We start from the raw sequence: 47,403 nt of genomic DNA, 5'->3' as shown, positions 1-47,403 counted from the left end.
TGGGAATCCCTCACCGATTCAGTGCGGTCGAAATCCGCTCTAGCATGAAGGCGGCGGACCTCGCGTGCCTCAACCGCGCTGCCATGCGAACGCACAGCTCGTTCGAGATGCGGCTCAGGCCTGACAGCTTTCGCGACGCACTGTTCCCGTCGCTCTATCGCCGCGAATTCGGCAAGGCAGGACCGGTCGCAGGTCTCAAGGCGCTGCCGCCGCTCCGCCTTTCCGGCGAGTTTGATGGCGAGGTAGCCGAACTGCCGTCCGCGTTCGTCGCCGGCCGCCTGTTCGGCGATTGTGTCGCCCGCAACGGCAGCGCCGAAGCGCATGCCCTCTTGCTTTCCCGGCCTGCCAGTGCCGAGGAAAACGCTGCGATCGAACGGCTGAAACCCGCGTTCGCCGCCTGCATCAAGGAAAGGCAGACAGTGAGCCTGACCCCCATTGCGATCCGCGCGACTGTCGGCGAGGCGATGGTCAAGCTGTCCCGCGCGGCGAAGGACACGCATCGGTCGTAAGGCTCGAACGGGGAAGATTTAGGTTCCCCGCCGGACAGCGAGGCGATGCGCCCATCAACGCACCGCCCGGTCCTTAGCCCTCGGAGCTATCCGCGTCGGTGGCGGCAGCCGCATCGCCACCGCTCTGGAACCAAGCTTCCACTGGCCCGCTCAGCTTGACGGTGAGCGGATTGCCCTTCCGATCCATCTTCTTGCCGAGCGCCACGCGCACCCAGCCTTCGGAAATGCAATATTCCTCGACGTCGCGGCGCTCGACGCCCTTGAACTTGATGCCGACGCCGCGCTCCAGCAGCTCGCGGGCGAAATGGGGGCTGTTCGGATTGACCGACAGGCGATCGGGGGGCGTATCACTCATGGGCTGCGCTCATGCCGTCATTCCGCCGCGGGTTCAAGATAGCGGTGGATGGCGGAGACGACCACCGATCCCTCGCCCACGCCTGAGGCGACGCGCTTCACCGATCCGGCGCGTACATCGCCCACAGCGAACACGCCAGGGCTCGACGAACAGAAGAAGGTCTCCCCGCTCCCTGTGCGCACGAAGCCGCCGGGGTCGAGATCGACACAGCCTTCCAGCCAGCCGGTATTGGGCTCCGCGCCGATCATCACGAACAGCGCTCCCACAGCGCGCCGCTCGGCCTCGCCCGTGCGGCGGTCTGTCCATTCCAGGCCCCTCAGAGATCGCTCGCCCTCCAGCGCGGTGACTTCGGTGAAGGGGTGCAGCGTGATGCGATCTGACGCCTCAATGCGATCGATCAGGTAGCGCGACATGGTCGCGGCAAGGCCGGGGCCGCGCACCAGAATATGGACATGCTCGACATGGCTCGCCAGGAACACCGCGGCCTGGCCGGCCGAATTGCCGCCGCCGACCACCACCACTTCCGATCCGGCGCACAGGCCGGCTTCCATCGCGGTGGCAGCATAATAGATGCCATTGCCTTCCAGTGCGGCGTAGCGCGGCAGGTTCAGCTTGCGATAGCGGGCGCCCGTCGCCACCACCACCGCGCGCGCCTGCACCGTCGCGCCATCGTCAAGGTGGAGGCGCAGCGGCCGCTCCTCGCATTCGATCCGCACCACCGATCGCGAGACGAGTAGCCGCGCCCCGAACTTCTGCGCCTGCACCTGGGCGCGCCCGGCCAGCGCTTGGCCGGAAATACCTGTGGGAAAGCCCAGATAATTCTCTATCTTCGAACTGGTGCCCGCTTGTCCGCCGGGCGCGATCGCTTCGATGACGATCGTCTCGAGTCCCTCGGAAGCGGCATAGACCGCCGCCGCCAGTCCGGCGGGGCCCGCGCCTACCACTGCCACGTCGTGCACATGTGCGGGATCGAGCGCGGTCGCGAGCCCCAAGGCGTCAGCCAGCGCGGCGTTGGCCGGATTGCGCAGCACCTGGCCCTGCAGCACGACTACCGGCAGATCATCCTGTACGAGCGCGAAGCATTCGAGGAAACCTGCTGCGTCGGGGTCGCGATCGGTGTCGATGCGCCGGTGCGGGATGGCGTTGCGAGTGAGAAAGGTCTCTATCCGCCCCATGTCCGCCCCGTGCCCCGGCCCGGCCAGCGCCACGCCCGCCTCGCCGTGACGTAGCATTCCCACGCGGCGCAGTATGAAGGCGCGCATCACGATCTCGCCGATGTCCGGTTCGGCTGCCATCATCCGGCGAAAAGCGGCGCGGTCCACCCGCACCACCTGTGTGTTCGCCAGTGCGCGGCCGCTCACCAGCACCTTGCGATCGTTGAACAAGTCCAGCTCGCCGGTGAACTGGCCAGCGCCATGCGTGTGTACGGGGTGCTCGCGGCCCTCGGCATCGGTGTCGACGATCGCAATTCCACCGGCGAGGCACAGGAAGAAGTCGACGCTGCGGTCGCCGCGACGGAACAGCATCGCGCCGTCGTCCAGTGTCTCGGCGCGGCCGAATGCAGCGATCCGCGCCATCATCTCCGCGCTCAGAATCGGGAAGGTCTGGGCGGATCGCGCGTAGGGATCGGTCGGGTCGAGCGAATCATGAGCTGCCATGGCGCAATCCTACCGCGCCATAGGCGCGCACGAACCACCTATTCGGGGGATCGTGCGCGTCCGGTGCCTCAGTCGCAATAGCGGATTCTGACGGGACGGCCGATGTAAGGGTCCCATACCCGCCGTACGCTGCAATATTCGTAATAGCGGTACCGCGGATAATTGTCGCGATACCAATAGCCGTCGACCGGATAATAACCGCGTTCGCGGTAGAAGCGCCGATCATAATCGTAGCGGCGGTCGTTGGAGATCGCGGCGCCGATCGCCAGGCCTGCAATTCCGGCCACCAGCGCGGCACCGGCGACATCGCCGCCGCGATCACGATAATGGCGCCGCCAGCGCCAATCCTGCGCCTGGGCCGGCGCGATCGAAACCAGCAGGCTGGCACCGGTGGCAACGCCGAGAACCAGCTTCTTCGCCAGAGGGCTCATCGAATCTTCTCCTCACCTCCAGGCGCCGTGAGTCGTTCGGCGCCGACGGATCGTAGATGCTCCACCGCAGCTTAATCGGTTTGGAACCGGCTGTTCAGCCGCGGTTTAGCTGGCTAACGAGCGGCATGGCCTACTGGATCCTCCGCTCCGAACCCGATGCCTATTCGTGGGACGACCTGGTGCGCGACGGCACCACCGAATGGAACGGCGTGCGCAACTATACCGCCCGCAACTTCCTGAAGACGATGGTGCCCGGCGACCAGGCGCTGTTCTACCACTCCAACATTCAGAAGGCCGCGGTGGGGATCATGGAGATCACCCGCGCCTGGCAGCCGGACGGCGACGACGGCAAATGGGCCAGCGTAGCGGTCAAGGCCGTGCGCCCGCTCGCCACGCCCGTGCCGCTGCCCGACATCAAGGCCGAGCCGCGGCTTACAGCCCTCGAGATGGTCCGCCAGTCGCGCCTGTCGGTGACTCCGGTTCGCCCGGAGGAGTGGGCAGTGCTGCTGGAGATGGGCGGTCTGACGCCGGATCGCTGAGGTCGATCGGCACGCGGTTCGACTTGTCCGGCTTCTTGCGGAAGGCCCGGCCGATCCCCTTGCCGGCATCGCCGACCAGCTTGAAGAAATTTCGCGATTCGCCCGGCTCTTCGCAGCAGCTGTCGGGATCGAACAGCTTGCCGACCAGTCGCACGGCCGCTGTCGTGCCGCCGAACAGGTCGACGCCGACGGTACAGCCCTCCATGCGGGCGGCGCAGGGCTCGACGGTGGCGTTGAGCGCAGCGATGCCGGTTCTCTCCGGGTTGCTCGGCATCGGCCGGTCCGGCGGGCCGCGCTCGTCCGGCAACGGCAGCCGGGGCGCGTTCACCCCCTTGCCGCACACCACGATGCTATTGCTGCTGGTGCCGTCCTGGGCAGACGCGCAGGGATCGGCCAGCACCGACCAGCGCTGCGTGCCATCCGCCGCCCGTTGCGGGCTGTTGACGGTCGCAGCCGCAGTGGGCGCGCCCTCCTGTGGCAATAGGATCGTCAGTACCAGCGCCACCAGCAACATGCGCTTCTCCCGCGAGGAAACTGCACCGTTAGAGCATGTTCGGCACCGGCACGAAAGGGCCCGCTCAGGCGAAGAGCGCGCGCTCCTCTTCCTCCAGCACATCGGGGATCGGCAGCAGCGCGCCGCAACCGGCTTCACGCCCATGCGGCGGCGGCACCAGATTCCACGGCGTCATCACGGCCTCGCACCAGGCAGTGAAGAAGCCCGAGGACCAAGCGCTCACCACGTCTTCGGTCGCCCGGATCGCGCCGGCATCGGAAGGATTCATCGGTCCGTATGGAATCGTCATCGTCACCGCTCCCTGTCGTGTTGATGCGCCCGTTTCCCGAGTCTCTCGAGCATAGCAGAAAAGCGCCGTGCCCGCATCGCCTTACCTATGGTTCAGCCCGTACCCATGCCGGCGGCGAACGCGATGCGCAGCGCCTCGGACAGGCTCTTCGCGCCCAGCTTGGCCATCACATTCGCGCGGTGCACCTCCACCGTGCGCGCCGAAATGCCGAGGTCATAGGCGATCGTCTTGTTGGGATAGCCCTGGGCCAGCCCCTCCAGCACTTCGCGCTCGCGCACGGTCAGCGCGCCGAGCAGCGTTTCGGCATCGGCGGCGCGCGCCTTCACATCCTCCGCCGCCTCCAGCCGTTCGAAGCCACGGTTGATCGCGTCGATCAGCGATTTGCTGTCGATCGGCTTTTCCAGAAAGTCGACCGCCCCCGCCTTCATCGCCTTCACCGCGAGCGATACGTCGCCGTGCCCGGTCAGCACGATGACCGGCAGCGCGATTCCCCGCGCATGCAGTTCCTGCTGCACCTCCAGCCCGTCCATTTCGGGCATTCGCACGTCGAGCAGGATGCAGCCGGGCTCCACCTGTCGCGCTTCCTTCAGGAAGGCCACGCCCGAAGGCCAGGTCTGAACTGCAAAGCCGGAGGTCTTGAGCATGAAGCTGGCGGAACGGCGCACGCCGTCCTCATCGTCGACGATATGGACCAGTCGTTTCTCGGTCACGGCGCGTACCCTTCTTCTTCTACTTGGACCAGGGTGAAGTGGAAGCAGCTGCCGCCCCCGGTGCGCGGCTCCAGCCAGATGCGGCCGCCATTGGCCTCCACGATCGTTCGGCAGATCGAGAGGCCCAGCCCCATGCCGTCGGCCTTGGTACTGTGAAAGGCCCGGAACAGATCGTCGGCCACGGCAGGCGCCACGCCGGGTCCGGTATCCGCCACCGTCACCCGCACGAAGCCGGGCGACTCCACGCGGCTGGAAATGGTCAGTCGCCGCTCGGCCGAGTCGGCCATGGCTTCGATCGCGTTGCGCATCAGGTTGATCAGCACTTGCTGTATCTGGATGCGATCCACCAATACGCGCCCTGCCCCCGGATCGAACAGGAACTCGGCGATCACGCCGCGTTCGCGCGCGCCGATCAGCGCCAGCTTGCACGCCTCGTCCACCAGGTCCGGCACCGCCTCTACGCTTTTTTCCACCTCGCCGCGCGCGACGAACTCGCGCAGCCGCCGCACGATCGTGCCGGCCCTCAGGGCTTCCTGAGTGGTATCTTCCAGGGCCTCGCGGATCATCGGCAGATCTTCCGGATCGCCGCCGTCGATCAGGTTGGATACGCCACGTACATAATGCACAACCGCCGTGATCGGCTGGTTCAGCTCGTGCGCGAGGGTGGAAGCCATGGTACCCATAGCGCTCACCCGCGCTGCATGGATCAGGCCCGATCGCAGTTCCTCGATCCGCGCCTCGGCGCGCTGCTTGTCGGTCAGGTCGCGGATGAATCCGGTGAAGACGCGCTCACCCTCGGTGATCGCCTCGCCCACTGACAGCTCGATGGGAAAGGTCGATCCGTTGCTGCGGCGGGCGGTAACGGTGCGGCCGGTACCGATGATCCGCCGCTCGCCTGTTTCCATGTAGCGGCGGATATAGCCGTCATGTCGTGCGCCATCGCCGTGGGGCATTAACAGGCTGATATTGGCGCCGACCACCTCCGCTTCGCTGTAACCGAACATTCGCTCGGCGGCAGCGCTGAAGGATAGAATGTTGCCGCGCTCGTCAATGATCACCATCGCGTCGAGCACCGTCGCCAGTATCGAACGGAGATGGTTTGCCGACGCCGTCGCCTGGCGCTCGCTGGCGCGCTGTTCGGTGATGTCGCGCACTACCGTGCCGAAGCCACGCAGCCGCCCGTCCAGCCCTCGCAGCGGCGTGATCAGCACCTGCGCCAGAAATTCGCTGCCGTCCCGGCGCAGCCGCCAGTCCTCGTCCTCGAACTTTCCGTCGCGCATCGCCGCATCCAGATCGGCGCGCGGCTTGCCGGCGGCTATGGCGGAGGCCGGATAGAACTGCGCCATGTCGCGCCCCAGCACCTCTTCCTCGCGCCAGCCGGTCATCCGCAGCGCGCCTTCGTTCCAGAACGATACCCGTCCGAGGCCATCGACGGTGTAGATGGCATAGCCCACTGCCCCATCGATCAGCAGGTTCAACTCGGCCGCCAGTTCGTCGGCGCGATCGGCCCGGCGGCGGGCGTCGGCTTCTTCTGCGCGGAGGCGGCGACGCAGCGCCCGGCTGTACGATGCCAGCAACAGGATCGCCGCTGCCCAGGCGAGCAGTACGCCTACCAGTACATGGCGCTCGCCCTTCGAGACGAGCGGCGTCAGCGCCAGGCCGGAGACGAGCAGCAACAGCATCGCCAGCGCTTCGGGCAGGCGCAGCTTCAGCCGGTCCACCAGCGTCGGGCCCACCGTTGCGTCGAACTGCGGCAGCGGGAAGTTCATCGCGCCAACGCGCCGAGCAGTTCGAGCCGCCCGACCGGCTTTTTCACCACCCCGGCAAAGCCGGCGGCACGCGCCGCTTCGTCCAGCTCGGCATGGCTCTGCCCGGCGATCAGGATCGCCCGCCCTTTCCAGCCGCGCTCGATCAGGCGCCGCAGCAGATCGATGGCGTCGCCGTCTGACAATTGGCGGGCTATCAGCAGTGTGCGAATCTGCTCGAGCGTCGCCTCCGCCATCGCCGCTGCAGCCGAAGAAAAGGCGCGGACATCCATGCCGCAGCCCTGCAGCTGCAACTGCAGCGCGCGGCGCGACTCATCCTGCGAATCGACCAGCAACACACGTTCGCGGGGGGCACGACTCGGCATGGGTGCGCCCTCCTTCACGGCCACGCACAGACGCGCGCGGCAGGCGACGCGGAAAAAGGGGGAGGAAGGACACGGAAACGCATGGAGCCAAAATATGGATCGGCGGCTCCGGGCGGCATGCGGATTGGTACGTATTTAGGAAGGTTCAGCGCGCATAGCGCTCCTCGGCCCAGGGGTCCCCACGTAGGTGATAGCCATTCACTTCCCAGAAGCCCGGTCGGTCGCGCCCGACAACCTCGATGCGCGAGATCCACTTCGCGCTTTTCCAGAAATAGAGATGCGGCACCACCAACCGGGCCGGGCCGCCATGGTCGCGGTGGAGCGGCTTGCCCTCCCAACGATGCGCGATCAGCGCGTCGGGCGCGGCGAAATCGTCGAGCAGCAGGTTCGTGGTATAGCCGTCATAGCCGTGCAGCATCACCGCCGCCGCTTCCTCCCGCGGCTCGACCATTGCTAGCAGACGCCCCGTCGCCACGCCCGTCCAGCGATTGTCGTAGCGCGACCAGCTGGTCACGCAGTGAATGTCGCTCACCCGCTCGTCGGTGGCCAGTGCCTCGAACGCTGGCCAGTCGAGCGTCAGCGGACGGGCGACCATCCCGTCGATCACCAGCCGCCAGCGCTCCGGCCGCACATCGGGCTGGCGGCCGAGATCGAGTACCGGCCAGTTCTTCACCAGATGCTGTCCCGGCGGCAGCCGTTCCGCCTCCGGCCGCGCGGTACGGCCGGTGAGGAACTTGCCCTGTTCGGCCCAGGCGCGCTTGGACCGGGTAAGCTTGCTGTCATCGTCCTCGTCCATGGGCCTTCTCGCGTCAGGCCGGTTTCCGTTCACCGGCGATGGTGGGCAACAATTCGGATACGGTCGGATGAATATGGACTGCATGGGCAAGGTCGCTGGCCGTGCCGTCCTTAACCATCAGGTCGAGCACCCCGTGGATCGCCTCGTCGCCGCTGGTGCCGAGGATTGCACCACCCAGGATGCGGCCGGTATCGGCATCGGTCACCAGTTTCATGAAGCCCAGCGTCTCGTCCTTCTCCACCGCGCGGCCGACGCGCGTCATCGGCCGATGGCCAACCTGGATCGCATGTCCTGCCTTCTTCGCTTCCACCTCGCCCATGCCGACGCGGCCGAGCGGGGGATCAATGTAGAGCGCATAGGCAGGGATGCGATCGGTTACCTTGCGATCGGCGCCGTCCAGCAGGTTGTCGGCGACAATCTCGAAATCGTTATAGGCGGTATGGGTGAACGCGCCGCGCCCATTGCAATCGCCAAGCGCCCAGACGCCAGGCACGCTGGTGGACAGCCGGTCGTCGACCTTCACATATCCTCGCTCGTCGGTCTCCACGCCCGCCGCCGCCAGCCCAAGATCGTCGGTATTCGGTTGCCGACCGACGGCCAGCAACACATGACTGCCCAACACGTCGGGGCTGCCCTCCTGACAATCGACGCCTATCCGCACCTCCTCGCCTGCGCGCTCGAAGCGGATGCATTCGGCTTCGGTGCGCACCACGATCCCCTCGCGCTCCAGGATGTCGCGCACTGCATCGGAGATCTCGGGGTCTTCCCGGCCAATCAGCTTCGGCCCCTTCTCGACGATCGTCACCTCGGCGCCGAAGCGGCGAAACATCTGGCCGAACTCCAACCCGATATAGCTGCCGCCCACCACGACCAGATGGCGCGGCACCGCATCCAGCTTCAGGATCGTGCTGTTGGTGAGGAACGGGACGTCCGCCACGCCGGGCATGTCCGGCACCAACGCACGCCCGCCCACGTTCAGGAAGATGCGTTCGGCTTCCAGCAGATCGTCGCCCACGCGCACCCGCTGCGGCGATTCAAAGCGCGCGTGACCGAAGAACAACGTGCAGTTCGCCATGGTGTCGATCCAGCGTCGCAGCGAGGCGCGCGAATCCGCAGCGATCTGGTCTGCCCGCGCCCGCACCTTGGCAAAGTCGATGCCGATCTCGCCGTTGATCGTCACGCCGAAGTCCGCCGCGCGGCGGGCCATATGCGCGGCATAGGCGCTCGCGACCCAAGTCTTGGTGGGCTTGCACCCCGTGTTCACGCACGTGCCGCCCAGCAGTCGCCGCTCCACCAGCGCTACCGTCATGCCCGCTTCGCTCAGCCGCCCCGCAAGCGGCGTCCCTGCTTGACCCGCGCCCAGGATGATGGCGTCGAACCGCCGGGTCACAACGATGCCGCCAGAAACGCGGCGACGGCGATCGCCGCCAGATCCTCGATCAGTGCGGCGGGCAGATCGGCACCGAAGGCTCGGCACAGACCCATGCGCGCCGCATAGCCCCCGATCGTCCCAATGCCGGCACCCACCACGCCCACCGCCAGGCACAGCGGCAGCGATCCCGCCGCCAGCCCGATCGCCGCGCCGCACAGCGCACCCGAAACCAGCCGCGCGATAAAGCCTGGCGGCGACTTGCGGCTGGGCGTGCTCGGGCGCTTGTCGGCGATGAACTCGCCGATCGCCAGGACCAGGAAGATCCACGGCGTTCCCCACCAGCCGAGCCAGGCGAGCCAGCTGCCCTGCAGCGGCAACCAGCCCGCGGCGGCAGCGAAAGCAATGGCGGTCGGCGCGGTCATCGTGCGCAGCCCGGCGACACCGCCGAACAATAGCGCGAGGATCAGGGGCGGCATCGGCAGGTCTCCCATCTGCGCGCGGGAGCGAACGCCTTCCAGCATCCGCCCGACTGAACATGGATACAATACGGTGTGTCTGCCGCCAACGAAACGAACCGCTACGGGTTGCAACGCGCCACCGATTGGATGATCAGGCTGCCCCAACCGAGCCCATAGGAGAACCGGCCTCATGAAGACGCGCGCCGCCGTCGCCTTTGAAGCGAAAAAGCCGCTGGAAATCGTCGAACTCGACCTGGAAGGGCCGAAAGCGGGCGAAGTGCTGGTCGAGATCATGGCCACCGGCCTGTGTCATACCGATGCCTACACGCTGGACGGCCTCGATTCGGAAGGCCTGTTCCCCTCGGTGCTCGGCCATGAAGGCGCCGGCATCGTCCGCGAGGTGGGCGCCGGCGTCACCAGCGTGCAGCCCGGCGACCATGTCATCCCGCTCTACACGCCCGAATGCCGCCAGTGTAAGTCTTGCCTGTCGGGCAAGACCAATCTGTGCACCGCGATCCGCGCCACCCAGGGCAAGGGCCTGATGCCGGACGGCACCACGCGGTTCAGCTACAAGGGGCAGCCGATCTTCCATTACATGGGCTGCTCGACCTTCTCGAACTTCACCGTGCTGCCCGAGATCGCGGTGGCGAAGATCCGCGAGGACGCGCCGTTCCAGACCAGCTGCTATATCGGCTGCGGCGTCACCACCGGCGTCGGCGCGGTGGTCAACACCGCCAAGGTGCAGGTGGGCGAGACCGTCGTGGTGTTCGGCCTGGGCGGCATCGGCCTCAACGTCATCCAGGGTGCGCGCCTCGCGGGCGCGGGCCAGATCATCGGCATCGACGTCAATCCGGACCGTGAGGCATGGGGCCGCAAGTTCGGCATGACTCACTTTCTCAACACCAAGGGCATGTCGCGCGAGGCGATCGTCGCCAAGGTGGTCGAGCTGACCGACGGCGGCGCCGACTATAGCTTCGATGCGACCGGCAATACCGAGGTGATGCGCACCGCGCTCGAATGCTGCCATCGCGGCTGGGGCGAATCGATCATCATCGGCGTGGCCGAGGCGGGCAAGGAGATCAGCACCCGCCCGTTCCAGCTGGTCACCGGCCGCGTCTGGAAGGGCACCGCGTTCGGCGGCGCCAAGGGCCGGACCGATGTGCCGAAGATCGTCGACTGGTACATGAACGGCAAGATCGCCATCGACCCGATGATCACCCATGTGTTGACGCTGGAAGAGATCAACAAGGGGTTCGACCTGATGCATGCGGGCGAGAGCATCCGCAGCGTCGTCGTCTACTGAGCGAAAAAGGAGAGGAAGCGATGTTCAGTCACGTGATGCTCGGCGCCAACGATATCGAAGCGTCCAAAGCTTTCTACGACGCGGCGCTCGGCGCGCTCGGGATTGCCCCCGGGCGGATGGATCCGAAGGGCCGCGTGCTCTATATGCACGAAGGCGGGCTGTTCATGCTCACCAAGCCGCTGAACGGCGAGCCCGCCTGCTGCGCCAATGGAGGCACGCTAGGCTTCAAGGCGGCGACCACCGAAGCGGCAGACGCCTGGCACAAGGCCGGCGCGGCGCATGGCGGCACGCCGGTCGAGAGCCCGCCGGGCTGGCGCGAGGGCACGTTCGGCAAGCTCTACCTCGCTTATCTGCGCGATCCAGCCGGCAACAAGATTTGCGCGCTGCATCGTCCGGCGGCGTGATGGAAACGCTGTCGACCAATCGGGCCTGTGGTGGCGTGCAGGGCGTGTATCGCCACGATTCCGGCGCCACCGGAACCCCGATGACCTTCTCCGTCTATGTGCCGCCGCATGCCGAGGGCGCGGCATTGCCCGTGCTCCTGTATCTTTCGGGCCTTACCTGCACCCATGCAAACGTCACCGAAAAGGGCGAATATCGTCGCGCCTGCGCCGAGGCGGGGGTGATCTTCGTAGCGCCGGATACGTCTCCCCGCGGCGATGGTGTGCCGGATGTGCCGGACTATGATTTCGGCCAGGGCGCCGGTTTCTATGTCGATGCGACCCAGGCGCCCTGGGCGCCGCACTTCCGGATGCGCAGCTATATCGAACAGGAACTGCCCGCGCTGATCGCCGCCCAGTTCCCGATGGCCGACCTGAGCCGCCAAGGCATCACGGGCCATTCGATGGGCGGGCACGGCGCACTCACTATTGCCCTGCGCAACCCGGAGCGCTTCCGCAGCGTCTCCGCCTTCGCGCCGATCGTAGCGCCGGGGCAAGTGCCGTGGGGCCACAAGGCGCTGGGCGGCTATCTCGGTGACGATGCCGCGGCTTGGCGCGCACACGATGCCGTGGCGCTCATCGAAGACGGCGCACGCCTGCCCGAACTGCTGGTCGACCAGGGCGAGGCAGACAATTTCCTTGCCGAACAGCTCCGCCCGGAGCTGCTGGCCGACGCCTGCGCCGCCGCCGGCATTCCGCTGACGCTGAGGCGGCAGCCGGGCTATGACCATAGCTATTATTTCGTCTCGACCTTCCTTGCCGAGCATGTCGCCTGGCATGCCGCGCGGCTCAGGGCGTGATAGACGGATAGAAGAGAGGCGCGGCTTCCGGCCGCGCCGTCACCACTCGGGGGGAGTTTTCGGGCGTGAAATTCAGATCGATGTTCGCCGTCGCCGCCGCTCCGCTGGCGCTGCTGTTCAGCCCGCTTGCCTGGGGGCAGGCGGCGCCCGCGGCTCCGGCTCCGGCAGTTCAGAGCCGCCCGGCCGATCCGGCCCTGTGGGTGGTCCAGGATGCCGATACGACCATCTATCTCTTCGGCACGATTCATGTGCTGAAGCCCGGCCTCAGCTGGTTCGATTCGGCGGTGAAGACCGCCTTCGACAAGAGCGACGACGTGGTGCTGGAACTGGTGGAACCCGATCCCGCCACCATGCAGGGGCTGGTGGCCAAGCTTGCCATGGCGCCGGCCGGTGCCAAGCCGATCGCCGAACAACTGCCGGAAGGCAAGCGTGCGGGCTATGTGAATGCCATGGCCGATCTCGGCATCCCGCCGAACGCGTTCGACGTGCTGCAGCCCTGGCTGGCGGGCATCACGCTCAGTGTCACAGGTCTCCCGAGGCTAGGCTATGATCCTGCCAGCGGTGCGGAGAAGATCCTCGCCAATGCCGCCAAGGTCGCAAACAAGCCGGTCACCGGTCTGGAAACCGCCGAGCAGCAACTCGGCTATTTCGCCGCCATGCCGAACGACCTGCAGATCGCCTTCCTTGCCTCGGTCGTCGATGATTATCCGAAGCTCGGCGAAGAGCTGGGCAAGATGGTCGATCAATGGGGTTCCGGCGACCCGGATGCGCTGGGCGTGACCATCAACGAAGGCATGCGCGACATCCCCGAACTGGCAAGGATCCTGCTCACCGAGCGCAATGCCCGCTGGGCGAAATGGATCACGGCACGGCTCCAAAAGCCCGGAACGGTGTTCTTGGCGGTGGGCGCCGGCCATCTTGCTGGTGCCGACAGTGTTCAGGCGTTCCTGGCGAAGGATAAAGTGAGAGCGGAGCGTATCCGCTACTGACGATCCCGGTGGGGCGCGTTTTGCAACAACGATGCGGCGCCCCGCCGCATCTTCACACGGAGCAGACCGCATGGCATCCAATCCCCGTCCCCTGATCGGCCTTCTCGCGGGCGTCACCGCAGGCCTGGTCGCCTCTGCCGCGATGGCGGCCTTCCAGGCCCAGGCCGGCAAGCTGCTGCCCAAAGAAGACCAGAGCGACGAGGATCCCGCGACGGTGAAGGCGGCTGACGCTGTCGTCGAGGCGACCACCGGCGAAAAGGTGCCGGAATCCTATCGGCAGGCGTCCGGTCAGGCGGTGCATTATCTCGTCGGCGGCGTGCTGGGCGGCATTTATGGGCTGATCACCGAATATCGCCCGCAGGCGAGTTCGGGTTTCGGCAGCGCTTATGGCGTCGTCACCTCCGCGCTGCTCGACGAAGGCGCCGTGCCGGCGCTCGGCCTTGGCAGCGGCCCCACCGAGACTCCCGCTTCGATCCATGCCTATGGTGCCGCATCCCACCTCGTCTATGGCTGGGTGCTGGAAGGCGTGCGCCGGATCATCGCCGGCACCCGCTAAACCTACCTCCCCCGCCTTCCGAGAGAAATTTCCGCGGAGGCGGGAGCCATCAGGGTTGCCAGATCGGCACTCGCCGCAAACGCGCAGGCACAGGAATGCCCGCCTCGGCAGGGAAGACGATGAAATGGGAAAACATTCTCCCCGCTCGTTCCACCCTAATCGCCTTGCACGAACCCCCACTTGCTATACCCTCGGCGGTTGCGGACGAGACCGGGCAGATCCGGCGCGCGCCGCGACCCGCAATAGCAGGGGAGGATAACACTCCATGACGATCGTCTATTTCGCTATCGTGTGCGGCCTGGTTGCCGTAGCTTATGGTTTCATCACCAGCCAGCAGGTGCTGCGCGCGCCCGCCGGCAATGCCAAGATGCAGGATATCGCTGCCGCGATCCAGGAAGGCGCCAAAGCCTATCTCGGCCGGCAATATCAAACCATCGCCGTGGTCGGCGTGGTCGTTGCCATCGTGCTGTTCTTCACGCTCGGCCCAATCCCTACCGTCGGCTTTCTGATCGGCGCGATCCTGTCCGGCGTGGCCGGCTTCGTCGGGATGAACATCTCGGTGCGCGCCAACGTCCGCACGGCGGAGGCGGCGCGGGGCAGCCTGCAGGGTGGACTCACCCTTGCCTTCCGCTCTGGCGCGATCACCGGCATGCTTGTGGCGGGTCTCGGCCTGCTCTCGATCGCTGCGCTGTTCTGGTATTTGGTGGATGTTGCGCAGCACGCTCCAAACGATCGTCTCGTCGTGCTTACCCTTTCCACGCTCGCCTTCGGCGCCTCGCTGATCTCGATCTTCGCCCGGCTGGGCGGCGGCATCTTTACCAAGGCGGCCGATGTCGGCGCCGATCTGGTCGGCAAGGTGGAAGCCGGGATTCCGGAGGATGACCCTCGCAACCCCGCCGTGATTGCAGACAATGTCGGCGACAATGTCGGGGACTGCGCGGGCATGGCCGCCGATTTGTTCGAAACCTATGTCGTTACGCTCGGCCTCACCATGGTGACGATCGCGCTGTTGATGCGCGGCGTCGATACGGTGCTGCTCACCCGGCTGATGGCGCTGCCGCTGCTGGTGGGCGGCGTGTGCATCATCACCTCGATCCTCGGCACCTATATGGTGCGCCTGGGCTCCAACCAGTCGATTATGGGCGCTCTCTACAAGGGTTTCTGGACCACTGTGATCCTGTCGGTGCCGGCGATCTACGGCGCCACCTATTATGTGCTCGGCGGCGACATGCAGGCCGCGATCAGCACACTGGGCGAGCCCGCCGCGCTGCTCGACAACGGCGCGCTTTCGGCCGACGCGGTGGCCGCCGCCGCGGCGATGCCGACGGTCACCGGCATGGGGCTGTTCTGGTGCATGATGATCGGGCTGGCGGTCACCGGCCTGCTGGTGTGGATCACCGAATATTACACCGGCACCAATTTCCGTCCCGTCAGGTCGATCGCCAAGGCCTCGGTGACCGGGCACGGTACCAACGTGATCCAGGGCCTCGCGATCAGCCTCGAATCGACCGCGTTGCCGACGCTGGTGATCGTCGTCGCGGTGATCGCGACCTATCAGATCGCGGGTATCCTCGGCGTAGCCTTCGCGGCAACCTCGCTGCTGGCGCTGGCCGGCATGGTGGTCGCGCTCGACGCCTATGGCCCGGTGACCGACAATGCCGGCGGCATCGCCGAGATGGCCGGGCTGGAAGACGAGGTCCGCCACAAGACCGACGCGCTCGACGCGGTGGGCAACACCACCAAGGCGGTAACCAAGGGCTATGCGATCGGCTCGGCGGCCCTCGCCGCGCTGGTGCTGTTCGGCGCCTACACCACCGACCTCGACCATTATCGCGACGCGCTGGGGCTGACCGGGCCGGTCAACTTCTCGCTCTCCAACCCCTACATTATTGTCGGGCTGCTGCTCGGCGCGCTGCTCCCCTATCTGTTCGGCGCGTTCGGCATGACCGCGGTCGGCCGCGCCGCCGGATCGGTGGTGGAGGATGTCCGCGCGCAGTTCCGCGACAATCCGGGCATCATGGCGGGCACCAGCCGGCCCAATTACGCCCGCACGGTCGACATCGTCACCAAGGCTGCGATCCGAGAGATGATCGTGCCCTCGCTGCTGCCGGTGCTGAGCCCGATCCTCGTCTATTTCCTGATCGCCGCGGTGGCGGGCAAGGAACAGGGCTTCGCCACGGTGGGCGCGATGCTGCTCGGCGTGATCGTCTCCGGGCTTTTCGTCGCCATCTCGATGACCAGCGGCGGCGGTGCCTGGGACAATGCGAAAAAGTACATTGAAGACGGCAACTATGGCGGCAAGGGCAGCGATGCCCATAAGGCCGCGGTGACCGGTGACACGGTGGGCGACCCCTACAAGGACACCGCCGGCCCGGCGGTGAACCCGATGATCAAGATCACCAACATCGTCGCGCTTTTGCTGCTCGCAGCGCTGGCCGGCGGCGGCACGCACTGACCTGAAATCCCCCTCCCGCTTGCGGGAGGGGCTAGGGGAGGATGTGTAAGGTTCGCGGGCGACACCGTCGCGACAAGAACCTCCACGTCGCACCATCCCCTTCCCCTCCCGCAGGCGGGGAGATTTGTGCCTACCTTGCCTTCCCGCGCCCATCTCCCCACATCCCACACGAAGACGCACGCCCATCCCGCGCCGCCTTCCCTTTTTCCTTCCAGCGCTGTAAGGGCGACGCACTTTTACGCGCGCTAATCCCTGAGAGGCATTTTTTGGCCAAAGAAGAACTGCTTGAAATGCGTGGACAGGTTGTGGAGCTTCTCCCCAACGCCATGTTCCGCGTCCGGCTCGAGAACGACCATGAGATTCTCGGCCACACCGCCGGCAAGATGCGCAAGAACCGCATCCGCGTGCTGGTGGGCGACGAGGTGCTCGTCGAGCTGACGCCCTACGACCTGACCAAGGGCCGCATCACCTATCGCTTCAAGTAAGCAGGTGCCGCCGATGCGGCTCGTGCTCGCTTCCACCTCGCCGCGACGGCTCGATCTGCTCACCCGGATCGGCGCCGCGCCCGATCGCATCGCTGCGCCCGATGTGGACGAGGATGTCCGCCCCGGCGAGCTGCCGCGACCCTATGTGCTGCGCGTCGCGACCGCCAAGGCGCATGCGGTCGACCGTGCTCCGGACGAGATCGTCCTCGCCGGCGACACCACCATCGCCGTCGGTCGCCGCATCCTCGGCAAGCCCACCGATGAGGCCGATCTGCGCCGCATGCTGGCGCTGCTCTCGGGCCGCCGCCACCACTGCCTCTCCGCCATTTGCGTGATCGGCACGGACGGAAAGGCGCGCACCCGCGTCTCCGACACCGTCGTCGCCTTCAAGCGCCTCAGCGACGCCGATATCGATTGGTACGTCGCCAGCGGCGAAGGCATGGGCAAGGCGGGCGGCTATGCCATCCAGGGCAAGGCCGAAGCGTTCGTGCGCTTCCTCTCCGGCAGCCATTCGGGCGTGGTCGGCCTTCCGGTATTCGAGGCCCGCGCGCTGCTGGCCGCCGCCGGCTATCACCTTGGCTGAGTGGCTGTACGAGGCGGGGATCGGCGAGAACCGCGCCGCCCTCGTTTCGCGCGGGGTGATTTGGAAGGCGCGGATCGAACTGGCCGACACCGCCGTTCGGGTCGGCGCGATCTGCGCAGCGCGACTTGCCGACAAATCGACCGGCAAGGTGACGCTCGACCAAGGCGGCGAGGCGCTGTGCGACCCGCTGCCCAAGGGCGCTACGCAAGGCGCGCCGCTGTGCGTGAAGATCGTCCGCGAGGCGATCCCCGAACCCGGCCGCGCCAAGCTCCCCAAGGCCGTTCCCGCGCCCGCTGAGGCACCGCTGGCCGACGGCCCGGACCTGCTCGCCCGCATCGCCGCCAGCGCCCATCCGGTGCGCATGCTCCGCGCTCACGAAGCCGATGTGCTGGAAGAGGCCGGCTGGTCGGAAGTGCTCGACGAAGCCTATACAGGCGAGATTGCCTTCCCCGGTGGCGCGCTGCGCATGTCGCCCACCCCCGCCATGACTCTGTTCGATGTCGACGGCTCGGGCCCGCTCGAAGCGCTCTCGATCGCCGCCGCCCACGCCGTCGCCCGCGCGATCGAGCGATTCGGCATCGGCGGCTCGATCGGTATCGACTTCCCCACACTGAGCAGCAAGGGCGCGCGCAACGCCGTGGCGGAGGCGATCGACGCCGCGCTCCCCCAGCCCTTCGAGCGCACCGCGGTGAACGGCTTCGGCTTCCTCCAGATCGTCCGCCGCCGCACCCGCCCCTCGCTGCCCGAGCTGCTCCACGCCGATCCGGTGGGCGCGGCGACGCGCGCCGAGCTGCGCCGGCTGGAACGCCTTCCCCCGCCTGTGCCCGCTACCCATATGGTGGATAGCCGAATCGCCCGCCGCCTGGCGCGCGAGCCCGACTGGACCGACAGCCTCGCCCGCCGCATGGGCGGCACGGTCCAGTTCGTGACCCCCAAGGAGTGACCCGCATGCCCCGCGACGCCTGCCCGATCTGCGGCAAGCCCGGCACCGCCGACTTCAAGCCCTTCTGCAGCCGCGGCTGCAAGGATCGCGACCTGCTGCAATGGCTGGGCGAGGGCTATCGCGTACCCGGCGAGCCCGCCAATCCAAATGCGCATTCAGGGCTAGACAGCCCCGATTCGCGCGACTAAGAGGCGCGCTCCCCGGCGGTTCCGCCGGTGTGCCCGGGTAGCTCAGTTGGTAGAGCATGCGACTGAAAATCGCAGTGTCGGCGGTTCGACTCCGTCCCCGGGCACCACTTCTTCTCAAACATATCGTTTTCGCCTGATCGACGGCGCTTGGCTTCGCCATTGATGGCCTTGCCGCATCCACCCGGTAACAAGCGTTGTTCGCGCGTCTCAAACGGGATAGGCCGGCTCCGTCGCCGCCGCCGCGTGGCGCGCCACAGTCCTAGGATGCGTATATGATCTTGCGTACCATCAGCGTCCTTTTGGTTGCGAGTGCCATGCTGGCGGGTACCGCGCACGCAGTCTCGCAGCGGCAAACCGATGCGGGCAAAAAGGCGTGCGTGCAGGAGGCACGGCGATTGTGTCCCGCCGAGATGAAATCGCTGAGCCGCAAGAAAGTGGAAGCTTGCATGATCGCGAAAATCGATCAGACCTCGACCATATGTCACGCCGCAATGCTTCGCATCAAGGCGCAGCGCGAGGCTTCGCCTAAGCGCTGACGCCGCCGCTGCCGTAGAGCGCCCGGTTCTCTGCGCGGATACGCACCGTCAGCATCGCCGCATTCAGTACCGTAAACAGCAGCGCGACCCAAATGAGGCCGAAGGTCAGCGGCAGCACGGCAATCTCCGCGGTGACCACCATGTAATTGGGATGGCGCACGAAGCGGAAAGGCCCGCGCCGCACCAGCGGCGCATCGCGGGTAACGATGATGCGCGTGGTCCAGCGCGGCCCCAGCGTGGCTAATACCCATACGCGCATCAATTGCAGCACCGCGAAGACGGCAAGGAACGGTAGAGAGATGGGACGATCGCCGACGGTGAACCACAGTACCGCTAGCCAGGCAGTGTGCAGTGCAACCATCACGGGATAATGTTCGCCGCCCACCTCATGCGCGCCGTCGGCGAGGAGCCGCGCAGTGTTGCGCCGTGCGATTACCAGCTCGCTCAATCGCTGCAGCGTGACGAAGGCCATAATGGCATAAGCCGCGCTCATGCCGCGCAGCGCAGTGTTAGCGAGGAGGCGGTGAAGCCCGGCCCCAGCGCGCTGATCACCGAGAGCTTGGGCAAGCCCGCGCGCCGATACCGGTCCAGCACGAACAGCACGGTGGGCGCGGACATGTTGCCATGGTCCCGTAGAACCTCTCGCTCGGTCAGCAGCGCGCCCTGGTTGAGCGCAAGGGCGCTTTCGATGGCGTCCACCACCTTTGCGCCGCCTGGATGGCAGATGAACTGGTCGACATCCTCCATTGCGATCCCCTGTGGCGCGAGCATTTCCTGCATCGCCTTACGCATCTCCCGCCTGGCGAAGGCGGGAATGGCTCGGTTCAGCACGACACCAAGGCCCGTTGGCTCCGCTCGCCATCCCATGATGTCAAGCGTATCGCTCCAGGTCTTTTCGGCGCTGCCGGTGATCTGGACGAAGCCGTCCACGCCACTACGGAGCACGCACGCCGCAGCGCCATCGCCGAACAGGGCGGTGGAGACGAGGTCGGCCTTGTCCGCCCGATCTGTGCGCAGCGCCAAGCTGCAGAGCTCCACCGTGACGAACAGCACCGTCGAGCCGGGCGTGGCGCGCGCCAGCTTGCTCGCAAGGCCCAGTCCGGTAGCGCCGCCGGCACATCCGAGCCCGAATACGGGCACTCGCGCAACGTCGTTCCGGAACGCTATCCGCGTCATCGCCCGTGCTTCGAGGCTGGGCGTGGCGATGCCGGTCGAGGAGATGGTGACGATCGTATCGATCTGCCCCGCCATGATGCCGGCTTCGTCGATCGCCCTCACCGCCACCGCCACCCAGAGGTCCAGCGCGACCTCCAGATAGGCGTCGGTTCGTTCGAGGAAGCTGCGCGGGCTGCGATACCAGTCGACCGGCTTGGCCAGCTGGCGCGTCTGGATCCCGGCATTGGCATAGACTGCGGCGAGCCGCTCGAAATCGCTGAACTGGTCGCCGATCAGGTCGCGGGCGGTGGCCAGCGCCTCGCTCTGCGTCAGGATGTGGTTGGGGGTTTCAGTGGTAAGAGAGAGGATGGACACCGGCTGCATGAAGGCTACCGCCTGACTTACCGGCGGACCGGTGGAAAAGGTTCAGTCGCGCAACGAATTTGCCAACAGCGAGTTCCTTGTCTGCGCTATGACTGCGGCTCCGCAGGGGGACTCGGTGAGGAAACGTTCGGTTGATGCGGCCTTCCCCATGCTAAGCCAAAGCAGCCGCACAGGCTATCGCCAATGGGCCGGTTTCATCCTGATGTGCCTGGGCATGTTCATGGCGATCCTCGACATCCAGATCGTTGCGACGTCGCTGCCCACCATTCAAGCGGCCCTTGGCATCGCAACCGATCGAATGGTGTGGGTGCAGACCGCCTATCTCACCGCCGAGATCGTAGCGATTCCGCTGACGGGCTTTCTCACCGCGCGCATGGGCATGCGTTGGCTGTTCGTCGCCGCAATCAGCCTGTTCACGCTTGCGTCGGTCGGCTGCGCAGCGAGCGACAGCTTTGCCGCGCTCATCGCTTGGCGCATCGTTCAAGGATCTGCTGGCGGAACGCTGATTCCGGCGGTGTTCGCCGCGGTATTCCTGCTGTTTCCACCGCGCAGTCAGGCGCTCGCCACGACGATCGCAGGTGTCGCGGCGGTGCTGGCGCCGACGATCGGGCCGATCGTCGGCGGCTGGATTACTCAATCCTTCTCTTGGCACTGGCTGTTCCGGGTGAACATCCTCCCCGGCATCATTGCGGGGGTAGGTGCAGTTGTCTGCCTGCGCGGCGCCGCTCTCGGACGCCGGGAAAGCCGCCCGATCGACCTTGTCGCGCTCGGCCTGCTCGCCACTGCGCTGGTTGCGCTTCAGATCGGCCTCAAGGATGCGCCGACGCTGGGCTGGACGGCGCCGCGCGTGCTGGGGCTGCTTGCCCTCGCCGCTGCCGGCGCGATTGGATTCACTTGGCGCACGCTGGTATCGCGCGCGCCGCTGGTGGAACTGCGCTGCTTCGTCGACCGCAACTTCACGATCGGTTGCCTGCTGAGCTTCGTGCTCGGCTTTGGACTGTTCGGCTCCACCTATCTGATGCCCTTCTTCCTGGGCCTGGTGCGCGAGCATGGGCCTCTGCGTATCGGCGAGATCATGCTGGTGACGGGCTGCACCCAGCTGCTGACTGCGCCGATCGCGGTCTATGCCGAGCGCCGGATGGATCCTCGTCTGTTGACCGGCTTTGGCTTCGTGTTGTTTGCGATCGGCCTGCTGCTCAGCACCCGGCAGACCGGGCAGACCGATTTCGCGGCAATGATCGTGCCGCAGATCGTGCGCGGCGCAGCGATCATGTTCTGCCTGTTGCCGCCAACCCGCATGGCACTGGGCCGCTTGCCCGATCGGCTGGTTGCCGACGGTAGCGGACTGTTCAACCTCATGCGCAATCTGGGCGGCGCAGTTGGGCTGGCGCTGATCGACACCACGATCTTCAGCCGCGCGACGACTGCGGGTACAGAGATTGCAAACAGGCTGCGCGCGGGCGACGTGGCGACGGCGGTGCGGATCGGCATCCCGCGCGACGCCTTTCTCGAACAACGCGGTCAACCGCTCGATGATTTCGCGACCGAGATGGTGCGGCCATTGGTGGAGAGGGCCGCGTTGGTGCCGGCGGTCAACACCGCTTGGCTGCTATGCGGCCTCCTGACGATAGCGGCGGTAGCCATGCTCTTCTGGGTTCGCCTTGCGCCGATCGGCGACGACGCGTGATCTTCCAGCCGCCCCCTGCCGGAAGGTCGTCACGACCGTTGAGCCCCCGCCGCACTCCCAACCTTTGCGCGTGCCAGCGACGCTGAACTCGTTGGGCCGAAGACGGGATAGGTTGGCGCGGGCACGTACCGCCCGCCCGCTTCAATGCCCTCAGAACGGCGCGTCGATATCCACTACGTCGATCAGCTTGTGGTTCACGAATTCCCGAACTCCCAGGCCGAGCAGTTCGCGCCCATAGCCCGAGCGGCGAATGCCGCCGAACGGCAGGTCGGCCTTCACCATCGCCGGATGGTTCACGAACACCATGCCCGTCTCGATACGCCGGGCGACTGCCTTGCCCCGTTCGATATCGCTGGTGAACACCGATCCTCCCAGGCCGAAAGGCGAATCATTGGCGATGCGGATCGCATCCTCTTCGTCGCGGGCGCGAAACAGCATCGAGACCGGACCAAAAAACTCCCAGTGGCGGGCGGGATTGTCGTCGCTCACGTCGGTTAAGATCACCGGCTGCACGAAGGCGCCCTGGTTGGGCACGTCCGGGCCCACCGGCGTGGCGGTGGCCCCATGCGCCACTGCCTTGTCGACCATTGCCCGCACATCGTCCGCCGCCTTTTGCGAGGATAATGGCGCCAGTGTCGTCTCCGGATCAAGCGGATCGCCCATGCGCAGCGCCGCCACGCCCGCGCGGTAGCGCAGCAGGAAGCTGTCGTAGATCTCGTCGGCGACGATCATCCGCTTGGAGGAGACGCACACCTGGCCGGCGTTCCAGTGCCGGCCGAACACCGCCCAGCGTACGGTCTTCTCGATATCGGCGTCCTTCAGAACGACGAAGGCATCCGCCCCGCCCAGTTCCATCGTCGATTTCTTGAGCGCTTTGCCCGCAATCGCCGCCACCTGCGCCCCGGCTGCTTCCGATCCGGTAAGCGCCACGCCGTGCACGCGCGGATCGGCAAGGATCAGTTCCACCTGCGCATGCGCGGCATAGAGGTTGATGAAGGCGCCCTCGGGCAGCCCCGCCGCGCACATCAGCGCCTCGAACGCCGCCGCGCATTGCGGCACGTTCGCCGCGTGCTTCAGCAGGATCGTGTTGCCGGCGGAGAGCTGCGGCGCGATGATCCGGGCGATCTGATAATAGGGGAAATTCCACGGCTCGATGGCGAGCAGCACACCCAGCGGATCGCACACCAGCACCGCCTGTCCCTCGGCCGGATCGGCCACCGGCAGCGGCTCCGGGGCGAGCAGCCGCTCGGCATGCTCGGCATAATAGTCGAAGATCGCGGCAGAGAGTTCGACTTCCGCGCGCGCTTCGCCGATCAGCTTGCCCATTTCCAGCGTGAGCAACGGGGCATAGTGGTCCACGTCGCGCCGCAGGATGGCCGCCGCCGCCCGCATCACCTGCGCCCGCTCGACAAAGCCGGTGCTTCGCCAGTCGAGGAACGCCCGATGCGCGCGATCGATCGCGCCGCGGACCTCGTCATCGGTCGCCGTGGGGAAGGTCTTCAGCGTTTCGCCGGTATAGGGATTGATGGTCGCGAAAGACATGCCGGGCTCCATGCTCGTGCCGTACTTGGGCGGCAGGGGAAGGGTTCCGGCATGTCTTGCGCCTAGCGGTGGGACGGCTGAATTGGGGCTAATACGGACCCTGCCTCATTCCTCGTCCGGATAGGGACCCTTACCGCCCTCGCGAATGAATTGATCGGTCCGCTGGTCGATCACCGTCAGCGGCACCGATCCCAGCTGCAACATGGCATCGTGCCACGCGCGGATGTTGAAGCGTGCACCCAGCGCCTTTTCAGCCCGCGCCCGCGCCTCCAGGAACGCCAGCTCGCCCATATAGTAGCTCAGCGCCTGCCCCGGCCAGGCGATGTAGCGATCCACCTCTGTCTCGATCTCGTGGTTGCTGAGCGCGGTGTTGTCGCGCAGGAATTGCTGCGCGCGCTCGCGGCTCCAGCCCAGCGCGTGGATGCCGGTATCCACTACCAGGCGAGATGCCCGCCACATCTGGTAGCTCAGCATTCCGAAACGGTCATAGGGCGTTTCGTACATCCCCATCTCGACGCCCAGTTTCTCCGAATAGAGCGCCCAACCCTCGCCATAGGCGGAGAGATAGGTTTCCCGCCGGAACGCAGGCAGATCCTTGTTCTCATTGGCCAGCGGCATCTGGAAGGCGTGGCCCGGCGCGCTCTCGTGCAAGGTCAGTGCGGTCAGCTGGTAATTGGCCCGCGATTTCAGATCATAAGTGTTGACCAGATAGATGCCCGGCCCGCCCCGGCCGCTGGTGTAGAAGGGCGCGAGATCGGCCGGCACCGGCTTGATCGCAAAGCGACTGCGCGGCAGCCGGCCGAAATACTGGCTGGCCTTGGCATCGAAGCCCTTGGCGATCCAGGCGGCGCGTTCTAGCAGTTCCTGCGGCGTCTTCGGATAGAAGCGCGGATCGGTGCGCAGGAAAGTGAGAAAGGCGGGCAGGTCGCCGTCGAACTTCACCTCCCGCATCACCTCCAGCATCTCGGCGCGGATCTTCGCCACCTCGCGCACGCCGATCGCATGGACCTGCTCGGCGGTCATGTCGCGCGTCACATATTCGCGGATTTTGGAGCGGTAATAGGCCTGGCCGTCGGGCAGTTCGGTCGCCGCCAGCGCTTTGCGCGCACCAGGCATATATTCGGTGCGCAGGAATTGCAGGAGCTTGGCGTGCGCCGGGATCACCGCTTCGCGCACTGCCGCCAAACCTTCCCGGCGCAGCGATTCCTGCAAGGCCGCCGGGATCGCCGACGGAAACTGACGGAACGGCGCGACGAACAGATTCTCCTCCGCCGGCGCCTCCACCCCCTGCGCCACGCCTACGTCGCGCCCTGCCAGCGTGATCTGCGGCGGAGTGAAGCCGCGTCGCAGCCCGGCGCGCATATTGGCGATGTTCTGGTCGAAGAAGCGCGGCACCTCGCGCAACGTTTTCAGATAGGCGCGGTAATCGGCCTCGCGCACGAACCGCCCGCGGGCCGCTTCGGCCACGTCGCTCCAGAAGCTGGTGTCCGACGTGAGCGGCTTTTCATAGTCGCGGAAACGCTGTTCGGCGAGCAGCGCATCGATCTGGCCCTTATAGACGAGGTAGTCGATCCGCGCTTTGGGCGACAGCTTCGCCGGGTCGATCGCGGCGAGTTGGCGCGCCGTCTGCGTCCAGCGGGCGAGCCGCGCCGCCTGGGCGGCAGGTCCAACATCGGGCAGGCCGCCGGCGGGGCCATTGGGCGTGTCTTCTCCCGGCCCCTGCTGCTGGCGGCGCCAGGCATATTCGGCAGTCGTGATCGCCTTCAGTCGCGCATCGGCGGAGACCGGCCTTCGCGCGGGCGGCGTGTTCGCAGCGGCAGGAGCGGCGAGCGCCAACAGGATCAAGGGCAGCAGGGGCTTGGCGTTCATCGATACGGGCTCGCTCGCGGGAGGAGAGATTGAGGACAGGGCGATAAGGCTACGCGGAGGTCCGCGGGGTGAACAGCACCACGCCGAACACCGGGCCGGCAGTGTTGCGATCGTGCGGCACAAAGCGCACGCGCATCGCTTTCTTGCCCTTGGTCAGCACCTCCGGCAGCGGATATTCGACATCGAAGAACTTTCCCGGCCGATCCTTTTCGCCCAGATGCTGGGTGGCGATCTTCACATCGTCTACCAGAATGTCGAAATCGCGGTCGCGCTCGCCGCCCCAATAGGTCGCCTGCAGCACCAGCGGCCCCTCGCGCGTCTTCATCGTGAAGTCGAACCAGCCGCCCGATCGCGCATCGCGGCCTTGCCGCCCCCGATAGGCGACGGGGAAGGAAGCGCCCCCTGTGCGCAGATCATGATCGCGTTCCGGCTGCATTTCGCCAAGATGCATCACGTCCACCGCGCGCGCCTGCACCTCTCTCAGCCGCGCCTGTTCGGCGAAATAGGCGGCCTGTTCGGCCCGCCATTCGCCTTCGCCGAAGCGCTTGAAATACACTGCGCTGCGCCGGTCATATTGGCGATAGAACGGCACGAACCGTAGATCGCCGGGGCGCACCACGCCCGCCGTGCGATAGGTTGCGGGTTCGGCATCGACGCGGAATCCGGCGAGCAGGTCCTGCCCCACCATCGCCGGATCGGCGCCTTCCCACGGATCCGAAGCTGCCCCCAGATCGCCCGCCATCACCAACGGCCCGCGCAGCACCGCCACGACCGAAGCGTCGCCCGGCGTCGCTTCCAGGCGCGGCTCCATCGGCAGCGTGATCGCCAGCGCATCGCCTGCCTTCCATGCCCGCTCGACGATCGCATAGCCCTTGTCGAACGCTGCGCCCGCGGGTTTGCCGTTCACCGTCACCACCGCCCGGCCCCTCGCCCAGCCCGGCACCCGCAGCGCGAGGGCGAAGCGCCCCGGCCGCGCGAGCGCTGCCATCGTCACCGTCGCAGTGCCGCCGATCGGGTAGCTGGTATCCAGCACCAGCCGCGCGCCGCGCGCCTTCCACGTCACCTCGGCCGGAACGTAGAGGTTGACAAGGAACATCCCCTCGCCTTCCCAGAACGCCGCTTCGCCGTGCTTGGCGTGGATTTCCATGCCGGAGCCGATACAGCACCAGAACTCCTCCTCGTCAGGCTGCGCGAACTTCCGGGGCACGCCGGTCATCAGCGGCGTCATGTAGGTGAAGGCGCCGGTCTTCGGGTGTTGTGCTGCCATCACATGGTTGAGGTGCGCGCGCTCGTAGAAGTCGAACAACGCGGCATCCGGCGCCCAGGCGAACAGATGGCTGGTCAGCTTGAGCATGTTATAGGTGTTGCAATGCTCGCACGTCTGGTCGGTAATGTGCAGCGCGATGCTGTCCGGCGCGGCGAAATATTCGCGATCGGCATTGCCGCCGATCACATAGCTGTGATGCTGCGTCACCCGCTCCCAAAAGAAGCGTGCCGCCGCCGCATCTCCCACATCACCAGTCAGTTCATGGATGCGCGCAAGGCCGATTAGCTTGGGCACCTGGGTGTTGGCGTGGACGTTGGCGAGCTTATCCTCGCCGGCCTTCAGCGGATCGAGCACCCGGTTGTCGTAGAGCCGCTTGGCAATCGCCATCCAGCGCGGATCGCGGGTGCGGGCATAGAGCTCGGCAAAGCTTTCGTTCAGCCCGCCATATTCGCAGCCCAGCACCTGCTGCATCCGTTCGTCGTCGAGCGCCGCGAACACGCGCTCGAAATAGCCGGCAAGGCCCAGCGTCACCTGCAGCGCCTGAGGGCTATCCCAACCGGCATGGACGTCGAGCAGCCCGGCGAACAGCTTGTGCACCGTATAGAGCGGCGACCACGAACCGTTGAGATCGAACCCGGTGGACTTGATCTCGCCACGCATAATCTCGCGGAAGATCGTCTCGCCGTCCACGATCTTGCCGTCGGCGCCCCTCCGGCCCAGCGCACCGACATAGCCGGTGCCGCGCTTCGCCTGCGCCGCGGCGAGTTCCGCGACGATATAGTCTGCTCGGCGCCGCATCTCGGGATCGCCGGTCTGCTGCCAGGTGAGCACCAACGCAGTAAGATAATGGCCCAGCGTATGGCCGGCGATCTTATCGCTTTCCCACCCGCCATAAATCGGCGCCTTGGGCGTCATCCCGGCATATTTGTGAAAGTTGTGGAGCAGCCGATCCGGGCTCAGCAACAACAGGTAACGATGATTGGCCGCGACCGCATTGGCATAGTCCGATGGGCGCAAGCGCAACGCCGGCAGCGGCAGCGGCGCCAGCTTGGTCGGCAATCGAGCCGTTCGGGCGGCTTGGGCGAGCCCGACCCGCGGGCTTGCGGCCAACAGCGCGCCACCGGCGGTGGCTAGTAATTCCCGTCTCGTACCGCGCATCACACATCCCCATGCTATCGTATACGATTACGAACGCCTGCCCGGTGGGTCAACGGATTTTCCGCCATTTATATACCGTATAATATCCTTGACCCTGGATCGATCGCATGATCTAAATCTGTATGTCTTCCTTTCGTGCAAGCTTCTTAGCAGCGGCAGCCCTGACGGGTGCCACCCTGTCTGCGTCCGGCGTATCGGCGGTACAGAAGGCGGCGGCCACGCTACCGCCGGTGCATACGACGCAGTTCCGGATCGGGAGCTTCGCGCTGGCACTGCGCAGCGACACTCAAACGCTGGCGCGGCTCTCGCCGCTCGCCGAGCCCGCCTTCGATTTCGTACCGGGCAATCGGGAAGCGGAGCGACAGGGCGATGGCTATGCGCATGTTGGCGATATCGATGTGCGGCTGCGCACCGCGGGCGGGCGCTGGCAGGATTACGCGTCCTGGCATGCGCGCCGCCCGATCCGCCTGCTCGCCTCCGGCGGGCCGGTATTCGCGGCAGCGGATATCAGTGCAAGCATGGGGCCAGGCTTTCCGCTACGCATCGAACGGCGTTGGCTGAATGTCGGCGGCGTGCCGGTGCTTCGCTTCCGGCTGATCAACGCCAGCGACAAGCCCGTCGAAATCGGCGGGCTCGGTCTGCCGATGGTGTTCGACAACATCCTGCGCGATCGCACGTTGGAAACCGCCCACGCCCAGGCGAGCTTTGTCGATCCCTATATCGGCCGCGATGCCGGCTATCTTCAAGTCACCCGCCTGAACGGCAAGGGCCCGGCGCTGCTGGTGCTCCCCGATGGCCGCACCCCGCTGGAAGCCTATGCGCCACTCAAGACGCCGAAAGAGGCCGGCGCAAATGCGATCATGACCGACAAGAGCCCGCGCAGCCAGGTTTCCGAAGGCTTTTACGACTGGACCATCGCCTCCAAGGGCTTCGCCGAACAGGAATGGCGCAGCGCCGGCGAACAGTGGAACGTGCCGTCCAGCTTCACGCTGGCTCCAGGCGAAACGTGCGCCATCGGCGTGCGTCTGGTGCAAGCACCGTCGATCCGTGGCATCCAGCCGACGCTCGTTGCGCAGGGCCGCCCGGTCGCGCTCGGCGTACCCGGCTATGTCGTGCCGAACGACGTCGAAGCTTCGCTTTTTCTCCGCTACCGGCAGCCGGTCGCCCGAGTCGACGTGGCGCCCGTCGGCGCGATGACGGTAGCGGCGGCAGGCAACTTGAATGGCTGGCGACGCTATGCGGTGCGCGGGCGCGGCTGGGGCCGTGCGCGGGTTACCATCACCTATACCGACGGCACCGCGCAGACCGTCAGCTATTTCGTCACCAAGCCGCTCGAACAGATCATGGCCGATCTGGGCCACTTCACAACGACGAAACAATGGTTCGACGATGCGCAGGACCCGTTCCGCCGCGCGCCCGCAATCCTCAGCTACGACCGCGAAACTGACCGGATCGTCACCCAGGAGCCGCGCGTCTGGATCGCGGGCATGAGCGACGAAGGAGGTGCTGGCGGCTGGATTGCCGCGGTAATGAAGCAGCTCGACAATCCCGATGCGGGCGAGATCGCCAAGTTGGAAACGGTGATCGACAAGACGATCCTCGGCAAGCTCCAGGTCGCCGATGGCGAACACGCTGGCGCAGTGAAGAAGAGCCTGTTCTACTATGATCCGGCCGGCTTCCCCGGGGCCTACGATGCGGCGTCCGATTGGTCGAGCTGGACCAGCTGGCCGAAGAAGGAGGCGGACGATCTCGGCCGCTCGTTCAACTATCCGCATGTCGCGCTCGGCTATTGGGTGCTGTACCGCCTGGCGCGCAACCATCCGGGCCTGGTGACGCATCACGACTGGCGCTGGTATCTCGATCATGCCCGCAGGACGATCGTCGCGATGATGCGCGATGCGCCCTATTACACTCAGTTCGGGCAGATGGAAGGTAATGTTTTCGTCAACATCCTCGACGATCTGAAGCGCGAAGGGCTGACCCGGGATGCCGCTCAAGTCGAAAGCTTGATGAAGGGTCGCGCCGATCACTGGAAGGGCCTTGCCTATCCCTTTGGCAGCGAAATGGCGTGGGATTCGACCGGGCAGCCCGAAGTCTATGCCTGGATGCGCTATTTCGGCCATCCGAAGCAGGCAGCAGAGACGGTGGAGGTGATCCTCGGCTATGATCCGCTGATCCCGCACTGGGGCTATAACGGCAATGCCCGGCGCTATTGGGATTTCCTGTACGGCGGCAAATATCCGCGCATCGAGCGGCAGATCCACCATTATGGGTCGACCAACAACGCGCTGCCGCTCTTCGAGGCGTTCCGCGCCGACCCGAAAGACCTGCACCTGCTGCGCGTGGCGTATGGCGGGCTGATGGGCGGCATCACCAATATCGATCGCGATGGCTTCGGATCGGCGGCGTTCCATGCCTGGCCCGATCGGATGGCATGGGATCCGTATAGCGGCGATTATGGCTCGGGTTACTTCGCCCATGCCTATGCCGCCGCCACCTATCTGGTCCGCGATCCGGAGTTCGGCTGGCTAGGCTATGGCGGCAATATCCGCGTCGCCTCCGATGCTGTGACGATCCAGCCGCGAGATGGCGCGCGCAGCCGGCTGTTCGTCGCTCCGGCGGGCCTGTGGATCACGCTGGAAGCCGGCAAGATCGCCTCCGCGCGCTTTCAGCCGTCCACCGGCATCGTGACGCTCACGCTAGACCCGCAAACCGCAACGACGCCGCGCGCGCTGGTCCGGGTGGACAGGACGGTCGGCGAGCCTAGCTACTTCGTCCAGGGGGGCACCCCGGAACGTGGCGGAACGGCGGTGCCGCTTACGTCGACGCCGCAGGAAATCCGTCTCGCGCCCGCCAGCGGACAAGGGGTTCGCCCCGCGTGAAGATTTCAGGAAATCTACTTAGCAACGCCGCGCGCGATTCGTATCGGTCCACTATCGATCGAATGGCGTTCGCCGCAGAAAACCACGACTTGCCACCCATAGCTTGGGAACATGCACCGTCGCGCAGACATTGCATTTCACTACAGCTTCAATAGCTTTTTCCTCGGCAGCGCCCAGCCTGCCGCTTTCCCCGCCTATACTGGGACAGATCGCTGCAAACGGCGATCCCATCACAATCAAGTCGGGGCATATCATGAAAATCTCGCTGCTCGCGGGTGCGGCTGCGTCCGTGCTCGTTTTCGCTACGCCAGCGCTCGCCCAGATCGCACAGGCCGATCAGGCCGATCAGGCCGATCAGGCCGAGTTGATCAAACTTCTCCGCGCGCAGACCGAAGAGATCGCCGCCCTTCGCGCTCGGCTCGACCGGATCGAGGGCCGTCAGCATGCCGCACCGGCAGCCCAGGCCGCAGCGCCCGCAACTGCACCCGTGCAGAAGGCCCAACAGGGCCAGCGCACGCAAGTCGCGAACGACGATGGTGTGCCCGATTCCTTCGCCCCGCAGCTCGCCTCCGCCGATCTGGCCGACCAGACCGTCGAGCAGGCCCGCTCGGCGCAGAACCTGTCCAACGTCACCACCGAATGGCGTGGTGGCCTGCCGATCTTCCGCTCGGCCGACGGCAAGTTCCTGTTCAAGATGCGCGGTCGTATGATCAACCACGTCAGTTCGACCTTCGGTTCGAAATATGACGCGCGCAACGAAACCACCACCGGTGCCCGCGCGCTGCGTATCGGCATCGAAGGCGCGGTCGGCCCGCACTTCTTCTACCAGTTCGAAAACGACTTCGCCGACAACACGTCCGACGTCGGCACCATGTTCGTTGGCTGGCGCGACGATATCGGCAAGGTTTCGTACGACGTCCGCTTCGGCAACATGTTCAACGATCGCAGCTTCGAAGGTTCGGGCGGGTCGGACGCGCCGCCGTTCCTGGAACGCAACGTCGTCGCCACCTCGATCATCCCGCAGCGCGGCTTCTACGGCATCGCGCTCATGTCGCGGCTGTTCTGGAACACCGGTCACGCCTCGATCACGCTCAGCGGCGATAGCGTCGATGCCAGCCAGGGCATGAACGACGGCCGCACGGTGATGAGCCGCGTGCACTGGAACCCGTTCAAGACCGATCGCTCGGTCGTCCATCTCGGCCTCTGGGGCTTCGACGAGTCGCTGGCCTCGCGCAGCCCGGGCACGCTGACCCGCAACACCGTGATCGGCGGCCGCTTCAACGGCAATCTGCGCGTGCAGACCGGCACGCTGGTCGGCGGCACCGGCACTACTGGCTATGGCGTCGAAGTCGGCGGCTATACTGGTCCGTTCTGGGTGATGGGCGAAGCCGGCAAGCGCAACGCGCACCTGAACGGCGGCCGTCCGGACTTCGAAAGCAAGGCGTGGAGCCTCTCCACCGGCTTCTTCGTCACCGGCGATCTGCCGCCGTACAATCCGCGTCTCGGTACCTTCGCCCAGCCGCGCGTGCTGCGGCCGGTGTTCGAAGGCGGCCCCGGCGCGATCGAACTGCTCGCCCGCTACGAAAGCGTCGATTATTCGGGTCTGCCGACCGGCGGCAAGGGCACCGCGGCGACGATCGGCACCAACTGGTTCCTGGACAGCATCATCCGCGTCCAGCTGAACCTGATCCACTGGAACACCAACAACCGCGCCGGTTCTTTCACCGGCAAGGACAATGGCCAGACGGTAACCGCCGGCGTCGGCATCACCTTCTGATCCCGCGAACGGCCGCCGTGCGAGCGGCGGCCGTTTCGTTCATGCCAGGCGATCGATCGCCGCCTGCGGCTCGGTGAACCAGCGCGGACCGGTGTCGGTCATGTGAAAATGATCCTCCAGGCGCACGCCGAAGCGATCGGGCACCACGATCATCGGTTCGTTCGAAAAGCACATGCCGACGTCGAGCGGCGTGCGGTCGCCGCGTACCAGATAGGCCGGTTCGTGGATCGACAGACCGATGCCATGGCCGGTGCGGTGCGGCAGGCCTGGCAGCCGATAGTCCGGCCCCAGCCCCGCCTTTTCGAGCACCGCCCGCGCCGCCATGTCCACCCGCTCACACGGCGCACCCAGCTCGGCAGCCTCAAAGGCGGCGGCCTGCGCCTCCTTTTCCAGCGCCCAGATCGCCTGTTCCTGGTCGGACACCCGGCCGAAGGCGTAGGTGCGGGTGATGTCCGAATGATATCCTTCCACGGTGCAGCCGGTGTCGATCAGCACCAGCTGGCCCTCCTCCAGCGCCTGTTCGCCGGGCAGGCCGTGCGGAAAGGCCGTCGCGCGGCCGAACTGGACGATGCAGAAGCTTGATCCCGCCGCGCCCAGCGCCCGATGCGCCTGGTCGATGAAGCGCTTCACCGCGCCGGTGGTGATGCCCGGTTCCAGGATGCGCGCGGCAGCATGGTGCACCGCCAGCGTCATGGCCTTCGCCTGCTGCATCAGCGCGATCTCGGCAGGCGACTTGCGCATCCGGCACCCGTCGATCGCGGGGGCACCGTCGACCAGCGAGACCCCCGGCGCGGAACGGCGCAGCCGCTCCGCCATCTGGAAGGGCAGCGCCGGATCCACCGCCAGCGTGGTCACCCCGCCCAGCGCGTCGGCGACGAGCGCAAACGGATCCTCATCTTCCTCCCACAGCCGCATGTCCGCCACGATACCCATGTCGGCGCTGAGCGAGCCCAGCTCGAAGCGCGGGCAAATCATGATGGGTTCGCCATGCAGCGGCAGCAGCATCGCCACGAGCCGCTCGGTCGCCCCCCAGGGTACGCCGGCGAAGTAGCGCAGCGACATGCCGGCGTTGACCAGCAGCGCCTGCGCACCCATCGTTTCCAGCCGCGCTCGCACGCGGGCAATCCGGTCCAGCCGTTCCGCTTCGGTGATTGCCGGGGCGCGATCCCCCCAGGGTACAAGTGCGGCCAGCTCGGCCGCGGCGTTGGAACCGCCGATCGTCATATCGTCTTCCTTGATCCGAAGCGTTCGAGAGAAAAGGGGGCCATCGCGACCGGTGTAGCGGCATCGGCCGCCAGCGCGGCAACGATCTCACCGGTCACTGCCGACAAGGTCAGCCCGAGATGTTGATGGCCGAATGCATAGAGTAGGTTAGGCGTTCGCGCACTCCGCCCGATCGCCGGTAGATAATCGGGCAGCGTCGGGCGTGCGCCCATCCATCGGGTGAAGGGTCCGCGCAGCGGCAGGCCCAGCGCAGCGACATGCGCCTCCAGCCGCTCCCATTTCGCCGGATCGGCGGGCGTATCGGCATCGGCGAATTCGACAAAGCTCGCCACCTGCACGCAGTCTGCATAGCGCGTGACGATGATCGATCGGTCTTCATACACGATCGGCGGAAGGTCGGCGGGCCAGTCATGGTCCCGGCACCGCAAGTGATAGCCGCGCTCGGCGATGATCGGCACGCGGTGGCCGATCGGCGTGAGCAGAGCTCCGGAGCGCGCGCCTGCTGCCACGAGCACCGGGCCTTCCGCCAGCAGCGCGCCGTCCAGCCGCACGCGCGCTGCGCCGTCGATCGTCTCGAGTGTCGCCCGCCCGGCACGGAAGCTGCCCCCCGACGCCATCAGCGCGGCGCGCAACGCCCGGTCGAGCGCGCCGAGATCGGCGATCTGCGCCGTATTGGTAAAGCGGATCGCATCGGCGATCGGGCCGCCGGGCAGGCACGCCCGCTCCGCTGCGCTGGTATCGCGGAACGCCGCAGTGCCGATATCGGCCGCCATCCAGGCGTTCCAGCCCGCCTCCGCAGTGTCCGCGCCTGACCAGGCGACGAGATGCCCGTCGATGCGCAGCAGGTCAGGCTCGCGCAGCGCCTGGATCAGCCTCTGCCAGGCCGGCATCGCCTCGGCCAGCAGGCCGCCCAGCGCCATCTTGCCGACGGCAAACCGCGCCGGCCGCGCCGCGCCAAGCAGCCGCAGCCCGAAGGGCAGCCAACGCCGCCATGCCGCCGGCGGCAGCCCCACCGCACCGCCCGCTGCAAAACGTCGCCGCGGGAGGCTGCAAATGGTCGCCCAGGATGCGAGTGGTGCCACCTGTTCGATGGCGATATGACCGGCATTGCCCCAGGATGCCGCCTCCCGCGCGGGATCGTCGTCAATCACGGTAACCCGGTATCCGGCGCGCGCGAGTGCCAGCCCGCTGGCGAGCCCGACCACACCGCCGCCGATCACGATCATCTTGCCTTGCATCGGCTGCATCTTGCCGATCCCCCGTCCGAAGTATACCGTATTTGCACCCTTCGCCTGCTAGACAAGGATGGTACCGCTAACGGTTGCCGAAAGGGGACGCGGTTGGCACAAGCGATGGCCCTCTCGGAGAATCTTTACGCCATGAGTATCGTCGTCCGAACCCTGTCGGAGCAGATTTTCGCGATCGTCCGCGAACAGATCGTTTCGGGCAAATTGCCGGTCGAGCAGGCGATCCGCCAGGATGCGCTGGCCAATTCGCTGGGGGTCAGCAAGATCCCGCTGCGCGAGGCCTTGGCCAGGCTCGAGCAGGAAGGGCTGCTCGTCGGCCAGGCCAACCGCGGCTATTTCGTCCGCGCCATGTCGTCTTCGGAAGCGGAGGAGATTTACGCGCTCCGCCTGGCGATCGAACCCGATGCCGTTGCCGCAGGAGCCCGGGCGGCGAATGATACCGATCGCGCTGCCGCGCGCGAGGCGCTCGCTGCGCTCGATCTCGCCGCAGCCGAGCATCTGGACGAAGTCGCCGCGCGCAACCGCGAATTCCACATGGCGCTGGTCCGCCCCGGCGGGCGGCTGCTGACCACCCAGCTGGTCGAGCGGCTGCAGATCCTGGCCGAACGTTATGTCCACAAGCATCTCGAACCGGCGGGGCGTGAGGATCGAGCGCATCTGGAACATGCCGATCTGATCGACGCCTGGGAACGCGGCGATGCCGATCGCGCCAGTGCGCTGGCACGCGCGCATATCGAAGGCACCCTCACCGATCTGCGCCGCCAGCTGCTCGGCTGATCTTCAGCCGCGCGCCAGCACGCTGCGGGCGCGACCATAAGCGAGGTAGACCGCAAGGCCCGCGACATTCCACAGCAGGAAGCGCACCAGCGTCGTCTCCGGCAGCGAAAACAGCAGGTACAGGCAGCCCAGCACCGCGAGCGTGCCGACCAGATAGGGTTGCGGGCAGCGGAAGATGCGCGGCGCATCCGGCGCGCGCCGGCGCAGCAGCATCATGCACACCCCCACCGCGATGAAGGCGATCAGCGTGCCGGCATTGGCCAGCTCGGCGATCTCGTCGAGGCGGAGGAACCCGGCGACGGCGGCGACGAACAGGCCGGTGATGCCGGTCACCAGCACCGGCGCACCGGTGCGCGGCGAGACCTTGGCAAGGCGGCGCGGCAGCAGCCCGTCGCGCGCCATCACGAAGAAGATGCGGCTCTGGCCGTACATCATCACCAAGATTACCGACGGCAGCGCGACCAGCGCCGCGGCGGCGATCGCCCAGGCGGCGAAGGGGTGGCCCAGCGTGCGCAGCACCAGCGCCAGCGGCTCGGGCGAGTTGCCGAGCGCGGTGTACGACATCGCGCCAACCGCGGCGACGGCAACGAGGATGTAGATGGTGGTGCACAAGGCCATCGATCCGACGATGCCGATCGTCAGGTCGCGGCCCGGTCTCTTGGCTTCCTCGGCCGAGGTCGCAACCGCGTCGAAGCCGTAAAAGGCGAAGAACACGATCGCCGCGGCCGCCATCACGCCGCGCGTCGCGCTCCCCTCCGCATGGGACGCGAAACCATAAGGCATGAAGGGGTGGAAATTGGCGGCGTCGAAGCCGGGCAGCGCCAGCGCCACGAACACCGCAAGCGCCACCAGCTTGATGACGACCAGCACGATGTTGAGCGTCGCGCTCTCGCGCGTGCCCGCCATCAGCATGCCGGCGATCGCGAAGGAGACGAGCACCGCCGGCAGGTTGACGATGCCTCCGCCATGCGGCCCTTGCAGCAGCATCGCCGGCAGGTGGATGCCCGCCGATTGCAGCCAGCCGACCAGATAGCCGGACCAGCCCACCGCCACGGCAGAGCATGCCAGCGAATATTCGAGGATCAGGCTCCAGCCGACCACCCAGGCGATCGTCTCGCCCAGCACCGAATAGCTATAGGTATAGGCGCTGCCCGCCGCCGGAATCATCGTCGCAAGCTCGGCATAGGCGAGCGCGGCGCAGGCGCACACCGCGCCGGCGATCACGAAGGCGAGGATCACCGCGGGCCCTGCCCGCTCGGCACCCACGCCGGTCAACGTATAGATGCCGGTGCCGACGATCGCGCCGACTCCCAGCGCAATCAGATGCGGCCAGGAAAGCGTGGGGCGCAGCCGATGCTCGCTATGGCCCGTGCTGCGTTCGATCGGCTTGATCGGTCCCCAAAACCCCATGCACGCTCCCCCAAAGATTCGATTGGATCAGACGACTGAGAAGCCGGCCCAGAACGGGTCTTCGCGATCGATCCAGATGGTGTTGAAGCCGGTCGCGATCGCTGATCCCTCGATCGAAGGCACGATGCCGGGCCTGTCGCCCACCATCACCGCGTCCTCGACCCGGCCGACGAACCGGCTGCCGATATAGCTTTCGTGGACGAAGCGATCGCCGACCTTGAGCCGGCCCTGGTGCACCAGATGCGCCAGTCGCGCCGAGGTGCCGGTGCCGCACGGGCTTCGGTCGATCGCGCGTTCGCCATAGAACACGGCGTTGCGGCCATCGGCCCCCTCCCCCTTGGGCTTGTCGGCCCACAGGACATGGCTCACGCCGCGGATGCGGTCGTCGAGCGGGTGCACCGGCTCCACCTTGTCGCGGACGAGCTCGCGGATCGTGCGGCTGAGCTCGACGATGCGCGAGGCGCCGAGATCGTCGAGGCCGGTATAGGGCCCCTGCGGCTCGATGATCGCGTAATAATTGCCGCCATAGGAGACGTCGATGCGGAGCGGGCCGAAGCCCGGCACCTCCACCTCGATGCCGCGCGCGGCGACATAGGCGGGGACGTTGCGGATGCGCACCCAGCGCACCCGATCACCCTCCGCACCATAAGCGATGTCGATCCCCCCCGCCGGTACTTCGATGCGGAGCTGCCCCGGCGTGCGCGGGGTGATCAGGCCGTGTTCGAGCCCGAAGGTCACCATCCCGATCGTGCCGTGCCCGCACATCGGCAGGCAGCCCGAGGTCTCGATGAACAGGATGCCGCAATCCGCATCCTCGCGGGTGGGCGGGTAGAGGAACCCGCCCGACATCATGTCATGCCCGCGCGGCTCGAAGCAGAGGCCGGTGCGGATCCAGTCGAACCGCTCGAGAAAGTCCGCGCGCCGCGCCAGCATGTCGCCGCCGCGCAGCAGCGGTGCACCGCCCGCGACCAGCCGCACCGGGTTGCCCGCAGTGTGGCCGTCGATGCAGAAGAAAGTGTGGCGCATGCGTGCTATCAGGCCGCTTTGGCCGCGCGCCGGCTCGGCCGAGTCGCCGCCGCTTCCTCTACCCAGGCGATCACCTGCGCACGACGCTCGCCCGACAGCGGCAGGCGCGGCATGCGGACGCGCTCGCTGCCCCGGCCCATGATCTGCTCGGCGAGCTTGATCGATTGCACCAGGTCATGCTCGGCATCCAGGTGGAGCAGCGGCATGAACCAGCGATAGATGGCGCGCGCCTCGTCGAACCGGCCTTCGTTAAACGCCGCGACCAGCCGCACCGATTCTTCCGGGAACGCGCTGGTCAGGCCCGAAACCCAGCCCGATGCGCCCAGGAACAGCCCTTCCAGCGCCACATCGTCCAGGCCCGCCATCAGCGTGTAGCGATCGCCATAGCGGTTGAAGAGATCGGTGAAGCGCCGCGGATCGGGCGCGCTTTCCTTCACCGCCACGATGTTCTTGACGTCGATCAGGCGGTCCAGCGTCTCGGTGCCGATCGATACGCGATAGGCCGGCGGATTGTTGTAGAGCATGATCGGCAGCGAGGTTGCCGCCGCGACGGCGCGGAAATGCGCCTCCAGTTCCTCGGCGGTCGGCACATAGACCATGGCTGGAAGCAGCATCAGCGCATCGACGCCGATCTTTTCGGCATCGCGGACATATTGGATCGCCCGGGCGGTGGTGAACTCGGAAACGCCCGCCACCAGCGGCACGCGCCCGCCTACCGCCTCGACACCGGCCTGCAGCACCAGCCTCTTCTCATCGGCTTCCAGCGAGTTGTTCTCGCCGCAGGTGCCCAGCAGGATCAGCCCGTCGACGCCGTCGTCGACCAGCGCGGTCTGGGTCTTCTGGGTGGCAGCGAGGTCGACCGAAAGGTCTTCGGCGAACTGCGTCGTCGCTGCGGGGTAGACACCGGCCCAGAGCGGCTTGCGTGCATGCATCGAAACTTCATCCTCCATTGGGTTGACGTTTTCGTATACGGTATCCACCCGCAGCGCAAGCGGTGTCATCACTCTCATACCGCTATTTCCTCCCGTCTTTCCAGCGCTCTGCCGGCGCGAGCAATTCGCCCGTATGAAATGGAAATTATGAATATCGTATAAAATATTTGACTGATTGCTGCAAATCATGTTGCATTTGCGCGACTCAGGCTATGGGGAGTGGGAGCCGTGCGTAATTATATTTCAATTCGGGCATCAGTAGCGGCAGGTGCCCTCGCGGTCGCGATGCTGGCGAGCAATGCGCAGGCGCAGCAGGTTTCAGATCCTGGCACCACACAGACCGACAGCGGAGAAGGGGCCGGAGAAATCCTGGTGACGGGCACCCGCATCGCTCGGCCGGATCTCGCCAGCAACAGCCCGCTCACCAGCGTCAGCGATGCCGAGATCCGCTACCAGGGCGTGGTGAACGCCGAAACTCTGCTCGCCCGGCTTCCGCAATTCACGCCCGACGCCAACGAGAATGTTTCGAACGGATCGGACGGATCGGCGCAGATCAACCTGCGCAACCTTGGCTCCAATCGCGTGCTCACGCTGATCAACGGCCACCGCATTCTCTCGTCCCAGGCCACCGACATCAACTTCGTGCCGGTCGCGCTGCTAGAGCGGGTAGACGTGGTTACCGGCGGCGCTTCCGCGGTTTACGGTTCGGACGCGATGTCCGGCGTGGTCAACTTCGTGCTGCGCGATCATCTCGACGGTTTTCGGCTCGACGCGCAAACCAGCTTCGCCCAGCATAACAACGACAATGCTTATGTCCGCGGGCTGGTATCGGCCAAGGGCTATCAACTCGCCCCGCGCAATGTGATCGATGGCGCGAAGCAGGATGTGAACGGCGCGTTCGGCAAGACCTTTGCCGATGGCCGAGCGAAGATCATGGTCTATGGCGGCTATCGCCACACCGATCCGGTGCAGCAATCGAGCCGCGACTATTCCTCTTGCGCGCTCAATGCCGCGAGCGAGACGGACCTGGTCTGCGGCGGATCGAGCAACACCACGTTCGGCACCTTCGCGCCGCTGACCGGCCCCAGCGCCGGCCTGGGCTATCTCACCAATGCGCGCGACGGATCGAAGAGCTGGGTGCCCTACGACGCGAGCTACGCCTATAACTATTCCCCGACCAACTACATCCAGCGCTCCGACGAGCGCTATACTGGCGGCGGCATCGGCTCGTTCGAGATCGCGCCGGTCGCAACCGTCTATGGAAGCTTCATGTGGATGAAGGATCACACCTTCTCGCAGGTCGCACCGTCGGCGCTGTTCCTCGGCACCACCTTCACCATTCCGTGCAACAACCCGCTGATGAGCAGCGCGCAGGCGACCGCATTGTGCGGCACCGCCGCCGGTACCAGCGCCACCGCGGATACGCTGATCGGCTATCGGCTGGACGGCACCTATTCCCGCCGCGACGATCTGCGGCACCAGGATTATCGCTACAATGCCGGTGTGAAGGGCGATATCGGTCGCGGCTTCAACTATGACGTGAGCTATCTCTACGCGCTGTCGCGCTTCGACGAAACCTATCTCAACAATGTCGACAATGTGAAAGCGCAGCGCGCCCTGGACGTGGTGTCGGTGGGCGGCACCCCCACCTGCCGCTCGAAGGTCGACGGTACCGATCCTGCCTGCGTGCCGATCGACATCTTCAAGGCCAACGGCATCACCGCCGCCCAGGCGGAATATCTGTTCAGCCCGTCCAACACCGCGTCGCGCAACACGCTCGAAGTCGTCTCCGGCACGGTCAGCGGCGATCTCGGCACCGCGTTCGGCATCCACAGCCCATGGGCGACGCGCGGCGCCGGCATCGCGCTCGGTGTCGAGCATCGCCGCGAAACGCTGAACTACACGGTCGATGCGGTCGCCGCACAGGGCGGTGCCGCCAATGCCGATGGCGTGATCAGCGTCAACGAAGCCTATGGCGAACTCGAGTTGCCGCTCGTCGCCGACGTGCCGTTCCTCCACGAACTCACCGTCAATGGCGGCCTGCGCTATTCGTCCTACACCAACCAGCAGCCGTCGACGTCCACCAAATCGTCGTACAAGGCGTGGACGTACAAGGCGGAACTCGCCTGGTCGCCGGTCGCGGGGGCCCGCTTCCGCGCCAGCTACAACCGCGCGATCCGCGCACCCAATATCAGCGAACTGTTCGGCGCGCGCGGCATCGGCAACGTAGCGCTGAACGATCCCTGCGCCGGCGCCGCGCCCACCGCGTCGCTGGCCACCTGCAAGCTTACCGGCGTCACCGATGCGCAATATGGCAACATCATCCAGTGCCCGGCCGATACCTGCTCGCAATCCTATGGCGGCAATCCGGCGCTGAAGCCCGAAGTGGGCGACACCTATACCTTCGGCGTGGTATTGACGCCGAAGCAGGTGCCGGGCCTGTCGCTGTCGCTGGATTATTACCACATCAAGGTGAACGGCTATATCGGCTCGATCGGACCGTCGCTGGTGGTCAGCCAGTGCACCACCACCGGCGATCCCTATTATTGCGGACTGTTCCGGCGCGATCCGCGCACCGGCGCACTGTTCGGCTCCAACGGCTATGTCGTCGGCAGCACGCTCAACACCGGCTATCTGCTCACCTCGGGCATCGACATCGCAGCCAGCTATGCCACGCGGATCGGCGCGCTGGGCAAGCTGGACGCCAGCATCGTCGGCACCTGGCAGGAACAGCAGACGGTGGAACCGCTGCCCAATCTCGGCACCTATGATTGCAAGGGCTATTATGGCTATAGCTGCGGGCAGCCCAACCCAGAATGGCGGCACTTCGCTCGCCTGACCTGGATCGTGCCGGGCGAAAAGGCGACGCTGTCGCTCGCCTGGCGCCATTTCGCCAGCACGCGCCTCTCCAGCCTCTCCAGCAATCCATTCCTCGCCGGCACGCCCAGCGTGATCAACGCCACCATCCCGACCTATGACTATTTCGATCTCGCTACCACGGTGTCGGTGGCCAGGCAGCTGCAGTTCCGCGCCGGCATCAACAACCTGACGGACAAGGCACCGCCAGCGATCGCCTCCGGCGTGCTCGCCAGCTTCGGCAACGGCAATACCTATCCGGGCGTGTACGATCCGATGGGTCGTACGGTTTTCTTCGGCGCGACGCTCAGCTTCTGAGCGTCGCGCACGCCGTCCCGGCCCTGTCCCGCAGCAGCGCGACGGGGCCGTCGACGGCTGGGCGAGACCTGCGTAAAGGGGAAGCCATCCGCCGTAAGGATGTTTTCGCCATGCGTACCCCTGCCGATGTTTCACCCGCCGCCGAGTCGGCGTCCACCACGCTGCGCGCCCTGGTCGTGGAGGACGATGCCCAGCTTTCGGCACTGCTGGTCCATCAGCTTGCCGCGCTCGGCTACCACGTCGATGCGGTCGGCGACGGTCGCGCCGCTATCGCGGCACTCGCCGATGCGCGCTTCGACGTCGTCCTGCTCGATCGCATGCTGCCGGTGATCGACGGCATCGACGTGCTGCAGCGGATGCGCGGCAAAGGCGTCGAGACGCCGGTGATCCTCCTCACTGCGCTGGGCATGACCGCCGAACGCGTTGAGGGGCTGGAGGCCGGGGCCGACGATTACATCGTGAAGCCGTTCGAGATTGACGAACTCCACGCCCGCATCCGCGCTGTGCTTCGCCGCCGCGCCGCTCCCGCGACGGACAATGCCACGATCGCTGCCGGGGACGTCACCGTCAGCGTACTCCGCCACCGCGTCACCCGCGCCGGCAAGGTGATCCCGCTGCAAAAGACGGAGCTGCGGCTGCTTGCCGAACTGGTGCGCGAAGCGGGCAATGTGCTCACCCGGCCGATGCTGCTCGAACGAGTCTGGGGCTATGATTTCGTGCCGACGGCAAATGTGGTGGACGTGCATATCCTCAAGCTGCGCCAGCGGCTCGACATGCCCGGATTGCCGGATCCGATCGTCACGGTGCGCGGCGTCGGCTATATGTTTCGCGCCTGACCGGTGCGGCGGCTTCGCTCGCTGCGCGGGATCGCCGCCGCCTTCGCCGTGCTGCTCTCGGGGAGCACGGCGGCGACCGGCGTCGCCGTCTATCTTGCCCTGGTCGATGCGGTCGACCGCCAAGTGGACCTTCGCATCGAAACCGAGGCGCGCGAACTGCTCGCCGGGCAGCCCGCACCGGCGGAGATCGCGCGGCGGATCGCCCGCGCGCAGCGCGATCGCGACAGCGGCGACATCGGCTTCCTGCTCCGCGATGCGCGCGGCACGCCGATCGCCGGCAACATCGCCCCCGCCCAGCCGCTGCCCCCCGGGCTGTCGACCGTCGGGAGCGAGGCGGCGATTGCCGGCCTCACCCGCGGCCGGGCGCTGCGGACCGCGCTGGCGGACGGCGGCACGCTCACGCTGGTCGCCGAAAGCGAGCCGATCGACCGGCACGATCGCAAGCGCCTGCTGATTCTCGCGGCCGGCTTCGGCAGCGTCGTGCTGATCGTCCTCGCCGGCATCTTCGCGCTGTCCGTATCAATCCGCACCAACATCGCCGCGCTGCGCGGCACCGCGGAAGCAATTATCGACGGCAATCTGCGCGCGCGCATGCCGGTGGACCGCGCCGACAGCGCCTTTGGCGGGCTGGCGGCTACCTATAACCGCATGCTCGATCGGATCGCGGAGCTTATGTCGGAGATGCGCAGCGTTTCGAACGACATCGCGCATGATCTGCGCACGCCGCTGGCGCGCTTGCACGGTCGGCTGGCCGCGCTCGCCCACGCACCCCAGGCTGCGCCGGTGCAGCCCGAAATCATCGCCGCCGTCGCCGAGAGCGAGGAGATCCTGGCGCTGTTCGCCGCCATGCTGCGTATCGCCGAGATCGAAGGCGGCGCCCGACGCGCAGGCTTTGCCAGGCTCGATCTCGCCGCATTGGTCGCGGACACGGCCGAGGGGCTGTCGCTGCTCGTCGAGGATGGCGGCCGCATCCTGGTCGCCCCGCCGGCGCCAGTGGCGGTCGCGGTTGAAGGCGACGCTCGCCTTCTGGCACAGCTCTTCGTCAACCTGATCGAAAACGCCGTGACGCACACGCCGCCCGGCACCACGATCCGCGTGACGCTGGCCATGGCAGCGGGCGCGGTGCAGCTCAGCGTGTGCGACGACGGGCCGGGTATCCCCGCCGAGGCGCGGGCGCGCGCCCTTCGCCGCTTCGGCCGGCTGGAGGGGAGTCGCACCACCCCCGGCCATGGCCTCGGCCTGCCGCTCGCCGCCGCCATCGCCCAGCTCCATGGCGGCAGCCTGGTGCTGGGCGATGCGGCGCCGGGGCTGGCGGTGCACGTTCGCCTGCCCGCCGCTCCCGGATGAAGAAGGGGCGGACGGCATCGCCGCCCGGTCAGAACTTCATGCTTACATCTCCGCCAAAAGTGCGCGGCGGGTTGTAGTTGGCATAGTCGCCCAGGACCGCCGCATTCGCGGCCGAGCGGCGATAGATGTACGTCGTGTCGAGCAGGTTCCGCGCCCAGACCGAGAAGGCGACCTTCTGCCCGCGATCGTTCAGCGGCACGTCGGCCAGGGCGATACGGCCGTTCACCACGAAGCTGGCATCCGTCTTCACCGGCTCCGCCTGGAAACCGTACTGGCTGGAGGCATAACTGGCATCCAGGTGCATCCGCAGCGCCATGCCGTTGCCGCTCACCGGCACTTCGTAATCGCCATAGGCGGACGCGGCGTTGCGCGGCGTGAACACCGTATAGACCTGGAAGAGCGCGTTGTTCAGGAACGGGTTCGCCGTCGGCGGTACCTTGGTATAGGTATAGGCATAGGCCGCCCCGAAGGTCAGATGCTCCACCGGCCGCACCGTCAGATCGGCCTCCAGCCCGCGGATCCTGGACGTGCCCGGCGCATTGCGGGTTTCCTCGGTATGCAGGTTGAAGGTCGGGCTGGCGGGGTTGGTATCGACATTGTCGAAATCGGTCTGGGTGCCGGTGCGATCCATCATATAGCCCGCCAGGTTCAACCGGACATGGCGATCGAGCAGGTCCATCTTCGCGCCGACTTCGTAGGATTTCACCGCTTCCGGCCCGAACGCGCTGAATGTCTGCGACCGGCTGTTGGCCCCCCCCGCGCGGAAGCCCGTGGCATATCTGGCGTAGAGCTGTGCGGAGGGCGCCACATCCACCGCCAGCGTCACCATGGGGTCGAAGCGGGTCTTGTCATAGTCGAAGGTGAACGCCGTCGACTTGCCCTGCACCGTGTAGAGCAGGCCGCTGCGCTTGTCCTTGGTCACCCGCCCGCCGATGGTCAGGTGCAGCAGCGCCAGCGCTTCCGGCGTGTAGGTCGCCTGGGCATAGGCGGCATAGCTAAAGGCCTTGGCGCGGCTGGCGCGCTGAACGAACCAGCTCTCGCTATCCCAACCCTGATTGGCCGAAGTGATCGCCCCCGGCACGCTTGCGCTGAGGATGGTATAGCCGGTGCCGTCCGCGTTCCACAGATTGCTCGAGGGCGTTGCCGCAAATTCGGTGGCATGCTCGTTGAAGTAATAGAGCCCGGCGACATAATCGATCTGGTCGCTGTGTCCGACCAGCTGGAGCTCCTGGCTGAACTGGCGCTGGCGAAGGTTGGACAGGCTGTAGCGGCTGAACTTGCCGTTGGGTACGAACACGGTGCGGTGCGCGCCGCCGGAATTGTCCCACTGCGCAGTTTCCACACCGCGCCACGCGGTGATCGAACGCAGCTCGATGTTCGGCGCGACATCGTAGTGCAGATTGGCGGTGAAGCCATGGGTATCGTCGACGCTCGGCTGCTGCGGCACGCCGATATCGGCCACCTTCATCCGATCGCCTCCACTCACCTTCACCAGCGGCGATAGCGGCGCGATGCACTTGGCGGCGCCGCTCGGGCACACCAATGTGCTGCCGCTATAGCTGCCGATCGGCAGCTTGAGCGGGTTGTAGTTGACGAGTTGGCTGTAGTTGGGCGTGTTCTCGTCGCGCGCCTTGTCGTACGAAAAGGTCGCGGTGAAACCGTCCACCGGCTTCCACTGCGCAGTGGCCCGCCCGCCCACGCGGTGGAACTGGTTCCAGCCGGCCTGGCCGTCCAGCGGGTTCTTCACCGTCGGATCCTGGTGCTGGATCAGCCCGTCCAGCTTGACGGCGACGTTCGCCACCGCCGGCAGGTCCAGGTGGATCTCGCCATTATAGCTGCCGTAATTGCCGAAGCCGGCCTGAGCGCGACCGTCGAACACGCCGGTCGGCGCCTTGGTGACGACGCTCAGCGCGCCGCCTTCGGTGTTGCGACCGAACAGCGTGCCCTGCGGCCCGCGCAGCACTTCGATGCGGTCGACGTCGAGCAGCGCGGCGTTCAGCCCCTGCTGCCGGCCCAGATACACGCCGTCGACATACACGCCCACGCCCTGGTCGCGCGCGGTCTGGTTCGCATCGAACGGCACGATGCCGCGAATGCCGACGGTCAGCGCCGACTGGCGCGCCTCGAATGTCGCCACGCGCAGCGACGGCACTCCCCCATCCGCCAGATCGATGAGGCTCTGGATATGCCGGTCCTTCAGCATCGTCGTGTCGACGACGGAAATGGCGATCGGCGTCCGCTGCAGGTTCGTCTCACGCTTGGTCGCAGTGACCACGATATCGGTAAGGCCCTTGTCGTCTGCGGCAGCATCGCTGCTGCCCCCGGTGACCGTCGCCGCGACCGTCTGGCCATGCGCCAGCGCCGGGCTCGCAAAAGCAGCGCCCAGCAGCAGGGCGGCGCGAATGCGGTTGATGTTCGACATGATAGGTTCCCCTTGCCGGGATCATTCCCGGACGGGCGCCGCTCTATGTAGCTTTATAGTCGATACTGTGACAATCACTGCAATCCGCAAGCAATCACCGCTTCATCTACGCATCATCTTATAGTAATTTCAATAGAAAGCGAGATTTACGTGTCGCGCACTAAGTAAAATCCGCCAGTCTATACCTGACTCAAGACGAAGAATAGAGCGGATTTTGACCGCACTGAATCGGTGAGGGATTCCCAAG

The 47,403-nt window shown here is 66.2% G+C and carries 42 protein-coding genes and 1 tRNA gene; 21 read left to right on the top strand and 22 right to left on the bottom strand.

The window, feature by feature from the left end; genetic code table 11:
• Nucleotides 1-509 (top strand): hypothetical protein (locus B215_RS0103210; protein WP_237718453.1); only part of this gene is annotated, 509 nt, incomplete at its 5' end.
• Nucleotides 510-582: 73 nt separating this feature from the next.
• On the opposite strand, the gene B215_RS0103205 is transcribed toward B215_RS0103210, so the two are convergent.
• From B215_RS0103205 to B215_RS0103195, 3 genes are all read right to left on the bottom strand, one after another.
• Nucleotides 583-864 carry a DUF3297 family protein gene (locus B215_RS0103205; RefSeq protein WP_019368188.1) on the bottom strand — a complete coding sequence of 94 codons (282 nt, stop codon included), beginning with the start codon at nucleotides 862-864 and terminating at the stop codon, nucleotides 583-585.
• A 17-nt stretch (nucleotides 865-881) separates the two neighbouring features.
• On the bottom strand, nucleotides 882-2,522 hold the full coding sequence (locus B215_RS0103200; RefSeq protein WP_019368187.1) for an FAD-dependent oxidoreductase: 1,641 nt from the start codon (nucleotides 2,520-2,522) through the stop codon (nucleotides 882-884).
• 68 nt (nucleotides 2,523-2,590) lie between these two features.
• Nucleotides 2,591-2,953, bottom strand: coding sequence for a hypothetical protein (locus B215_RS0103195; RefSeq protein ID WP_019368186.1), 363 nt, complete (start codon nucleotides 2,951-2,953; stop codon nucleotides 2,591-2,593).
• A gap of 125 nt (nucleotides 2,954-3,078) precedes the next feature.
• On the opposite strand from B215_RS0103195, the gene B215_RS0103190 reads away from it, so the two are divergent.
• Nucleotides 3,079-3,492 carry an EVE domain-containing protein gene (locus B215_RS0103190; protein ID WP_019368185.1) on the top strand — a complete coding sequence of 138 codons (414 nt, stop codon included), beginning with the start codon at nucleotides 3,079-3,081 and terminating at the stop codon, nucleotides 3,490-3,492.
• Here the strand turns inward: B215_RS0103190 and B215_RS0103185 are convergent.
• The 8 genes from B215_RS0103185 to B215_RS0103150 all read right to left on the bottom strand — a co-directional run bounded on the left by B215_RS0103185 (nucleotide 3,386) and on the right by B215_RS0103150 (nucleotide 9,780).
• Complete coding sequence (locus B215_RS0103185; protein WP_026008891.1) at nucleotides 3,386-4,006, bottom strand: hypothetical protein; 621 nt, start codon at nucleotides 4,004-4,006, stop codon at nucleotides 3,386-3,388. The two genes, B215_RS0103190 and B215_RS0103185, sit on opposite strands and share 107 nt — an antisense overlap.
• A 64-nt stretch (nucleotides 4,007-4,070) precedes the next feature.
• Nucleotides 4,071-4,295: a hypothetical protein gene (locus B215_RS0103180; RefSeq protein WP_152997750.1), complete on the bottom strand. Its 225-nt coding sequence runs from the start codon at nucleotides 4,293-4,295 to the stop codon at nucleotides 4,071-4,073.
• A gap of 92 nt (nucleotides 4,296-4,387) precedes the next feature.
• Nucleotides 4,388-5,005 (bottom strand): response regulator transcription factor, encoded by a 618-nt coding sequence (locus B215_RS0103175; protein ID WP_019368183.1) that lies wholly within the window; start codon nucleotides 5,003-5,005, stop codon nucleotides 4,388-4,390.
• Nucleotides 5,002-6,774 carry a PAS domain-containing sensor histidine kinase gene (locus B215_RS0103170; protein ID WP_019368182.1) on the bottom strand — a complete coding sequence of 591 codons (1,773 nt, stop codon included), beginning with the start codon at nucleotides 6,772-6,774 and terminating at the stop codon, nucleotides 5,002-5,004. Before B215_RS0103170 ends, B215_RS0103175 begins: the two co-directional genes overlap by 4 nt.
• Nucleotides 6,771-7,136, bottom strand: a complete 366-nt coding sequence (locus B215_RS0103165) for a response regulator (protein ID WP_037512931.1) — start codon at nucleotides 7,134-7,136, stop codon at nucleotides 6,771-6,773. Before B215_RS0103165 ends, B215_RS0103170 begins: the two co-directional genes overlap by 4 nt.
• Nucleotides 7,137-7,281: 145 nt before the next feature.
• Nucleotides 7,282-7,932, bottom strand: coding sequence for a sulfite oxidase-like oxidoreductase (locus B215_RS0103160; RefSeq protein WP_019368180.1), 651 nt, complete (start codon nucleotides 7,930-7,932; stop codon nucleotides 7,282-7,284).
• Nucleotides 7,933-7,945: 13 nt separating this feature from the next.
• Nucleotides 7,946-9,322, bottom strand: a complete 1,377-nt coding sequence (locus tag B215_RS0103155) for an FAD-containing oxidoreductase (RefSeq protein WP_019368179.1) — start codon at nucleotides 9,320-9,322, stop codon at nucleotides 7,946-7,948.
• Entirely contained in the window at nucleotides 9,319-9,780 is a 462-nt protein-coding gene (locus tag B215_RS0103150; RefSeq protein ID WP_026008890.1) for a membrane protein, read from the bottom strand. Before B215_RS0103150 ends, B215_RS0103155 begins: the two co-directional genes overlap by 4 nt.
• 172 nt (nucleotides 9,781-9,952) lie before the next feature.
• Between B215_RS0103150 and B215_RS0103145 the strand changes: the two genes are divergently transcribed.
• The 12 genes from B215_RS0103145 (at nucleotide 9,953) to B215_RS0103090 (ending at nucleotide 19,040) form a co-directional block, all read left to right on the top strand.
• Nucleotides 9,953-11,065 (top strand): S-(hydroxymethyl)glutathione dehydrogenase/class III alcohol dehydrogenase, encoded by a 1,113-nt coding sequence (locus B215_RS0103145; protein ID WP_019368177.1) that lies wholly within the window; start codon nucleotides 9,953-9,955, stop codon nucleotides 11,063-11,065.
• Nucleotides 11,066-11,085: 20 nt separating this feature from the next.
• Complete coding sequence (locus B215_RS0103140; protein ID WP_026008889.1) at nucleotides 11,086-11,469, top strand: VOC family protein; 384 nt, start codon at nucleotides 11,086-11,088, stop codon at nucleotides 11,467-11,469.
• Complete coding sequence (fghA, locus tag B215_RS0103135) at nucleotides 11,469-12,305, top strand: S-formylglutathione hydrolase (protein ID WP_019368175.1); 837 nt, start codon at nucleotides 11,469-11,471, stop codon at nucleotides 12,303-12,305. The genes B215_RS0103140 and fghA overlap by 1 nt, the downstream gene beginning before the upstream one ends.
• Before the next feature lie 80 nt (nucleotides 12,306-12,385).
• The gene (locus tag B215_RS0103130; RefSeq protein WP_019368174.1) at nucleotides 12,386-13,294 is read left to right on the top strand and encodes a TraB/GumN family protein; all 909 of its coding nucleotides are present in this window, start codon (nucleotides 12,386-12,388) and stop codon (nucleotides 13,292-13,294) included.
• 70 nt (nucleotides 13,295-13,364) lie between these two features.
• On the top strand, nucleotides 13,365-13,850 hold the full coding sequence (locus B215_RS0103125) for a DUF1440 domain-containing protein (RefSeq protein ID WP_019368173.1): 486 nt from the start codon (nucleotides 13,365-13,367) through the stop codon (nucleotides 13,848-13,850).
• 265 nt (nucleotides 13,851-14,115) lie between these two features.
• Entirely contained in the window at nucleotides 14,116-16,305 is a 2,190-nt protein-coding gene (locus B215_RS0103120) for a sodium-translocating pyrophosphatase (RefSeq protein ID WP_019368172.1), read from the top strand.
• A 266-nt stretch (nucleotides 16,306-16,571) separates the two neighbouring features.
• Nucleotides 16,572-16,790 (top strand): translation initiation factor IF-1, encoded by a 219-nt coding sequence (gene infA / locus B215_RS0103115; protein WP_003049127.1) that lies wholly within the window; start codon nucleotides 16,572-16,574, stop codon nucleotides 16,788-16,790.
• 13 nt (nucleotides 16,791-16,803) lie between these two features.
• A complete protein-coding gene (locus tag B215_RS0103110; protein WP_019368171.1) occupies nucleotides 16,804-17,373 on the top strand; it encodes a Maf family protein in 570 nt (189 codons plus the stop codon).
• Nucleotides 17,366-18,316, top strand: coding sequence for a ribonuclease E/G (locus B215_RS0103105; RefSeq protein ID WP_019368170.1), 951 nt, complete (start codon nucleotides 17,366-17,368; stop codon nucleotides 18,314-18,316). The genes B215_RS0103110 and B215_RS0103105 overlap by 8 nt, the downstream gene beginning before the upstream one ends.
• Before the next feature lie 5 nt (nucleotides 18,317-18,321).
• Nucleotides 18,322-18,504, top strand: coding sequence for a DNA gyrase inhibitor YacG (locus tag B215_RS0103100; protein ID WP_019368169.1), 183 nt, complete (start codon nucleotides 18,322-18,324; stop codon nucleotides 18,502-18,504).
• Nucleotides 18,505-18,535: 31 nt separating this feature from the next.
• Nucleotides 18,536-18,611 (top strand) — tRNA-Phe (locus tag B215_RS0103095).
• A 165-nt stretch (nucleotides 18,612-18,776) separates the two neighbouring features.
• Nucleotides 18,777-19,040, top strand: a complete 264-nt coding sequence (locus B215_RS0103090; protein ID WP_019368168.1) for a hypothetical protein — start codon at nucleotides 18,777-18,779, stop codon at nucleotides 19,038-19,040.
• Here the strand turns inward: B215_RS0103090 and B215_RS0103085 are convergent.
• Both B215_RS0103085 and B215_RS0103080 read right to left on the bottom strand, forming a co-directional pair.
• The gene (locus tag B215_RS0103085) at nucleotides 19,030-19,533 is read right to left on the bottom strand and encodes an isoprenylcysteine carboxyl methyltransferase family protein (protein WP_019368167.1); all 504 of its coding nucleotides are present in this window, start codon (nucleotides 19,531-19,533) and stop codon (nucleotides 19,030-19,032) included. The two genes, B215_RS0103090 and B215_RS0103085, sit on opposite strands and share 11 nt — an antisense overlap.
• On the bottom strand, nucleotides 19,530-20,579 hold the full coding sequence (locus B215_RS0103080; RefSeq protein WP_019368166.1) for a type III polyketide synthase: 1,050 nt from the start codon (nucleotides 20,577-20,579) through the stop codon (nucleotides 19,530-19,532). The genes B215_RS0103085 and B215_RS0103080 overlap by 4 nt, the downstream gene beginning before the upstream one ends.
• A 148-nt stretch (nucleotides 20,580-20,727) precedes the next feature.
• Between B215_RS0103080 and B215_RS0103075 the strand changes: the two genes are divergently transcribed.
• Nucleotides 20,728-22,266 carry a DHA2 family efflux MFS transporter permease subunit gene (locus B215_RS0103075; RefSeq protein WP_019368165.1) on the top strand — a complete coding sequence of 513 codons (1,539 nt, stop codon included), beginning with the start codon at nucleotides 20,728-20,730 and terminating at the stop codon, nucleotides 22,264-22,266.
• 150 nt (nucleotides 22,267-22,416) lie between these two features.
• On the opposite strand, the gene B215_RS0103070 is transcribed toward B215_RS0103075, so the two are convergent.
• From B215_RS0103070 to B215_RS0103060, 3 genes are all read right to left on the bottom strand, one after another.
• Entirely contained in the window at nucleotides 22,417-23,808 is a 1,392-nt protein-coding gene (locus B215_RS0103070; RefSeq protein WP_026008888.1) for an NAD-dependent succinate-semialdehyde dehydrogenase, read from the bottom strand.
• A 105-nt stretch (nucleotides 23,809-23,913) separates the two neighbouring features.
• Complete coding sequence (locus B215_RS0103065) at nucleotides 23,914-25,677, bottom strand: DUF885 domain-containing protein (RefSeq protein ID WP_019368163.1); 1,764 nt, start codon at nucleotides 25,675-25,677, stop codon at nucleotides 23,914-23,916.
• Between the two features lie 49 nt (nucleotides 25,678-25,726).
• Nucleotides 25,727-28,102 carry a beta-L-arabinofuranosidase domain-containing protein gene (locus B215_RS0103060; protein WP_026008887.1) on the bottom strand — a complete coding sequence of 792 codons (2,376 nt, stop codon included), beginning with the start codon at nucleotides 28,100-28,102 and terminating at the stop codon, nucleotides 25,727-25,729.
• 122 nt (nucleotides 28,103-28,224) lie between these two features.
• On the opposite strand from B215_RS0103060, the gene B215_RS0103055 reads away from it, so the two are divergent.
• Nucleotides 28,225-30,984, top strand: a complete 2,760-nt coding sequence (locus tag B215_RS0103055; protein ID WP_019368161.1) for a DUF5695 domain-containing protein — start codon at nucleotides 28,225-28,227, stop codon at nucleotides 30,982-30,984.
• Nucleotides 30,985-31,237: 253 nt separating this feature from the next.
• Entirely contained in the window at nucleotides 31,238-32,761 is a 1,524-nt protein-coding gene (locus tag B215_RS0103050; protein ID WP_019368160.1) for an OprO/OprP family phosphate-selective porin, read from the top strand.
• A 39-nt stretch (nucleotides 32,762-32,800) separates the two neighbouring features.
• On the opposite strand, the gene B215_RS0103045 is transcribed toward B215_RS0103050, so the two are convergent.
• Together B215_RS0103045 and B215_RS0103040 are read right to left on the bottom strand one after the other, a co-directional pair.
• Nucleotides 32,801-33,985 (bottom strand): M24 family metallopeptidase, encoded by a 1,185-nt coding sequence (locus tag B215_RS0103045; RefSeq protein WP_019368159.1) that lies wholly within the window; start codon nucleotides 33,983-33,985, stop codon nucleotides 32,801-32,803.
• Nucleotides 33,982-35,232, bottom strand: coding sequence for an NAD(P)/FAD-dependent oxidoreductase (locus tag B215_RS0103040; protein ID WP_019368158.1), 1,251 nt, complete (start codon nucleotides 35,230-35,232; stop codon nucleotides 33,982-33,984). The genes B215_RS0103045 and B215_RS0103040 overlap by 4 nt, the downstream gene beginning before the upstream one ends.
• 132 nt (nucleotides 35,233-35,364) lie before the next feature.
• Between B215_RS0103040 and B215_RS0103035 the strand changes: the two genes are divergently transcribed.
• Nucleotides 35,365-36,009, top strand: a complete 645-nt coding sequence (locus B215_RS0103035; RefSeq protein WP_026008885.1) for a GntR family transcriptional regulator — start codon at nucleotides 35,365-35,367, stop codon at nucleotides 36,007-36,009.
• A 3-nt stretch (nucleotides 36,010-36,012) separates the two neighbouring features.
• On the opposite strand, the gene B215_RS0103030 is transcribed toward B215_RS0103035, so the two are convergent.
• From B215_RS0103030 to B215_RS0103020, 3 genes are read right to left on the bottom strand one after another with little or no spacing between them, the layout of a single operon-like run.
• On the bottom strand, nucleotides 36,013-37,419 hold the full coding sequence (locus B215_RS0103030; protein ID WP_019368156.1) for an amino acid permease: 1,407 nt from the start codon (nucleotides 37,417-37,419) through the stop codon (nucleotides 36,013-36,015).
• 27 nt (nucleotides 37,420-37,446) lie between these two features.
• Nucleotides 37,447-38,445, bottom strand: a complete 999-nt coding sequence (locus B215_RS0103025) for a 4-hydroxyproline epimerase (protein ID WP_019368155.1) — start codon at nucleotides 38,443-38,445, stop codon at nucleotides 37,447-37,449.
• An 8-nt stretch (nucleotides 38,446-38,453) separates the two neighbouring features.
• On the bottom strand, nucleotides 38,454-39,377 hold the full coding sequence (locus tag B215_RS0103020) for a dihydrodipicolinate synthase family protein (RefSeq protein WP_026008884.1): 924 nt from the start codon (nucleotides 39,375-39,377) through the stop codon (nucleotides 38,454-38,456).
• Nucleotides 39,378-39,605: 228 nt separating this feature from the next.
• Here B215_RS0103020 and B215_RS0103015 point away from each other — a divergent pair, with 228 nt between their 5' ends.
• The 3 genes from B215_RS0103015 to B215_RS0103005 all read left to right on the top strand — a co-directional run bounded on the left by B215_RS0103015 (nucleotide 39,606) and on the right by B215_RS0103005 (nucleotide 44,734).
• Nucleotides 39,606-42,551: a TonB-dependent receptor domain-containing protein gene (locus B215_RS0103015; protein ID WP_236704409.1), complete on the top strand. Its 2,946-nt coding sequence runs from the start codon at nucleotides 39,606-39,608 to the stop codon at nucleotides 42,549-42,551.
• 110 nt (nucleotides 42,552-42,661) lie between these two features.
• Nucleotides 42,662-43,387, top strand: coding sequence for a response regulator transcription factor (locus B215_RS0103010; protein ID WP_019368152.1), 726 nt, complete (start codon nucleotides 42,662-42,664; stop codon nucleotides 43,385-43,387).
• A 3-nt stretch (nucleotides 43,388-43,390) separates the two neighbouring features.
• Entirely contained in the window at nucleotides 43,391-44,734 is a 1,344-nt protein-coding gene (locus B215_RS0103005) for a HAMP domain-containing sensor histidine kinase (RefSeq protein WP_019368151.1), read from the top strand.
• 28 nt (nucleotides 44,735-44,762) lie between these two features.
• Here B215_RS0103005 and B215_RS0103000 read toward each other — a convergent pair whose 3' ends face one another.
• The gene (locus tag B215_RS0103000) at nucleotides 44,763-47,156 is read right to left on the bottom strand and encodes a TonB-dependent receptor (RefSeq protein WP_019368150.1); all 2,394 of its coding nucleotides are present in this window, start codon (nucleotides 47,154-47,156) and stop codon (nucleotides 44,763-44,765) included.
• Nucleotides 47,157-47,403: the final 247 nt, after the last annotated feature.

The sequence above is a fragment of the Sphingomonas sp. ATCC 31555 genome (assembly GCF_000282895.1).
Taxonomy (GTDB): domain Bacteria; phylum Pseudomonadota; class Alphaproteobacteria; order Sphingomonadales; family Sphingomonadaceae; genus Sphingomonas.
This window is presented reverse-complemented; position numbering and strand designations above follow the sequence as displayed.

What these genes read in the sequence shown, in the direction of transcription:
- B215_RS0103205 (WP_019368188.1), bottom strand. Translation starts at nt 864, where the DNA reads ATGAGTGATACGCCCCCCGATCGCCTGTCGGTCAATCCGAACAGCCCC.
- B215_RS0103200 (WP_019368187.1), bottom strand. Translation starts at nt 2,522, where the DNA reads ATGGCAGCTCATGATTCGCTCGACCCGACCGATCCCTACGCGCGATCC.
- B215_RS0103195 (WP_019368186.1), bottom strand. Translation starts at nt 2,953, where the DNA reads ATGAGCCCTCTGGCGAAGAAGCTGGTTCTCGGCGTTGCCACCGGTGCC.
- B215_RS0103190 (WP_019368185.1), top strand. Translation starts at nt 3,079, where the DNA reads ATGGCCTACTGGATCCTCCGCTCCGAACCCGATGCCTATTCGTGGGAC.
- B215_RS0103185 (WP_026008891.1), bottom strand. Translation starts at nt 4,006, where the DNA reads ATGTTGCTGGTGGCGCTGGTACTGACGATCCTATTGCCACAGGAGGGC.
- B215_RS0103180 (WP_152997750.1), bottom strand. Translation starts at nt 4,295, where the DNA reads ATGACGATTCCATACGGACCGATGAATCCTTCCGATGCCGGCGCGATC.
- B215_RS0103170 (WP_019368182.1), bottom strand. Translation starts at nt 6,774, where the DNA reads ATGAACTTCCCGCTGCCGCAGTTCGACGCAACGGTGGGCCCGACGCTG.
- B215_RS0103165 (WP_037512931.1), bottom strand. Translation starts at nt 7,136, where the DNA reads ATGCCGAGTCGTGCCCCCCGCGAACGTGTGTTGCTGGTCGATTCGCAG.
- B215_RS0103160 (WP_019368180.1), bottom strand. Translation starts at nt 7,932, where the DNA reads ATGGACGAGGACGATGACAGCAAGCTTACCCGGTCCAAGCGCGCCTGG.
- B215_RS0103150 (WP_026008890.1), bottom strand. Translation starts at nt 9,780, where the DNA reads ATGCCGCCCCTGATCCTCGCGCTATTGTTCGGCGGTGTCGCCGGGCTG.
- B215_RS0103145 (WP_019368177.1), top strand. Translation starts at nt 9,953, where the DNA reads ATGAAGACGCGCGCCGCCGTCGCCTTTGAAGCGAAAAAGCCGCTGGAA.
- B215_RS0103140 (WP_026008889.1), top strand. Translation starts at nt 11,086, where the DNA reads ATGTTCAGTCACGTGATGCTCGGCGCCAACGATATCGAAGCGTCCAAA.
- fghA (WP_019368175.1), top strand. Translation starts at nt 11,469, where the DNA reads ATGGAAACGCTGTCGACCAATCGGGCCTGTGGTGGCGTGCAGGGCGTG.
- B215_RS0103130 (WP_019368174.1), top strand. Translation starts at nt 12,386, where the DNA reads ATGTTCGCCGTCGCCGCCGCTCCGCTGGCGCTGCTGTTCAGCCCGCTT.
- B215_RS0103125 (WP_019368173.1), top strand. Translation starts at nt 13,365, where the DNA reads ATGGCATCCAATCCCCGTCCCCTGATCGGCCTTCTCGCGGGCGTCACC.
- B215_RS0103120 (WP_019368172.1), top strand. Translation starts at nt 14,116, where the DNA reads ATGACGATCGTCTATTTCGCTATCGTGTGCGGCCTGGTTGCCGTAGCT.
- B215_RS0103110 (WP_019368171.1), top strand. Translation starts at nt 16,804, where the DNA reads ATGCGGCTCGTGCTCGCTTCCACCTCGCCGCGACGGCTCGATCTGCTC.
- B215_RS0103100 (WP_019368169.1), top strand. Translation starts at nt 18,322, where the DNA reads ATGCCCCGCGACGCCTGCCCGATCTGCGGCAAGCCCGGCACCGCCGAC.
- B215_RS0103090 (WP_019368168.1), top strand. Translation starts at nt 18,777, where the DNA reads ATGATCTTGCGTACCATCAGCGTCCTTTTGGTTGCGAGTGCCATGCTG.
- B215_RS0103085 (WP_019368167.1), bottom strand. Translation starts at nt 19,533, where the DNA reads ATGAGCGCGGCTTATGCCATTATGGCCTTCGTCACGCTGCAGCGATTG.
- B215_RS0103080 (WP_019368166.1), bottom strand. Translation starts at nt 20,579, where the DNA reads ATGCAGCCGGTGTCCATCCTCTCTCTTACCACTGAAACCCCCAACCAC.
- B215_RS0103075 (WP_019368165.1), top strand. Translation starts at nt 20,728, where the DNA reads ATGCTAAGCCAAAGCAGCCGCACAGGCTATCGCCAATGGGCCGGTTTC.
- B215_RS0103070 (WP_026008888.1), bottom strand. Translation starts at nt 23,808, where the DNA reads ATGTCTTTCGCGACCATCAATCCCTATACCGGCGAAACGCTGAAGACC.
- B215_RS0103065 (WP_019368163.1), bottom strand. Translation starts at nt 25,677, where the DNA reads ATGAACGCCAAGCCCCTGCTGCCCTTGATCCTGTTGGCGCTCGCCGCT.
- B215_RS0103060 (WP_026008887.1), bottom strand. Translation starts at nt 28,102, where the DNA reads ATGCGCGGTACGAGACGGGAATTACTAGCCACCGCCGGTGGCGCGCTG.
- B215_RS0103055 (WP_019368161.1), top strand. Translation starts at nt 28,225, where the DNA reads ATGTCTTCCTTTCGTGCAAGCTTCTTAGCAGCGGCAGCCCTGACGGGT.
- B215_RS0103050 (WP_019368160.1), top strand. Translation starts at nt 31,238, where the DNA reads ATGAAAATCTCGCTGCTCGCGGGTGCGGCTGCGTCCGTGCTCGTTTTC.
- B215_RS0103045 (WP_019368159.1), bottom strand. Translation starts at nt 33,985, where the DNA reads ATGACGATCGGCGGTTCCAACGCCGCGGCCGAGCTGGCCGCACTTGTA.
- B215_RS0103040 (WP_019368158.1), bottom strand. Translation starts at nt 35,232, where the DNA reads ATGCAGCCGATGCAAGGCAAGATGATCGTGATCGGCGGCGGTGTGGTC.
- B215_RS0103035 (WP_026008885.1), top strand. Translation starts at nt 35,365, where the DNA reads ATGAGTATCGTCGTCCGAACCCTGTCGGAGCAGATTTTCGCGATCGTC.
- B215_RS0103030 (WP_019368156.1), bottom strand. Translation starts at nt 37,419, where the DNA reads ATGGGGTTTTGGGGACCGATCAAGCCGATCGAACGCAGCACGGGCCAT.
- B215_RS0103025 (WP_019368155.1), bottom strand. Translation starts at nt 38,445, where the DNA reads ATGCGCCACACTTTCTTCTGCATCGACGGCCACACTGCGGGCAACCCG.
- B215_RS0103020 (WP_026008884.1), bottom strand. Translation starts at nt 39,377, where the DNA reads ATGCATGCACGCAAGCCGCTCTGGGCCGGTGTCTACCCCGCAGCGACG.
- B215_RS0103010 (WP_019368152.1), top strand. Translation starts at nt 42,662, where the DNA reads ATGCGTACCCCTGCCGATGTTTCACCCGCCGCCGAGTCGGCGTCCACC.
- B215_RS0103000 (WP_019368150.1), bottom strand. Translation starts at nt 47,156, where the DNA reads ATGTCGAACATCAACCGCATTCGCGCCGCCCTGCTGCTGGGCGCTGCT.